General features: G+C 65.8%; 45 protein-coding genes and 2 tRNA genes (2 of these 47 running past the window's edge). 33 read left to right on the top strand and 14 right to left on the bottom strand.

Annotated features, from left to right (window positions below):
- On the bottom strand, positions 1-127 hold the 5' end (the start) of the coding sequence (locus ABXH26_RS05515; RefSeq protein WP_353566045.1) for a hypothetical protein. Its footprint begins 263 nt before the window's first position; 127 of the gene's 390 nt are visible here — the first part of the coding sequence; the start codon lies at positions 125-127; the stop codon falls past the left edge of the window.
- Between the two features lie 86 nt (positions 128-213).
- On the opposite strand from ABXH26_RS05515, the gene ABXH26_RS05510 reads away from it, so the two are divergent.
- From ABXH26_RS05510 to ABXH26_RS05440, 15 genes are all read left to right on the top strand, one after another.
- Entirely contained in the window at positions 214-741 is a 528-nt protein-coding gene (locus ABXH26_RS05510; protein ID WP_353566044.1) for a DUF892 family protein, read from the top strand.
- 66 nt (positions 742-807) lie between these two features.
- On the top strand, positions 808-3912 hold the full coding sequence (locus ABXH26_RS05505; protein ID WP_353566043.1) for a chemotaxis protein CheB: 3105 nt from the start codon (positions 808-810) through the stop codon (positions 3910-3912).
- Between the two features lie 13 nt (positions 3913-3925).
- Entirely contained in the window at positions 3926-6316 is a 2391-nt protein-coding gene (locus tag ABXH26_RS05500) for a PAS domain S-box protein (protein WP_353566042.1), read from the top strand.
- Positions 6317-6714: 398 nt separating this feature from the next.
- The gene (locus ABXH26_RS05495; RefSeq protein ID WP_353566041.1) at positions 6715-7185 is read left to right on the top strand and encodes a hypothetical protein; all 471 of its coding nucleotides are present in this window, start codon (positions 6715-6717) and stop codon (positions 7183-7185) included.
- Positions 7186-8205: 1020 nt separating this feature from the next.
- Positions 8206-8553, top strand: coding sequence for an NADH-quinone oxidoreductase subunit A (locus ABXH26_RS05490; RefSeq protein ID WP_434783419.1), 348 nt, complete (start codon positions 8206-8208; stop codon positions 8551-8553).
- Positions 8550-10082, top strand: coding sequence for an NADH-quinone oxidoreductase subunit D-related protein (locus ABXH26_RS05485; protein ID WP_353566040.1), 1533 nt, complete (start codon positions 8550-8552; stop codon positions 10080-10082). Before ABXH26_RS05490 ends, ABXH26_RS05485 begins: the two co-directional genes overlap by 4 nt.
- Positions 10079-10969, top strand: coding sequence for a complex I subunit 1 family protein (locus tag ABXH26_RS05480; protein ID WP_353566039.1), 891 nt, complete (start codon positions 10079-10081; stop codon positions 10967-10969). The genes ABXH26_RS05485 and ABXH26_RS05480 overlap by 4 nt, the downstream gene beginning before the upstream one ends.
- The gene (locus ABXH26_RS05475) at positions 10966-11484 is read left to right on the top strand and encodes an NADH-quinone oxidoreductase subunit J family protein (protein WP_353566038.1); all 519 of its coding nucleotides are present in this window, start codon (positions 10966-10968) and stop codon (positions 11482-11484) included. The genes ABXH26_RS05480 and ABXH26_RS05475 overlap by 4 nt, the downstream gene beginning before the upstream one ends.
- A 4-nt stretch (positions 11485-11488) precedes the next feature.
- Positions 11489-11794, top strand: a complete 306-nt coding sequence (gene nuoK / locus ABXH26_RS05470) for an NADH-quinone oxidoreductase subunit NuoK (protein WP_353566037.1) — start codon at positions 11489-11491, stop codon at positions 11792-11794.
- Positions 11791-13671, top strand: coding sequence for an NADH-quinone oxidoreductase subunit 5 family protein (locus ABXH26_RS05465; RefSeq protein WP_353566036.1), 1881 nt, complete (start codon positions 11791-11793; stop codon positions 13669-13671). Before nuoK ends, ABXH26_RS05465 begins: the two co-directional genes overlap by 4 nt.
- Positions 13672-13678: 7 nt before the next feature.
- Positions 13679-15157 carry a complex I subunit 4 family protein gene (locus ABXH26_RS05460; protein WP_353566035.1) on the top strand — a complete coding sequence of 493 codons (1479 nt, stop codon included), beginning with the start codon at positions 13679-13681 and terminating at the stop codon, positions 15155-15157.
- Positions 15158-15161: 4 nt separating this feature from the next.
- Positions 15162-16529: an NADH-quinone oxidoreductase subunit N gene (locus tag ABXH26_RS05455; protein WP_353566034.1), complete on the top strand. Its 1368-nt coding sequence runs from the start codon at positions 15162-15164 to the stop codon at positions 16527-16529.
- Positions 16530-16822: 293 nt separating this feature from the next.
- Positions 16823-18604, top strand: a complete 1782-nt coding sequence (locus ABXH26_RS05450; RefSeq protein ID WP_353566033.1) for a thiamine pyrophosphate-requiring protein — start codon at positions 16823-16825, stop codon at positions 18602-18604.
- A 24-nt stretch (positions 18605-18628) separates the two neighbouring features.
- Positions 18629-19720 (top strand): enolase C-terminal domain-like protein, encoded by a 1092-nt coding sequence (locus ABXH26_RS05445; RefSeq protein WP_353566032.1) that lies wholly within the window; start codon positions 18629-18631, stop codon positions 19718-19720.
- 7 nt (positions 19721-19727) lie between these two features.
- Entirely contained in the window at positions 19728-22784 is a 3057-nt protein-coding gene (locus tag ABXH26_RS05440) for an FAD-linked oxidase C-terminal domain-containing protein (protein WP_353566031.1), read from the top strand.
- Between the two features lie 88 nt (positions 22785-22872).
- On the opposite strand, the gene ABXH26_RS05435 is transcribed toward ABXH26_RS05440, so the two are convergent.
- Positions 22873-22949: transfer RNA gene (locus tag ABXH26_RS05435), tRNA-Met, on the bottom strand.
- Between the two features lie 121 nt (positions 22950-23070).
- On the opposite strand from ABXH26_RS05435, the gene ABXH26_RS05430 reads away from it, so the two are divergent.
- Positions 23071-23976, top strand: a complete 906-nt coding sequence (locus tag ABXH26_RS05430; RefSeq protein ID WP_353566030.1) for a 3-methyladenine DNA glycosylase — start codon at positions 23071-23073, stop codon at positions 23974-23976.
- Here ABXH26_RS05430 and ABXH26_RS05425 read toward each other — a convergent pair.
- On the bottom strand, positions 23963-26284 hold the full coding sequence (locus tag ABXH26_RS05425; RefSeq protein WP_353566029.1) for a protein kinase domain-containing protein: 2322 nt from the start codon (positions 26282-26284) through the stop codon (positions 23963-23965). The genes ABXH26_RS05430 and ABXH26_RS05425 overlap by 14 nt on opposite strands.
- Positions 26285-26382: 98 nt before the next feature.
- On the opposite strand from ABXH26_RS05425, the gene ABXH26_RS05420 reads away from it, so the two are divergent.
- Together ABXH26_RS05420 and ABXH26_RS05415 are read left to right on the top strand one after the other, a co-directional pair.
- Positions 26383-27306, top strand: coding sequence for an RluA family pseudouridine synthase (locus ABXH26_RS05420; protein ID WP_353566028.1), 924 nt, complete (start codon positions 26383-26385; stop codon positions 27304-27306).
- A gap of 4 nt (positions 27307-27310) precedes the next feature.
- On the top strand, positions 27311-27580 hold the full coding sequence (locus tag ABXH26_RS05415; RefSeq protein WP_353566027.1) for a hypothetical protein: 270 nt from the start codon (positions 27311-27313) through the stop codon (positions 27578-27580).
- Here the strand turns inward: ABXH26_RS05415 and ABXH26_RS05410 are convergent.
- Positions 27541-28743, bottom strand: a complete 1203-nt coding sequence (locus ABXH26_RS05410) for an FtsW/RodA/SpoVE family cell cycle protein (protein WP_353566026.1) — start codon at positions 28741-28743, stop codon at positions 27541-27543. The genes ABXH26_RS05415 and ABXH26_RS05410 overlap by 40 nt on opposite strands.
- A 145-nt stretch (positions 28744-28888) precedes the next feature.
- Between ABXH26_RS05410 and ABXH26_RS05405 the strand changes: the two genes are divergently transcribed.
- The 3 genes from ABXH26_RS05405 (at position 28889) to ABXH26_RS05395 (ending at position 32694) form a co-directional block, all read left to right on the top strand.
- The gene (locus ABXH26_RS05405) at positions 28889-29383 is read left to right on the top strand and encodes a hypothetical protein (RefSeq protein ID WP_353566025.1); all 495 of its coding nucleotides are present in this window, start codon (positions 28889-28891) and stop codon (positions 29381-29383) included.
- Between the two features lie 91 nt (positions 29384-29474).
- A complete protein-coding gene (locus ABXH26_RS05400) occupies positions 29475-31139 on the top strand; it encodes a ribulokinase (protein ID WP_353566024.1) in 1665 nt (554 codons plus the stop codon).
- A 16-nt stretch (positions 31140-31155) separates the two neighbouring features.
- Positions 31156-32694, top strand: coding sequence for a glycosyl hydrolase (locus ABXH26_RS05395; RefSeq protein ID WP_353566023.1), 1539 nt, complete (start codon positions 31156-31158; stop codon positions 32692-32694).
- A 101-nt stretch (positions 32695-32795) separates the two neighbouring features.
- Here the strand turns inward: ABXH26_RS05395 and ABXH26_RS05390 are convergent, their stop codons facing one another.
- Both ABXH26_RS05390 and ABXH26_RS05385 read right to left on the bottom strand, forming a co-directional pair.
- Positions 32796-33614 (bottom strand): BrxR family helix-turn-helix transcriptional regulator, encoded by an 819-nt coding sequence (locus ABXH26_RS05390; protein WP_353566022.1) that lies wholly within the window; start codon positions 33612-33614, stop codon positions 32796-32798.
- 291 nt (positions 33615-33905) lie between these two features.
- Positions 33906-33982, bottom strand: a tRNA-Pro gene (locus ABXH26_RS05385).
- Positions 33983-34144: 162 nt separating this feature from the next.
- Between ABXH26_RS05385 and rpsP the strand changes: the two genes are divergently transcribed.
- Positions 34145-34402: a 30S ribosomal protein S16 gene (rpsP, locus tag ABXH26_RS05380; RefSeq protein WP_353566021.1), complete on the top strand. Its 258-nt coding sequence runs from the start codon at positions 34145-34147 to the stop codon at positions 34400-34402.
- A 131-nt stretch (positions 34403-34533) separates the two neighbouring features.
- Positions 34534-35607: a peptide chain release factor 1 gene (prfA, locus tag ABXH26_RS05375; protein ID WP_353566020.1), complete on the top strand. Its 1074-nt coding sequence runs from the start codon at positions 34534-34536 to the stop codon at positions 35605-35607.
- Positions 35608-35613: 6 nt separating this feature from the next.
- Here the strand turns inward: prfA and ABXH26_RS05370 are convergent, their stop codons facing one another.
- Both ABXH26_RS05370 and mnmA read right to left on the bottom strand, forming a co-directional pair.
- Positions 35614-36000 carry a hypothetical protein gene (locus tag ABXH26_RS05370; RefSeq protein ID WP_353566019.1) on the bottom strand — a complete coding sequence of 129 codons (387 nt, stop codon included), beginning with the start codon at positions 35998-36000 and terminating at the stop codon, positions 35614-35616.
- Positions 36001-36035: 35 nt separating this feature from the next.
- On the bottom strand, positions 36036-37115 hold the full coding sequence (mnmA, locus tag ABXH26_RS05365; RefSeq protein WP_353566018.1) for a tRNA 2-thiouridine(34) synthase MnmA: 1080 nt from the start codon (positions 37113-37115) through the stop codon (positions 36036-36038).
- A gap of 110 nt (positions 37116-37225) precedes the next feature.
- Here mnmA and ABXH26_RS05360 point away from each other — a divergent pair, with 110 nt between their 5' ends.
- The 7 genes from ABXH26_RS05360 to ABXH26_RS05330 all read left to right on the top strand — a co-directional run bounded on the left by ABXH26_RS05360 (position 37226) and on the right by ABXH26_RS05330 (position 45877).
- On the top strand, positions 37226-38086 hold the full coding sequence (locus ABXH26_RS05360) for a hypothetical protein (protein WP_353566017.1): 861 nt from the start codon (positions 37226-37228) through the stop codon (positions 38084-38086).
- Between the two features lie 41 nt (positions 38087-38127).
- Positions 38128-39402 carry an ATP-dependent Clp protease proteolytic subunit gene (locus ABXH26_RS05355; protein ID WP_353566016.1) on the top strand — a complete coding sequence of 425 codons (1275 nt, stop codon included), beginning with the start codon at positions 38128-38130 and terminating at the stop codon, positions 39400-39402.
- 223 nt (positions 39403-39625) lie between these two features.
- On the top strand, positions 39626-40654 hold the full coding sequence (locus ABXH26_RS05350) for a rod shape-determining protein (RefSeq protein WP_353566015.1): 1029 nt from the start codon (positions 39626-39628) through the stop codon (positions 40652-40654).
- Positions 40655-40688: 34 nt separating this feature from the next.
- Positions 40689-41492, top strand: coding sequence for a rod shape-determining protein MreC (gene mreC / locus ABXH26_RS05345; RefSeq protein ID WP_353566014.1), 804 nt, complete (start codon positions 40689-40691; stop codon positions 41490-41492).
- Positions 41492-42076, top strand: a complete 585-nt coding sequence (locus ABXH26_RS05340) for a hypothetical protein (RefSeq protein ID WP_353566013.1) — start codon at positions 41492-41494, stop codon at positions 42074-42076. The genes mreC and ABXH26_RS05340 overlap by 1 nt, the downstream gene beginning before the upstream one ends.
- Before the next feature lie 19 nt (positions 42077-42095).
- Positions 42096-44264, top strand: a complete 2169-nt coding sequence (gene mrdA, locus ABXH26_RS05335; RefSeq protein ID WP_353566012.1) for a penicillin-binding protein 2 — start codon at positions 42096-42098, stop codon at positions 44262-44264.
- Between the two features lie 26 nt (positions 44265-44290).
- Complete coding sequence (locus tag ABXH26_RS05330) at positions 44291-45877, top strand: Rne/Rng family ribonuclease (RefSeq protein ID WP_353566011.1); 1587 nt, start codon at positions 44291-44293, stop codon at positions 45875-45877.
- 22 nt (positions 45878-45899) lie between these two features.
- Here the strand turns inward: ABXH26_RS05330 and ABXH26_RS05325 are convergent, their stop codons facing one another.
- The 5 genes from ABXH26_RS05325 to ABXH26_RS05305 all read right to left on the bottom strand — a co-directional run bounded on the left by ABXH26_RS05325 (position 45900) and on the right by ABXH26_RS05305 (position 52778).
- Positions 45900-47411, bottom strand: a complete 1512-nt coding sequence (locus ABXH26_RS05325; protein ID WP_353566010.1) for a bifunctional metallophosphatase/5'-nucleotidase — start codon at positions 47409-47411, stop codon at positions 45900-45902.
- A gap of 231 nt (positions 47412-47642) precedes the next feature.
- Positions 47643-49166: a glutamine-hydrolyzing GMP synthase gene (gene guaA, locus ABXH26_RS05320; protein WP_353566009.1), complete on the bottom strand. Its 1524-nt coding sequence runs from the start codon at positions 49164-49166 to the stop codon at positions 47643-47645.
- 26 nt (positions 49167-49192) lie between these two features.
- Complete coding sequence (gene guaB / locus ABXH26_RS05315; RefSeq protein ID WP_353566008.1) at positions 49193-50647, bottom strand: IMP dehydrogenase; 1455 nt, start codon at positions 50645-50647, stop codon at positions 49193-49195.
- Between the two features lie 67 nt (positions 50648-50714).
- Entirely contained in the window at positions 50715-51332 is a 618-nt protein-coding gene (locus ABXH26_RS05310; RefSeq protein ID WP_353566007.1) for an HAD family hydrolase, read from the bottom strand.
- A 69-nt stretch (positions 51333-51401) separates the two neighbouring features.
- The gene (locus ABXH26_RS05305) at positions 51402-52778 is read right to left on the bottom strand and encodes a UTP--glucose-1-phosphate uridylyltransferase (protein WP_353566006.1); all 1377 of its coding nucleotides are present in this window, start codon (positions 52776-52778) and stop codon (positions 51402-51404) included.
- A 161-nt stretch (positions 52779-52939) separates the two neighbouring features.
- Here ABXH26_RS05305 and rpoN point away from each other — a divergent pair, with 161 nt between their 5' ends.
- The 3 genes from rpoN (at position 52940) to pyk (ending at position 56946) form a co-directional block, all read left to right on the top strand.
- The gene (rpoN, locus tag ABXH26_RS05300) at positions 52940-54337 is read left to right on the top strand and encodes an RNA polymerase factor sigma-54 (RefSeq protein ID WP_353566005.1); all 1398 of its coding nucleotides are present in this window, start codon (positions 52940-52942) and stop codon (positions 54335-54337) included.
- A 78-nt stretch (positions 54338-54415) separates the two neighbouring features.
- Positions 54416-55465 (top strand): Mrp/NBP35 family ATP-binding protein, encoded by a 1050-nt coding sequence (locus ABXH26_RS05295; RefSeq protein ID WP_353566004.1) that lies wholly within the window; start codon positions 54416-54418, stop codon positions 55463-55465.
- 77 nt (positions 55466-55542) lie between these two features.
- Complete coding sequence (pyk, locus tag ABXH26_RS05290) at positions 55543-56946, top strand: pyruvate kinase (protein WP_353566003.1); 1404 nt, start codon at positions 55543-55545, stop codon at positions 56944-56946.
- Between the two features lie 18 nt (positions 56947-56964).
- Here pyk and ispE read toward each other — a convergent pair whose 3' ends face one another.
- On the bottom strand, positions 56965-57671 hold the 3' portion of the coding sequence (ispE, locus tag ABXH26_RS05285) for a 4-(cytidine 5'-diphospho)-2-C-methyl-D-erythritol kinase (protein ID WP_353566002.1). 127 nt of this gene lie beyond the right edge of the window; the window shows 707 of its 834 coding nt (coding positions 128-834); its start codon lies off the right edge, out of view; it ends in the stop codon at positions 56965-56967.

Genomic DNA, 57671 nt, shown 5'->3' with positions numbered 1-57671 from the left:
GCTTGGCCTGGCTCATCTGTTCCAGTCCCTGTGCGAGTGTCAGTCCCATCAAGAAAAGCTCTGCCGCATTCTGGAACGACACCTTCCCGACCTCGACGAATCCGCCCGCGGCGAGCTTCAAGGGCATGCCGAGCGCCTTTCCGAGCTCGCGTTCAAGTCGGCGGAATACGCCAACTTTTTCCGCGGCCTGTAAAACTCCGGCCACTCCCTGACATGCCCCGTCTCCTGCGTCTTCAGACCCTCCTCGCCGAGGAGTTGAAACTTCTGCTGGATGCCGAAAGCCAGTGGTTGCAGGCCCTTCCCGACCTCACCCAGGCGGCCCGGAGCCTGCATCTGGCCCGGTGGATGGAAGAGCTGACCGAACGGACCTTCCATCAGCACGACCGGCTTCTCGCCGCCGTCGGCCCCGTGACCCGGAGCAGGCGATGCCGGGCCATGACTTCGGTGATCCGCGATCTTGAAGCGGCGACCCGGCAACCCACCGACTCGTTGGTGGGCGATGTGGCCCTCATGGTGAAGCTCCAGCCGGCGCTCTGCCTCCAGGTCTGCGCCTACCGCACCGCGCACACGCTGGCCCGCATCCTCATGGAGGACGGGGTCGCCCGCCTCCTGGCCCGCAGCCTCGTCGAGGAGGAGCGCGATGATCAGGAGCTTTCCAGCATGATCGTCGACTCCTGCACCGATGGCGGGGCCACGGGACCGAGTCAGGGGCTCTCCGGCCAGATCCATTCCCTCATCTGAAAATATCAAAGCCTGCGCCGTGTTTTCCGTTGGTCCGACGGGTGGCCGCTCCCATACTCGCCCACCATGGCCGACCTGACCGAGATCCCCACCCAACACGCACCCGGCCAGCCGGGCGGAGGCGGGGAACCGCGCGACCGGTTTCCCATCGTCGCCATCGGTTCGTCCGCGGGCGGCATCAGGGCGCTCGAAACCTTCTTCGGTGCCTTGGAAGCGCGTGACATGGCCATCGTGGTGGTGAGTCATCTTTCTCCCGGTCACGAAAGCTCGCTGCCGGAGCTGATCGGTCGTTCCACCGAGCTCGAAGTGCGGGAAGCGAAGCACGGCGCGGAAGTGCTGCCCGGCCACGTCCATGTCGGCCCGCCGGGCACGCACCTCGACCTGCGCCAGGGCCGGCTGTGGCTCACCGAAGTCGCCGAAGGGCAGGCACCGCATCTTCCGGTCGATCACCTTTTTCGTTCACTCGCCTGGGATGCCGGCGAGCGGGCGATCGCCATCGTCCTCTCCGGCGCCGGCAGCGACGGCACGCTCGGGGTCCGGGAAATCAAGGCCGCTTCCGGGATGGTCATGATCCAGGAGCCGGACTCGGCCGAATACCGCAGCATGCCGCACAGCGCGGAATCGACCGGCACCGCCGACTACGTCCTGCCGCCGGAAAAGATGCCCGATGCGCTCTCCGCGTATGTCGCCGGCGACTACTTGAAGTCCCGTAGCAACGGCGATGACGGCCACGATGCCTCGCTGCACCGCATCTTCGTGCTGCTCCGCACCCGCACCGGCCACGATTTCGCCAACTACAAGCCCACCACCATCCGCCGCCGCATCGAGCGCCGGATGAACGTCCACCAGATCGGAAAAACCGAGCAGTACGTCCGCTACCTCCAGGAGACCCCGCACGAGATCGATCTGCTCTTCAAGGAACTGCTGATCGGCGTCACCAGCTTTTTCCGCGATCCGGATGCCTTCGAATCGCTGGCCGAAAAAGCCCTGCCGCCGCTGCTCGAAACCCGCCCCGACGGCCACACCGTGCGCGCCTGGGTGCCCGGCTGCGCCACCGGCGAGGAGGTTTACTCGATCGCCATCCTGCTGCGCGAACTCATCGACTCGATGAAACGGCCCTTCGAGTTGCAGGTCTTCGGCACCGACCTCGACGAGCGCGCGATCCACATTGCCCGCGGCGGCCAATATGCCGATGGCATCGCGCTCGACGTCCTGCCGCCGCGGCTCGAGCGCTTCTTCATCCGTGAGGACGGCACCTTCCGCATCCGCAAGGACGTGCGCGAGCTGACGGTCTTCGCCGTGCAGAACGTCATCAAGGACCCGCCCTTCACCAAGCTCGACCTGATCTCCTGCCGCAATCTGTTGATTTATCTCAACGCCGATCTCCAACAGAAGCTCTTCCCCGTTTTCCACTATGCCTTGAAACCCGGCGGGCTGCTGTTTCTCGGGCCGTCCGAGTCGATCGGCGGCTTCACCGAGCTGTTCGAGGTCGTCGACAAGCGCTGGAAGATCTACCGCCGCAAGGAGACCACGCCCGAAACCCTGCCGCTGCTGGATGCCCCGATCCAAACTCCGAGACTCCCCGTCCCGCGGACGGAAACCCCCGCCCCGCCGCAGCCGTCGGGGACCTTGTCCGGCTGGGTCGACCGCCTCCTGCTCGCCCGCTTCGCGCCGGCCAGCGTGGTGGTGAACGATCGCGGCGACGTCGTTTTCATCCACGGCCGCACCGGCGATTACCTCGAGCCCGCGCCCGGCCAGCCGCGGCTGAACATCCATGAGATGGCGCGCGAAGGCCTGCGCATCGAGCTGGCCGCCGCCCTGCGGAAAGCGACCACCCAGGGCACCGAGCTGCTTCAAGAGCAGGTGCGGGTCCGCTCCGGCGAGGGCCATCTTTTCGTCGACCTCCACGTCGTTCCCATCACCGAGCCGGAAGGTCTGCGCGGGCTCATCCTGGTCACCTTCCGCCCACGCCCCGCGCCGGCCGCCGTCGAGCCTTCGGGTGAAACCGAGCCCGCCCCCAGCGGCGAAACCGACCGGCTGGAGCGCGAGCTGCAATACACCAAGGAATCGCTCCAAACCACCATCGAGGAACTCGAGACCTCGAACGAAGAACTCAAGTCCACCAACGAGGAACTCCAGAGCACCAACGAAGAACTGCAGAGCGCCAACGAGGAACTCGAAACCTCCAAGGAGGAAATGCAGTCGCTCAACGAGGAGCTGACCACCGTGAACGCGGAACTCAGCTCGAAGGTCGATGCCCTTTCGCGGGCCAACGACGACATGCAGAACCTGCTCAACAGCACCGAGATCGCCACCATCTTCCTCGATCGTGACCTGCATATCTCCCGCTACACCGAGCAGGCGAAAAAACTCGTCAGCCTGATCCACACCGACCTCGGCCGCCCGCTCGGGCATCTGGTTTCCTGCCTGAATTACGACGAGCTCATCGATGACTGCCGCGAGGTGCTGCGCACGCTCGCCTGCAAGCAGACCGAGGTGCAGGACCGCGAGGGCCGCTGGTTCCTCGCCCGCATCATGCCCTACCGCACCGCCGGCAATGTCATCGACGGCCTGGTCCTCACCTTCGTCGACATCAGCCGCGTGAAAAGCACCGAGCGCGAACTCGCCGCGGCGAAGGACCGGCTCGAAGCGGACGTCGAGGCGATGGCCCGCATGCAGGCCATCGGCACCCATTTCGTGCGGGGTTCCGGACTCGATGCCATCCTCGAGGAAGTGCTGGATGCCGCGATCGCCATCACCGATGCGGACATGGGCGACCTCCAGCTTTCCGATGACACCGGCAGGCTCCGCATCCGTGCCTCCCGCGGCTTCAAGCAGGACTGGGACCGTTTCTGGGACGTGGCTCCGAGCCTGTTCGGCAGTTGCGAGGCCGCCCTGCACAAGGGGCACCGGGTGATCGTCAAGGACGTCGAGGACAGCGAGCATTTCGATGACGAGGAATGCCGCAAGGTGCTCCGCCGCGCCGGCGTCCGCGCGGTGCAGTCAACCCCGCTCTTCGGGCGCGGCGCACGCCTGCTCGGCATGATTTCCACCCACTATCATCAACCGACCCGCGCCGACGAACGCTCGCTGCGGCTGCTCGACCTGCTGGCCCGCCAGACCTCGGAAATCCTCGAACGCACCGAAGCCGAGGCCGATCCGCCGTCCTGATCCCACCGAGTCCTTGTTTCCCGATCCTCCATCGCCTTCCGAAAATCCCGGCCCTCATCCGCCGGAGCAGCTCCGACGCCTCGCCGAGATCGCCGCGGGAAAACGTCAGCCCGGAGAAGCTGCCGGCCCGCAGGACCTCGAGCGCCTCGTCCATGAACTCCAGGTCCACCAGATCGAGCTGCAGATGCAGAACGAGGAGCTGCAGCGGACCTATGCCGAGCTGCTCGACTCGCGCGACCGCTATGCCGAACTCTACGATTTCGCGCCGGTCGGCTACCTCACCGTCGATGGCGACGGCCGCATCCGCGAGGCCAACCTCACCCTCGCCACCCTGCTGCGCACCTCGCGCGGCGCCTTGGTCGGTTCGCGTTTCACCGACTACGTCGCGCGCGAGTCGCAGGACGCGATCCATTTCCACCGCCAGAAGCTCGAAGGCCCCGGCTCGCACTCGACCTGCGAAGTCATGCTGCGCCGCGGCGATGGCACCTCCTTCCCCGCCAGCCTCAAGTCGAGCCACGTCTCCGGCGGCCGCTACCACTGCGCGGTCAGCGACATCAGCCAGCGGCGCGATGCCGAGGAGGCCCTGCGCCAGCGCGAGCAACTCGGCCGGCAGATCCTTTCCAGCCTCCAGGAGGGCCTCGTCGTGTTCGATGCAAACCTGCGCTTCCGCGTTTGGAATCCCTTCATCGCCAGCCTCACCGGCACACCGGAAAGCGAGGTGCTCGGCCGCCATCCGGACGAGGTCTTTCCCTGGATGCGCGAACTCAAGCTCGTCGATACGCTCGAAGAATCGCTCGCCGGCGGGCACATCCGCCATCGCGATGTCCACCAGCAGCACCCGGAAGACGGTCGCGACATCTGGCTGTCCGGCCGCAGCGCGCCGCTCCGGGATTTCCACGGACGCATCACCGGCGTGGTCGTGAGTTTGCAGGACATCACCGAGCGCCGCCGCATCCACGAACAGCTCCGCCAGCTCAACCGCACGCTCGAATCCCGCGTCGCCGAGCAGACCGGCGAGATTCGGCTGCTCGCCGAGGCCATCGAACACCTGGGCGAGGGCGTGCTCATCACCACCGACCACACCAGCTGGCGGGATTCCCGCATCGTCTTCGCCAACCCCGCCATGTGCTCCATCAGCGGATTTCCGGAAACGGAGATGATCGGCAAGACCCCGCGGATCTTCGATGGCCCCCGCACCCATTCCGACTCGCCGGAAAACATCGAACACCACCTCGAGCGGGACCGATTCTACCACACCGAGTTGGTCCACTACCGCCAGGACGGCTCCGCCTACCCCGCCGAACTCCTCATCACTCTCATCCGCAGCGCCGACGGCGACCGCACCCACTTCGTCTCCATCCACCGCGATCTCAGCGAGCGCAAGGCCGACGAGGAAGCCAAGTTCAGTCTCGGCCAGATCATTGAGGCCTCGCTCAATGAAGTCTTCATCTTCGAGATCCGCACGCTCCGCTTCGTCCAGGTCAACCACGGCGGCCGCAAAAACCTCGGCTACTCGCTCGACGAACTGCGCACGCTCACGCCGCTCGACCTCAAGCCCGACCTTACCCGCGAGCGCTTCCTCTCCATGATCGCGCCGGTGGTCGGCGGGGAAAAATCCCAACTCCTCTTCGAGTCCCGCCACCGCCGGCAGGACGGGAGTTTCTACGATGTCGATGTGGCCCTGCAGCGCTGCCGTTTCCGCGGGCACGACTGCTGCGTCGCCATCGTCATCGACACCACCGAGCGCCGCCGGCTCGAGCAGGAAGTCGTCCGCGCCTCCGAGGAAGAACGGCAGCGCATCGCCGTCGATCTCCACGACGACCTCGGCGCCGTCCTCACCGCGCTCAAGCTCCGCACCGAAGGCCTCGCCGAGGAACTCGCCGAGCCGCGTCTCGGCCGCGAGGGCAAGCTCGGCACGATCATTTCCATGATGGGCGAGGCCATCGGCAAGATCCGCCAGATCGCCCACGGCCTGCGCCCCGTCGGCCAAGAGCCGGACGACCTCGTCAACTCCCTCGAAGCCCTCTGCCACCGGGTCCATGCCGACAGCCCGCTGAGCTGCCGCCTCCTGATCGAAGGCAGCGTGGAAATCGCCGACTCCATCGTCGCCAACCACCTCTACCGGATTGCCCAGGAGGCCCTCATCAACGCGTTGCGCCATTCCGGCGGCAGCCGCATCGATATCTTTCTGCGGCAGCACGCAGACCGCCTCGAACTCGAAGTCGCCGACGACGGCCGCGGCTTCGACGGCCTGCCCGACCACCACCTCGGTCTCCAGATCATGCGCTACCGAGCCCAGGCCATGAACGGCACCCTGAGCATCGACTCCGCCGCCGACAAACCCACCCGCATCACCTGCCAGGTCCCTTGCAAAGGCAACCGGCCCGCCCCCACGGGTAGGTAGTGCGGCCTTCAGGCCGTAGCCGAGCCACGGCGCTCCGCCCCCCGCGCGCGGACGTCCTCGAATCACCCCCCTCCGCCCCGCCGATCTCCCTCTTTGGCGCGCCGCTTCGATCGGGCCGCGCTTGCGGCGCTCGCGGGTTGGGATCGCCATCGAGAGGATTCGGATCATTCCACGGACCCCGGACATCAAGAATCGCATCTTCCTGGGCCTGTTCATGATCTATCCGTGGTTCCACCTCCATGCGGATTCTTAAGACAAGCTTACGGTGACACAATGATTCGCACTTTTTCACCCATTCCCCTTGCATGGATCATCCCGGATGTGGTGTTAGCCTATCCATCCTCGCCTTGAATTTGATACATCAGGCAAGGATCCTGTTCCAATACCTCAACTGAACCATGAAAAATCGCGTCTCCATTGACATCACCCCGGCCCAGGAAGCCGAGATCATCGCCGACATCCAGGCACTGCGCACCAAGATCACCTCGATCTTCACCCTTACCTTGGATGAGGATGACAGGAAGAACCTCTTCCGCCTGGCCGACCGCCGTCTGGCCTTCGACCAGAAGGCCGATGACTACCTTCATCAGCGCGCCGAACTCCGTCCGCCGTCCTTCGACCTTGTGGAGTATGACAAGGATGGAGCGCTGATCCGATCCTCGGACCGCATCCTCGCCGCGATCGAAACCATCACCACGCCCATCACCGATGCCCGCGCGCTAGCGGGCAACGATCGCCTGGACGACGACACAGCCTTCCTCCATTTCCTCGACTTCGCCGTCCGCACCGGGACACCCGGCGCGGAGGATGTGCACGCCGACCTTTCCGCCAGCTACCCCGCCGGCCGCCGCCGCAAGACCCACGCCTGAGGGCCGCAAAGGCCTCGAATTCCCTTGGCCGGAGATGCCCATCGCCTCTCCGGCCAACCCATCGCGTCTCCGGCCAACCGCCATCGCCTCTCCGGCCAACCGCCATCGCGTCTCCGGCCAACCCATCGCGTCTCCGGCCAACCGATTTCGAGAGCCGAATATCCCGCGGCACCCCGCGACGTGAGTTACTTGGGACTCAGGTGGGGCGCTCGGGCTGAAGGTGGGGCGCTCGGGCTCCGCAGCCGCCTGAAGGCGGGACTACGTGCAGCCGGTGGCGGAGCGGGGGGGCGCGTACGCTCCTTTTTCGCACCCCGGAATACGGAAAAAGGGGTGCCGAATATCCCGCGGGCATCCCGGAATATCGCGAGAGAATATTCCGGGATCGGAAAGGGGGGCGGCGAATATCCGCTGCGGGTATTCGAATACCGACATTCGGTATTCCGGTCCCCAACACGGGTATTCGAATCTCGAAATCGGGTATTCCGGTCCCGAAAAAGGGTATTCGAATATCGAATTTCGGTATTCGGTGCCCGGAAAAGGGTATTCGAATATCGGATTTCGATATTCCGGTTCCCAAAAGGGGTATTTTCCGGTGGCCGGAGCTTGATGGAGGACGCGAAAACGAACCGGCAAGCCGCGGACCCCATCCTCCCACCCCGCCACCGGCTGCATGTAGTCCCGCCTTCAGGCGGCCGCGGAGCCCGAGCGCCCCACCGAGCCCGAGCGCCCCACCTAGCCCGAGCGCCCCAGCCAACGAACCCCCTTCCCCCGCGCGCCAATCTGCAATGCCTCATTGCAGAACACCTCCTCACGCGCCGGCGCCGGGTCCATCCTCCAACCCCCGACTCAGGCCGCTCCCCTGCACTTCCCTCACCAAGCCCCTCGGGCGTATCCCTCCCGCTGAAGGCGATGGCTTTGGAACCCCCACGGCCAGCCAAACCATTCCCCGGACGCGTCCCGCCGGCAAGTCCGGCTGCGGCGAAGCCATGGTACGCGAGTTGCGCTCGATGAATCCTCACCATGTCTTCCGGATTCATCCTTTTTCTGATGCTGATGGCCACTCTTGGCCTCGCGGGCTGCCTGTGGGGCGCAGGACGCCGGTCCACGCTCGATGAGCCCGGGAAGACCGTCCCTTTCCAGAGCGGCCGCCTCGATCCGGATCCGGCGTGGGGTCGCTATCACGTCCGCTACTACGGCTTCGCCCTGCTATTCCTCGCCTTCGATATGGAAATGGCCTACATGTACCCGTGGGCGGTGGTGTATCGTGAACTCGGAGTTCCGGCCCTGTTGGACATGGGGGTGTTCCTGCTGATCCTCTTCCTCGGCCTGCTCTACACCCTGAGCCAGGGAGGGCTCCGCCGCCAATGAGGGCGCCTGCCTCCCCGGCCGGGACCGCACCCGGGCCCGCTTGGAAACGGGCGCTCACCCGCCTCGCCGGGCGGCACCCGCGGGTCTTCGCCATCCCCGGCCCGGAGCGGCTCGAACTCGCCGGCCTGGCCGTCCACCGGGCCGGCATCGACCTCGCCAGCACGCCGCGCCACGCCCGGATCCTGCTCGTCGATCCGCGCCTGCCGCCTCCGCTGCGGAAGGCCGCCGCGATCGCCTACGCCCAGATGCCCCGCCCGCGGCGGCTGGTTTTTCTCGGAAACGGCGAGCTGCCCCCGCTTCCCGAGCCCGACCTGCGAATCGTACCCGGCGATGAGCAGTGGGCCCAAGCCCTGCAGGCGCTCTTTTCCGGCGAAGCCGAGCCCGAACCGTTTGCGCCCGACTTTCTCCGCGAGGCGCTCGATGACGATGAGGAGGGTCACGAGCACCACCATCACGATCACGGAGATGATGAGGAGGACGGCTGCGACCACGATGACATGGGCTTCATGTCGATGGTTTCGATGACCAAGGACATGCCGCGCAGCCGCGACGGTCTGGCGATGAACCGCAGCACGGCCCACTTCGGCCCGTTTTTCCCCGGCCTGCCCGGCGGCGTGGTGGTGAAAGCCACGCTCGATGGCGACTCCGTCTGCTCGGCGGAATGGGCAGGCGGGCACTTCGTCACGGAGCTGCATGATCATTTCGAAGGCCCCGCCGACCCACTGCCGGACTTCCTCGCCGCGCTTCATCCGGGCGAGCCGGAAACCTGGCGCGCCCTCGGCATCCTGGCGCTCGCCCACAGCGTCGATTCCGAACCCGGGGACGCCTGGTGGCGGCAGGCGATCCCGCAGCTCGAACGCGAGCGCGCCGCCAGCCACCTGGCCTGGCTGTCGGTGTTCGCCGTGACGGTCGGCAGCCGGCGGCTGGAACGACACGCCACGCGCTCGCTCGCCGAGCTGCGCGAGGGCACGCTCACCGTCGAGCGTGCCCGCAAGCGCTTCGGCAAGCTGGAACCCTACCTCGCCCGCCGGCTCCGCGGGATCGGGCCGATTCCCCGCGAGTGGCTCCAGAACCACCACGGGCCGCTCGCCCGCGCCGCCGGCATGGAAGCCGACCTCCGCGCCCACCTTTCCGGCTACCGCGCCCTGGGCTTCGAACCCTGCTGCCTCGGCGGCAACGACGCGCTTGCCCGGCTCCGCCTGCGGCTGGCGGAAATCATCCAGAGCGCCGGACTCTGCACGGAGTGCGTGACTGGGCCATTGCCGTCGGTGCCGGCAGAGCATGAAGGCAGCGGCGAGGCGGCCATCGAAACCGCACGCGGCCCGGCGCGGCTCAAGATCGAATGGCGGGACGGGCGGATGACCACTTGCGAGATCACGGCTCCAAGCGCGGCGGCAACCGGGCTGATCCCCGATCTCACCGAGGGTCTCGAGTTGTCCGATGCGCTGGTGGCGATCGCCTCGCTCGATCTGTCGCCGTGGGAAACCCCGCTGGAGGAACCTGGGGAAAAGGAAGGAGGCGACTCATGAGCTGGCTCGTTGTCATCGTCTTGTATCCCGCCGGTCTCTATCTGCTGGCCGTCGTCGAGCACTGGAGCAGCACCGGCTTCTGGGTTTGGGGGCGCCCCTGCGCCCTCGCCGCGCAGGGTCTGCTGCAGGAATCCGTGCGGCCGAAGCAGCGAGACAAGGTGTTTTACGAGTCCGCGCCGCTGCTGCTGCTCGGCACCGCGGTGCTGGCGCTGGCGGTGTTGCCTTTCGGCGCCGGCCTGATCGCCGCCCCGCTGGCCACCGGCGCGCTTTTCCTCAACGCCGCGCTGGCCTACGTGATGGTCGCGCTGCTGATGGCCGGCTGGGCTCCCAACGGGGTGTATGCGATGATCGGCGGCTGGCGTTTCCTCGGCCAGCTGATCGCCTACTCGATGCCGATCGTGATGGCCATCACCGCGGTGGTGATGCGCGCCGAGAGCATGGCGCTCGACCGGATCGTCGGCTCGCAGGCCACGCTCTGGAATCTCATCTATCAGCCTGTCGGCTTCGTGTTGTTCTACCTCGCCGCGCTGGCGCTCGCCTTCCTGCCGCCCTTCGACATCCCGCAGGCCCGCGGCGAGTTGGCGGGTGGCGTTTTCGCCGAATACACCGGCTGGCGCTGGCTGCAGATCCGGCTCGCGCGGATGGTGCTGGTGCTGGCGCTCTCGCTGGCGGTGGCCGTGTTTTTCCTCGGCGGCAGTGGCGGCCCGTGGCTGCCGGGACTTGCCTGGACCTTCCTGAAAACGATGGCCGTCGCCGTATCCTTTTTCCTCTGCGGCCGGCTCCTGCCGCGCGTGCGCCACGACCACACGCTCGAGTGGAGCTGGAAGTTCGCCACCCCCGCCGCGCTCTTCAACATCCTCTGGGTCGGCATCCTCCTGCTGCTATGAATCCGCTCCAGCTACTATTTATCTCGTTGTTCGGCGCGGTCGCCGTGTGGTTCGGCCTGCGCGTTTTCATGACCAGCTCGATGGTCCGCTCGGCGCTGTCGTTGCTGGCCTCGATGACCTCGGTCGGCGCGATGTTCTTCGTCATGCAGGCCGAGTTCCTGGCGGTGCTGCAGGTCATGATGATGGCCACCGAGATGAGCATCATGGCGATCTTCATGATGATGTACATGATGGATCCCGGCGGCATGGGGGAAATGGACATGAGTCACCAGAAGCAGCCCTCCATCGCCACTGCCGTCGTGCTCGGGCTGCTCGCCGGTGCCGCCATTGCCTCCACCCCGTGGCCGGAGATTTCCGGTCCGGTGCCTTCCGCCGCCAGCCAGAACCACGACCTCGGCATCGAGGTCATGAAGCGCTCGATGATGATCTTCGAGACGGCCGGCGTGACCATTCTCACCGCCATGATCGCCGCCGCCGCGGTGGCGCTCCCCGTTTCCTCACCCGACACCCCCTGAAACCATGGGCCTCTACCTCGCACTTGGCATCGCCGCCGTGCTCTTCGGCATCGGCCTCTACGGCGTGCTCAGCCAGACCAATCTCGTGATGATCATGATGGGCATCGAACTGATCCTCGGCGCCGCCATGCTCAATCTCGTTGCCTTCTGGCGCTTCCTGCATCCGGACAGCTACGCGATCCAGATGTTCGTGCTGGTGGTGATGACGGTGATGGCGCTCGAGGCGGCCGTCGGTTTCGCCATCGCCACCCAACGCTTCCGCTCGAAGGGCTCCGTCGAGTCGGAGGAAACCAGCGACCTGAAAGGATGATGAACCCGCTTCCCGCCATCGTACTGGCCCCCGCGATCGCCGCCTTGCTGATCGCGGTGCTCCGCCGTGGTGCCGTCTCGTGGGCCCTGGCTGGCGCCGCCGTTTCGCTGGCGGGTGCGCTGCTGCTGGCGCTCGGAGGGGAGCAACCCATCACAGCCGGGCTCGGTCACCTCGGCCCGCTGCCGCTCGGCCTCGCCGCCGACCGCATGGACGCGATCGTGCTGGCAGTGGTGACCTTCGTCAGTTTCTGCGTGTTCGTTTACGCCATCCGCTACATGCGCGGGAAAGGCCACGCCGCGTGGTTCTGGTCGGGCATCTCGCTGTTTCTCGCCGGCATGACGCTGCTGGTGCTCGCCGCCGACTGGCTGGTCTTCCTCGCCGGCTGGGAAATCATGGGCTGCGCCTCGTTTCTCCTCATCGCCACGGAGCACGAGGAAAGCGAAGCCCGCCAGGGTGCCGTGAAGGCCTTCCTCATGACCCGCACGCCCGACCTCGGGCTCTACCTCGGGATCTTCGCGATCTTCGCCGCCACCGGTTCGCTGGCCATCGATGCCTCCGCGACCCTGCCGGCCTTTGCGGCGGCCGGCCTGCTCGTTGCCGCCATGGGCAAGTCCGCGCAGCTCCCGTTCCAATCCTGGCTCTCCGGTGCCATGGCCGGGCCGACGCCGGTGTCCGCGCTGCTGCACTCCGCCACCATGGTCGCGGCCGGCGCGCTGCTGCTGATCCAGGCCTATCCGCTCATGCCGCCGGGCGTGCTCGCCGCGGTGGCCATCGTCGGGGGAACCACCGCCGTGCTCGCGGGCTTCAGCGCCATTGCGGCGCGCGACATCAAGCAGATGCTCGCCTCCTCGACCTCGAGCCAGCTCGGGCTGATGTTCCTCGCCATCGGCACCGGTTTTCCGGGTGCGGCACTGGCCCATTGGCTGGCGCATGCGTTGATGAAATCGACGCTCTTCCTGACCGCCGGCCATTTCCAGGAACGCTTCGGCGGCACCGGCTTCGACCGTCTCGGCGGCTCGGCGCGGGCCAACAAGACCGCCTATGCGCTGTTCCTCCTCGCCGGGCTCGCGCTGGCCGGGCTGCCGCCCCTCGTCGGTTATTTTTCCAAGGACGCCATCCTCGCCGCGACGCTCAGGGGACCGTGGCCCGCCGCCTACTTCACCCTCGCCACCGCCGGTGCGGCCGCCAGCGCGATCTACATCGGCCGCGCCGCACGCCTGCTCTTCCATGGCGCGGTGCCTCAGGCTTCGCGTGATTCCTTCGCCACCATGACCGCCGCCACGGCCGTGCTCGCTACGGCAATCGTCGTAGCAGGATTCGGCCTTCACTCCGCCGTCACCTCCGGCGGGCTTGAGATGCCGGAAAGCCCGGCCGCCAGGCTGGCCGGCATCGCCGCGCTGGTGCTCGGCGTCGGCGGCGGCTGGTGGCTCGCCCGCGTGCGGCTCCACCAGATCGGGTTCGCTTTTGCCCGCCGCCATTACCGCATCGCGGGCGGCTACCGCGCCGTCATCGTGGCACCGGTCGATCGCATCGCGCTTTGGGCCGGCCGGTTCGACCGCTGCCTGGCCGATGGCGTGAACGAGATCGGCACCTTCGCGCTCTCCGTTTCCCGAAGCTCGCACGGCATCGACCGGGTCCTTTCTTACCTCACCCTCTGGGTCGGGCGCAGCACCTGGTTCATCGCGGATTCGTCGAAGCTCATCCTTGAGGAAGACGGGTTGGCCAAGCTCATGGACCGCATCGCTGACGGCGTCCGCCGCCTCGGCGAGCATGGTCGGACCTGGCAGTCGGGCATGGCCCACAAGGAAATGCTCATCACCCTCGCGTCCTCCACCGTCGTCCTGGCCGTCTTCATCGGCGCGCTCTATTTCACCTGATTTTCCCATGAACACGCTACCCCTTCTCAGCCTCACGCTCTTCCTGCCGCTCCTCGGTGCCGTGCTGGCGTTGCTTTCCCGGCAGCAGCCGAAACGATGCCACGCCATCGCCGTCGTCATTTCCACGGTGACTCTCGTACTTGCCGTGCTGGCCGGCCTGCGCGGGGTCGGCCCGGGTTTCACGCAGATCGAGGAAGCCGCGTGGATCCCGTCGATCGGCGCCGCCTACCGTCTCGGGGTCGATGGTTTCAGCTACCCGCTCGTCCTGCTCACCTCCGTGCTGTTTCTCGGCAGCTTCATCTTCTCCGCGAAGATCCGCGACCATCCCGGCAGCTTCGTCGCCGTCGGGCTGTTTCTGGAAATGGCCTGCCTCGGCGTGTTTCTCTCGCTCGACCTGGTGCTGTTCTACGTCTTCTTCGAACTGACGCTGGTCGGCATGTATTTCGTGATCAGCAAATGGGGTCACGAGGGCCGCAAGAAAGCCGCGCTGCTGTTCTTCCTCTACACGCTCGTCGGCAGCCTGTTCCTGCTGCTCGGGCTGCTCTCGCTCTATCTGCACTCCGAACCACGCACCTTCGACATGCGCGCTCTGATCGCCGCGCCGCCGGCCATCGGCGGCCAGCTCGCGGCGCTCACCTTCGGCGCGCTGCTGCTGGCCTTCGCGATCAAGACGCCGCTGGTGCCCTTCCACACCTGGCTGCCGGCGGCCCATACCGAGGCACCCGCCGCCGGCAGTGCCATTCTCGCCGGTATCCTGCTCAAGCTCGGCGCTTACGGTTTCATCCGCATCAGCCTGCAAATGATGCCGGAAACCTTCCGCGAGCATGCGTGGATCGTCATCACGCTCGGTGTCATTTCCGCGATCTACGGCGCGCTGGTCGCGCTGGCGCAGACCGACCTCAAACGCATGGTCGCCTATACCAGCGTCAATCACATGGGCTACCTCGTCTTCGGCGTGGGCATCGCGGCACTCGCCGCGCCGCAGGCCCGCGGCTTCGCGCTGACCGGCGCCAGCCTGCAGATGATCAGCCACGGCATCGTCACCGGCATGCTGTTCCTGCTGGTCGGCGCGGTGTCCGATCGCACCGGCGGCCGCCGCGAAATGCCGGCCATGAGCGGCTTGCTGAGATCCTTCCCGAAACTCGGCGGCCTGTTCGTGTTCGGCTCCTTCGCCTCGCTCGGGCTGCCCGGGCTGGCGCACTTCCCGGCCGAGTTCCAGATCTTCCTCGGCGGCTTCAATGTCAGCCCGTGGGCGGTCGCCGCGATCCTGCTCGGCCTGGTCCTCACCGCCGCGCTTTACCTGCGCGCCATCCAGACCGCCTTCATGGGAGAACCCAACCCCGGGCTGCTCCGCCGCCGCGACGACCTCACCGCGCGGGAACTGTGGGCAATCGTCCCGCTGGCCGCGCTCACCCTCGCGGTCGGCGTTTTCCCCGGCTGGATCACCAGCCTGATCCACGCCACCGCCGAGCGCCTGCAATTCTGAGCCGATGAAGCAGGACCTCATCGCCATCCTCCCCCAGCTCGTGGTGCTCGCGACCGCGATGGCCGTGCTGTGCTTCGAAATGCTCGGCCGCCCGCGCGGCGGACTGATCACGCTGGCCACCGGCATGCTGGCCGCCACCGCCCTCGGCATCGCCTGGATGGGCCGGGAAACCACCGCGTTTTCCGGCACCTTCCGGGTCGACACGCTGAGCCACTGGGCGATCCTCATCCTCTGCCCGAGCGCCATACTCGTCGCGCTGCTGGCCCGCAGTGAAGTGGGCGGCCGCCCGCGCGAGGGCACGCTCTACAGCCTGCTCGTCTTCTCGACCCTCGGCTCGGCCATCCTCGCCGGGGCGGGCGACCTGATGTTCCTCGTGCTCGGGGTGCTGCTCAACGGCCTCAGCGGGTTTGCGCTGGCCGCCCATCCGAAGGACGACCCGAGCAGCGAGGGCGCGATGAAATACTTCATCTACGGCTCCGTCACCGGTGCCATCATGACCTTCGGCCTCGCGTATTGGGTCGGCATGACCGGCACCACCTATCTCAGCGCGCTTGCCGGGCCGATGGAGCCGCTGCCCTACGCGCTCGGTTTCATCGCATTGCTCGCCGGACTCGGCTATGCGGCCTCGCTGTTTCCCTTCCACTTCTGGACGCCGGACACCTTCGAAGGCGCGCCGGTCTCGGTGGCGGCATTCCTTTCCGTCACTCCGAAAATCGGCGCCATCTTCGCCCTCGCGCAGGTGACCACCCAGCTTCCCGACGCCTTCAGGCAGGTCTCGTTGCTGCTGCTCGCACTGGTCGCCGCCGCGTCGATGACCTTCGGCAACGTGGTCGCGCTGTGGCAGGACAAACTCGTCCGGCTGCTCGCCTACTCGACCGTCGCCCAGAGCGGATATTTCCTGCTTGGACCCATCGCGATCGGTCACAGCCCGCTCGCCCTGCCCACGCTGGTGGTGTTCGGCATCGCCTATGCCGCGATGAACCTCGGCGCCTTCGCCATCGTGCTCGCCCACGGCCGGACCATCGACGCGCTCCATGGCCTGGGCCGCCGTCACCCGTGGGCCGCGGCGGCGCTCACGGTTTTCCTGCTGTCGCTGGTCGGCATCCCGCCGCTTGCCGGATTTGCCGGCAAGTTCCTGCTCTTCGGCGCCGCCCTGGATGCCGGCTTCGGGTGGCTGGCGGTGATCGCCATCCTCAACAGCGCCATTTCGCTGGCGGTCTATCTGCGGATCATCCACCCGGTTTATTTCAAACCGCCATCCGGCCCGAAGCGCGACATCGCGATGCCCCTCCGCGTCACGTGGGCGACCTGTCTTTTCCTCACCCTCGCCGCGGGTCTCGGCATGCAGTGGATGATCGCCGCCGCGCGCTGAAAAGATTCGGCCGCGCGCGTCCCCTCCTCCGGCGAATGCGTTATGCATGGACGCCTGCGCAAATCGCGCCGCCGCATCTCCGCCCGCGGCACGGTGATCCGCTAACGTCTTCCTTTCGGATCGCCCATCGCGATCCGCGGCATCCCGCAGGCCCGGCCTGCTGGCGCGCGATGGCGGCTCGCTTGGGCGGTCGTTACAAAGGCCACGCGGCCGGCACCGCCGGACGGGTGCAGGGTCTGCTGCTCGGCGGAGGGTCTTTTAGAAAACCAAACCCGTCCCCGAAAATATCAGCCATGAATGCCAGCGATCACCTCATCCAGCGTCTCTCCCAATGGAACGTCAAACGCGTCTACGGTTTCCCCGGCGATGGCATCAACGGCCTGATGGGCGCGCTCGATCGCGCCGACGGCTTGATCGATTTCGTGCAGGTGCGTCATGAGGAAATGGCTGCCTTCATGGCCTGTGCCCATGCCAAGTTCACCGGCGAGGTTGGCGTCTGCATGGCCACTTCCGGCCCGGGCGCGATCCACCTGCTCAACGGCCTCTATGATGCCAAGCTCGACCATCAGCCGGTGGTCGCCATCGTCGGCCAGCAAGCCCGCTCCGCACTCGGAGGGCATTACCAACAAGAGGTCGACCTCATCAGCCTCTTCAAGGACGTCGCCAGCTCCTACGTCCAGATGGCGTCGGACCCCACCCAGATCCGCCACCTCGTCGATCGCGCCGTCCGCATCGCTCGCGCCGAGCGCACCGTCACCTGCGTCATCGTTCCGAACGACGTCCAGGAGCTTGACGCCGTCGAAACGCCGCCCCGCGCTCATGGCACCGTCCATTCCAGCGCCGACTTTTCGATGCCGCGCATCGTGCCCGAGGACGCCGACCTGCAACGCGCCGCCGAGGTGCTCAACTCCGGCAAAAAGGTCGCCATGCTGGTCGGTGCCGGTGCCCTTCACGCGGCCGACGAAGTTCAGGAGGTCGGGGAAATCCTCGGTGCCGGCATTGCCAAGGCGCTGTTGGGGAAAGCGGTCTTGCCCGATGACGCGCCGGGCGTCACGGGCGCGATCGGCCTGCTCGGCACCAAGCCGAGCTGGGAGCTGATGAGCGGCTGCGACACGCTTTTCATCGTCGGCTCGAACTTTCCCTACTCCGAGTTCCTGCCCAAGGAAGGCCAGGCCCGCGGGGTGCAGATCGACCTCGACGGCAAGATGCTCGGCATCCGCTATCCCACCGAGGTCAACCTGATGGGCGATGCCGCCCAGACCCTCCGCGCCCTCATTCCCCTCCTGCAACGCAAGGAGGACCGCAGCTGGCGCGAGGGTCTCGAAAAGGACATGCAGGACTGGTGGAAGGTGCTGGAGGCGCGCGCCATGAACGACGCCGACCCGATCAACCCGCAGCGCGTCTTCCACGAACTCTCGCCGCGGCTGCCCGACTACTGCATCCTTAGTAGCGACTCCGGCTCGGCGGCCAACTGGTTCGCCCGCGACCTCAAGATCCGCAAGGGCATGATGGCTTCCCTTTCCGGAAACCTGGCCACGATGTGCCCCGGCGTACCTTACGCCATCGCCGCCAAGTTCGCGTTCCCCGATCGGATCGCCATCGCGATGGTGGGAGATGGAGCCATGCAGATGCTGGGAAACAACGGCCTCATCACCATCGCCAAATACTGGAGGGAGTGGAGCAATCCCCGGCTGATCATCCTCGTCCTCAACAACCGCGACCTCAACCAGGTGACCTGGGAGCAGCGCGCGATGGCCGGTGATCCGAAATTCGAAGCCTCCCAGAACGTGCCCGACTTTCCCTACGCGGGCTATGCCGAGTCCCTCGGTCTGCGGGGGATCCGCGTCGATAAACCGGAGCAGGTCGGCGACGCCTGGGACCAGGCTCTTTCCGCCGACCGGCCGGTCGTCCTGGAAGCCTGCACCGACCCCAACGTGCCGACCCTGCCGCCGCACATCACCTTCAGCCAGGCCGTCGCCTACTCGAAGGCCTTGATGAAGGGCGATCCCGAGGAGATCGGCATCATCCGCCAAACCTTCAAGGATGCCCTCGATGCGATCCTGCCCCATCACTGATCCGGCGATCCGCAACCCGTCGCGATGAAGATCGACCGTCTGGAGGTTTCGAGCTTTACGGTGCCGACCGAGGCTCCCGAGTCGGACGGCACGCTACGATGGGATCGCACGACCCTCGTGCTGGTGGAGACCACCGCCGGCGGCGAAACAGGCATCGGCTACACCTACGCCCATCGCGCGGCCGCGACGCTCATCCGCGACAAGCTGGCGGAACTCATCACGGAACGCGACCCTCTCGACATCCCGGCCGCATGGCAGGCGATGCGCCGGGAGGTCCGCAACCTCGGCGCCTGCGGCATCGCTGCCATGGCCATCTCCGCGGTCGATCATTCGCTGTGGGACCTCAAGGCGCGCCTGCTCGGCCTCCCGCTCGTGAAACTCCTCGGTGCCTGCCGGGGCGGCATGCCGATCTACGGCAGCGGCGGGTTCACCTCCTATGACGACGAACAGCTGGCCCGTCAGCTCGGCGGCTGGGTCGATGCCGGAATTTCCCGGGTGAAAATGAAGGTCGGCCGCGAGCCGGAGCGCGATCCCGAAAGGGTCCGCGTCGCCCGCCAGGCGATCGGCGATGACGCCGAGCTTTTCGTGGATGCCAACAGTGCTTATGACCGCAAGCAGGCGCTGCATTTCATGCACTGGTTCGCCGGTGAGTCCGATGTCCGCTGGATTGAGCAGCCGCTGCCGCCCGAGGACCGCTGCGGGATGCGTTTCCTGCGCCGCCATTCCCCGCCGGAGCTCGAAATCACCGATGGCGAATACGCCTGGGGCCCTGCCGATATCCGCGAAATGATCGATGCCGACGAGGTCGACGTGGTCATGGCCGATGCCACCCGCTGCGGCGGCGTCAGCGGATTCATGAAGATCGCCGCCCTCTGCGAGGCCCACCGCCTGCCGCTTTCCGCCCACTGCGCGCCGCTGCTTCACCTGCATCCCGGCTGCGCGGCCGCGCCACTACGGCATGCGGAGTATTTCCACGACCATGTCCGCATCGAGCGCCTGTTCTTCGACGGCTTCCCGGATCCGGTCGATGGCGCCCTCCACCCGGATCCCTCCACACCCGGCCTCGGGGTCACCTTCAAGACCGCCGACGCCGAACCCTATCGCGACAACCCCTGAACGTCCCATGGTCACCCTCAAATCCTCCACCGCCTCCACCCTGCCCGAAAGACTGGAGCACAGCCTCCGCGGCGAGGTCCGCTTCGACGACGGCTCGCGCGCGCTCTATGCCACCGACGGCTCGAACTACCGCCAGACCCCGATCGGCGTGGTGGTGCCGCGCGACAAGCAGGACCTCATCGAGGCGATCCGCATCTGCCGCGAGTTCGGCGCGCCCATCGTTTCGCGCGGCTGCGGCACCAGCCTGGCCGGCCAGTGCTGCAACGTCGCCGTGGTCCTCGATACCTCGAAGTACTTCCACCATGTCCTGGACATCGATGCCGGGCAGCGACTCGCCACGGTCGAGCCCGGCTGCATCCTCGATGTGCTTCGCGATGCCGCCGCGCCCCACGGGCTGACCTTCGGCCCCGACCCTGCCACCCACAACCACTGCACTCTCGGCGGCATGCTCGGCAACGACTCCTGCGGGGTCCACTCGGTGATGGCCGCCCTGCTCGGCAGGGGGCCGCGCGTTTCCCACAACACCCGCGAGCTGGAGATCCTCACCTACGATGGATGCCGTATGACCGTCGGCCCGACCAGCGACGCGAGCTGTGAGCGGATCGTCCGCGAGGGCGGCCGCCGCGGTGAGATCTACCGCCGGCTGCGGGAGCTGCGGGACCGGTACGCCGACCTGATCCGGGAGAGATTTCCCGACATCCCGCGCCGGGTTTCCGGCTACAACCTGCCCGCCTTGCTGCCCGAGAACGGCTTCAACATCGCCGAGGCCCTGGTCGGCAGCGAGGGCACCTGCGTCGCCATCCTCGAGGCAAAGCTCGACCTGATCCCCAACCCCAGGGCCCGCACCCTGCTGGTTCTCGGCTACCCGGATGTCTACAGCGCCGGCGACCATTGTCCGGAGATCATGAAGCACGGGCCGGTCGGCCTCGAAGGCATCGACCACAAGCTCATCTCCTACATGAAACGCACCGGCCTCCACCCCTCGGACATCCAGCTCCTGCCCGAAGGGAAAGGCTGGCTGATGGTCGAGTTCGGTGCCGACAGCCGCGAGGAATCCGACGCCAAGGCGCGCGAGGTGATGGCGATGCTCGAGCAGGAACAGAACCCGCCGAGCATGAAGCTTTTCGATGACTCCGACGAGGAAGCGAAGCTCTGGGAAGTGCGCGAGAGTGGCCTCGGTGCCACGGCCTTCGTCCCGAATCTCGACGACACGTGGCCCGGCTGGGAGGACTCCGCCGTTCCGCCGGAAAAGGTCGGTCCGTATCTGCGTGACCTGCGCGAGCTGTTTCACAAATACGACTACGAAGCCTCGCTCTACGGTCACTTCGGCCAGGGCTGCATCCATTGCCGGATTCCCTTTGACCTCCGCAGCGCGGCGGGCCTGAGGGACTACCGGTCCTTCGTCGAGGAAGCCGCCGAGCTGGTGGTCGGCTACGGCGGCTCGCTTTCCGGCGAACACGGCGATGGCCAGGCCCGCGGCGAGCTGCTGCCCAAGATGTATGGCGAGGAGCTGATCCAGGCCTTCCGCGAGTTCAAGGCAATCTGGGATCCGGACAACCGAATGAATCCAGGCAAGGTGATCGATGCCGCCCCGATCCTTTCCAACCTGCGCCTCGGCACCGGCTACCATCCACGCGAGCCCGCCACCCACTTCCAGTTTCCCGAGGATCATGGCAGCTTTTCGCGAGCCACGCTGCGCTGCGTCGGCGTGGGCAAGTGCCGGCGGCTCGATGGCGGCACCATGTGCCCGAGCTTCATGGTCACCCGCGAGGAGAAGGACTCCACCCGCGGCCGCGCCCACCTGCTCTTCGAGATGCTCCGCGGCGAGACCATCGGCAAGGACGGTTGGCGCGACGACAAGGTGAAGGACGCCCTCGACCTCTGCCTCGCCTGCAAGGGCTGCAAGAGCGACTGCCCGGTAAGCGTCGACATGGCCACCTACAAGGCCGAGTTTTACTCGCACTACTACAAACGCCGTATCCGGCCGCCCGCCGCCTACGCCATGGGCCTGATCTACTGGTGGGCGCGGCTCGCCTCGCGGCTGCCGGGGCTGTTCAATTTCCTCACCCGCACGCCGCCGTTTTCGACGATCGCCAAGAAGCTCGGCGGCATCGCCCCGCAGCGGGAAATGCCGGTCTTCGCGGGCCGCACCTTCAAGGACTGGTTTGCCCGCCGCACCCCCCGCAACCCCTCCGGGCGGCGCATCATCCTGTGGGCGGACACCTTCAACAACTACCTGTTCCCGGAGACCGCCAAGGCCGCCGTCGAGGTGCTCGAGGCCGCCGGCTTCCACGTTACCGTTCCCCCGCGCGCCCTCTGTTGCGGTCGGCCGCTCTACGACTGGGGCATGCTCACGCTCGCCAAGCACCTGCTGCGACAGATCCTCGACGACCTCCGCGGCGAAATCCGCGCCGGTACACCGGTGGTCGGCCTCGAGCCGAGCTGCGTTTCGGTGTTCCGCGACGAACTCGTCAATCTCTTCCCCCACGACAACGACGCCGTCAGGCTATCGAAGCAGACCTACCTCTTCGGTGAGTTCCTCAACAAGGAGGCACCTGATTTCGAACCACCCAGGCTGCACCGGCGCGCCATCGTTCACGGCCACTGTCATCACAAGGCGATCATCGGCATGAGCGACGAGGAGGAGTTGATGAAAAGGATGGGGATGGAGATCGAGACGCCCGACACCGGCTGCTGCGGCATGGCCGGAGCCTTCGGATTCGAGAAGGACAAGTACGACGTTTCCGTGAAGTGCGGCGAGCGCGTGCTGCTGCCCGCCATCCGCGAGGCCGCCCGCGACACGCTCATCGTCACCGACGGCTTCAGCTGCCGCGAGCAGATCGAGCAACTCACCGGACGCCATGGACTTCACCTCGCCCAGGTCATGCAGATGGCGCTTCGCGAGGGTCCACATGGTCCCAGCGGCAACCTTCCGGAACGGGCCTATCCCGGGGTCCGAAATCCACCCGGGCGTCCGTCGGTTCCCCTGTTGCTCGCCGTCGCCGGACTTGGCCTGGCCGCCGCAGCAAGCGTCTTCGTCGCAACAAGGTCGACGAAGAGCTAAGCAGGATCGTGTGGCCGCGAGGGTGATCTCTCCGCACCTTGAGCGGGGTAAAAAGGCGAAGGCCCGGTCAAGGTGACCGGGCCTTCATTGGTGGCGGGGCAGGGATTTGAACCCTGGACCTTCAGGTTATGAGCCTGACGAGCTACCTGGCTGCTCCACCCCGCGATTTTGTTTTTGGCCGCCCCTTTCGGCGCGGGCCGGCAGACTACTCCTCGGCGATTTGCGCGCAAGGGATTTTTGTAACTTTTCTTAAGGCGGTTTCGATGCTTCCACTGCGGCGCAGCCGATGCCGGATTCCTTCCCCACCACCCTGCTCCCTGCCCCGGCCTGGCGCGCCCGGCTGGAGGCTCACGCTCGGCGGGCGGAGGCCCTGACCCGCCCGGCTCTCGACCGTCGCGCCAAGGGCCGACCGCAGCCGGTCGAGGACTTCCTTTTCACCTACTATTCATTCTCCTTCGGGAAACTCCGGCAGTGGCATCCGGGGCTTGGGAGCGGGTTGGAAACCGACGGCGCCCCCCTGCCCGCTTGGTTTGGGAAACGACCGTACCGTCACGAGGCCGGCCGGCTTTTTGCCGATCCGCGGGCGCTGCGGGAGGGTGAAGCCGAACGCCTGAGGTGGATCCGGGACCTGCTGGTGGCGACACGCGATCGCGCCCCGAATTTCGCCTGCTTCGGGATGCACGAATGGGCGATGGTGTATCGCGGCACGGAGGTGCGGCATCAAGGCAGCGCCCCCCTGCGCCTGCCGCAGGAGGAGATCGACCAGCTCGTCGAATCGCGGCCGATCTGTTGCTCGCATTTCGATGCCTTCCGCTTTTTCACCCCGGAGGCGAGGCCGCTGAACAAGCTCCAGCCCGACCTGCTGACACGGGAAGCGCACGAGCAACCGGGCTGCGTCCACGCCAACATGGATCTCTACAAGTGGGCCGGCAAGGCCCTCCCTTGGGCCGGGTCCGGGCTGTGGCTGGACTGCCTGGACCTCGCCACGGAACTGCGGGACCTGGACATGCGCGCCAGCCCTTACGATCTGCGGGCCTTCGGGCTGGAGCCGATCCCGATCGAGACTTACGAGGGACGCCGTACTTACGAGGCCGAGCAACACCGGCTGGCGGCCCGCGCCGTGCCGTTGCGGGCTCGATTGATCGGGGTGCTCGACGGCCTGCTCGCCGGGGCGACCGTCACGGCGGGGTGATCGTTTCCACCACCTCGTTCCAGGTTCTGGCAAATTCCGGGGACGCGGCCGCGATCTTGAGCGCCGCCGCACGCGCCCGATCCTGGTCGCCGACCAGGAAGTCGAAGGCCACCGCCTGCTCGTGCCGGTGCGCACTGTCGCCATCCATGTTGGCGGTGATGCGGTGCAGGGCGATGACGGAGTCGGGTGCCACCTCGCTCCACTTCAAGCGAACGGCCTGACCTTCGCCGTCGGCAACCTCGATCCCCGAGACATCGCCGCCCAGCACCTGGCGGAACTCGCGTCCGTCCCGGGCGAGAATTTCTCCATCGGCGGCGAGGCTTCGTTTTCCGAGATCCCGCAGGAAATCCCGCGCCTCTCCGATCAATTCGAGCAGGAGGGCCTTGATCCGCGGGTCGCGATCGCCGGCCGGCTGCCATGCAGCGAGCAATGCCTCCGCCTCGGTAAACCGGCACCCACGAATCGCGGGCCAGGTCTCGCCCGGCAGTCCCGGGCTTGTTTCGGGCGCGGAGGCTGCCTCCGGTTGGCGACGGGCGGCGCGCTCGAGGGAAAGCTGCCAGGCCCGCAGGTTGAAGGGACCGCGGCCTTTGGTTCGAAGCTGGCTCCGGACCTTTTCGAGATCGTCGGCCAGGGTTCTCGCGGTGGCGGGCGGCACGTGGAAATCGGCGGGCTCGGATTTCTCCAGCAGGGCGAGGTCGTGGAGGTAATCGCGCGCGATCGAGGCGTGGATGTCGTCGTGCGCCTCCGCCACCTTGCCAAACCCCTCCGCGGCGGGGGCGAACAGGCCCTGATCCCAATCCTTCAGCGCCGCCAGCCAGGCGAGGAGGCGGTCGAGTTCGGCATCGCCGGTGTCCGCCGTGGCGCGGACGGGGGGAATTCCGGCGAGGGCCGAGAACTGGCCGTCGAGAATCTGGCGCAGGTCGCCACTGACCGACGGTGAACCTAGTACATGCTCGCGTGCGGCCCCGAGCTGCCGGCGCGCCTCCTCGGAGCGTCCTGCCAGCCAGGCACAGGCAACCGCATCGACCGCCGCCCATGTGCCGGTGGGTTCCAGGACATCGGGATGGTCGCGGACGGCCGCGAAGCGCTCCCGCGCGGCATCGAAATCCCGGGCTTCGAGGGCCTGGGCGGCGTCCCGGTAGGCCCTGGCCACTTCGATCGAGGCATCGGGCGTTTCGAGCACCGGCATTTCCTCCGGCTCTTCCACTGCCGCGGTCGGCTCGACCTGCGGAGCTTCCGTTTCCGGCCGGGAGACCATCCATTTCGCTCCCAGCACCAGAACCGCCAGGGCGGCACAGGCGCCGGCCACCATCGCGGCCTTTGTCCCGCGGCCCCGCGACCGGCTGCGACGCGCCCCCGCCGTGGCCGTGGCCACGATTTCGCCGTTCCGGGCGGCACGCAGGGCATGGATCAACTCGTCGTAGGAGGCGAAGCGGCCGGCCGGGTCCAGCGCCATGCAGCGGTCGATCACCGAAGCGGTGCCGGCCGTGACCCAAGGCGCGGCCTTGCGCAGGGGCTTCACGTCCCGCTTGGCCTTGCGCAGGCGGGTGGTGTCCATGGACTCCTCGTCGCAGGGCGGCTTGCCAGCCAGCGCGTGGTAGAAGGTCGCGCCGAAGGCGTAGATGTCGGAGCGGAAATCCTCCTCGAAGCCCTCGATCGTTTCCGGCGGCACGTAGTACGGCGTCGCCCATAGTTCAGAGGCGCGGGCCTTGCCTCCGTGGGTGACCAGGGCGAGGCCGAAGTCGACCAGCTTGGCCGAGCCGTTGGCATCGAGCAGGATGTTTCCCGGCTTCACGTCGCGGTGGATCAGGCCCGCCGACTTGGCTGCCTGGAGGCCCTCGGCAACCTCGATAGCCAGCGGCAGCACCTCCTCTTCGGGGATCTTCTCCCTTTCCCGGATGTGATGCTCGAAATGGCCGCCGGGAACGAATTCCATGGCGATGAAGAAACGCCCGAAGGACCGACCGGTGGTGAAGACGCGCACCACGTGGGGATGGCTGATGGAAGCCGTGATCCGCGCCTCCTCCTCGAAGGCTGCGATGCGCTTCTCGTCCGCCGAATAGGTTTCGCTGAGGATTTTCACCACCAGCTCCCGGCCCAGGGTCGGGTCCTCGGCCACGAACACCATGCTCATGCCGCCGATGGCGTGGCGGCGGGTCAGCGTGTAGGGCCCGAAGCGCGTCTTGACCCGCGTGTGCCCGCCGCAGGACGGGCAGGCGACGTTGGTGAAGGGGCCGACCGCCGACACGTCCATGTCCGCCCCGCAGGCATGGCATTGGGCGATGGAGTCAGGGTCGGGCGGCGACATGATGGAGCTTATCTACGGCCGGCAGGTGGTGAAAACTTCAAAGGCTGTCGGCACGGCCACCCTTGCCCGGAGCGTCGCGCCCGCCTACAAGGCGGCGGATGGAGATCGAGGTCGATGGCGAACCGGGCAGCCGGCTGGATGCGTTCCTGGCATCGCGGCTCGATGACTTGTCGCGCTCGCGCATCCAGGCGCTGATCCGCGACCAGCACATCCGCCGCAATGGCCAGCCGGCGAAGCCGCGCGATGCGGTGGCGCTCGGCGACCGGATCCAGATCGACCTTCCGGAGGCCGTCCCCGCCGAGGCCCAGCCGGAGGAAATCCCGCTGGCGGTGCTTTACGAGGACGACGACCTGCTGGTGCTCGACAAGGCGGAGGGCATGGTGGTCCACCCCGCGGCGGGAAATCCCGACGGCACGCTGGTCAACGCGCTGCTCCACCATTGCCGCGGGCGACTGTCGGGAATCGGCGGCGTCGAGCGGCCGGGCATCGTCCATCGCCTCGACAAGGACACCTCGGGCTGCCTGGTGGTGGCCAAGACCGACACCGCCCATCGCTCGCTGGTCGATCAGTTTGCCGGCCGAACGACCTCGAAACGCTATCTCGCCGTGGTCCAGGGCACGCCGCCGGCCGAGGGCGACACCGTTTTCACCCACATCGCGCGGCACCCGGTGAACCGCATGAAGATGGCCGTGGTCACGCCGCCGGCCGGCAAGCCATCGATCACCGACTACCGGGTGCTCTCGCACGATCCGGCCACCGGCAGCAGCTTGGTTTTATGCGACCTCCACACCGGCCGCACGCACCAGATCCGCGTCCACATGCTGCACCTCGGCTGCCCGCTGATCGGCGATCCGATTTATGGAAAACCCGCCCGCCAGAAGGCGCAGCCCGGGCGCATGATGCTCCACGCCTGGCAGCTGGAGTTCGATCATCCCGCGGACGGCCGGCGGATGAAGTTCGAGGCGCCGATCCCGCCGGAATACACGCCCTGGCTGCAGCTCGCGCCGGAAAACCTGCTCTAACACCATGGACCTGCCCTTCAGCGAAGACGACGCCGCGGACCGATTTTTCGAGGACCTGCTCGATGCCGTGGACCAGCAGCTCGCCTCTCCGGCGACGCCCTTCGTTTCCAAAACCCTCGACCGGCTGGTGCGCGAGGGCCTGGAGCCGGAGGAGGCGCGGGAGGCGATCGCCCGCGTGCTGGCCGAGGAAACGGACCGCGTGGTGCGGACGAAGCGGCCTTTCGATCTGGAAGGCTACCGCAAGTCGTTGGAGAGGATCAGCCCCGGTTCCTGAGGCTTGGTCTTTTCTTTCTCCTCGGCGGTCACCTTGGCGCGCTTGCGGTGGACCCACACGCTTTGGACGAGGCCGAGCAGGAACATGCACATCACCACGAAAGTGCCCGAGTAGCTGATCAGCGGCAGCGGGATGCCGGTGATCGGCATGAGCTGGATGCACATGCCGATGTTTTCGAAAACGTGGGCGAAAATGAGCGCCACCACCCCGCCGACCAGCATGCAGCCCATCATGTCGCGCGCGTAGGAGGCGACGAACAGGCACAGCACCAGCAGCACGGTGAAGCCGGAAATCAGCAGCAGCCCGCCCTTGAAACCGAGCTCCTCGGCCATCACGCCGAAGATGAAGTCGTTGTGGGCGGTGTTGAAGGGAATCATCTTGCGGCCGTGGATCGAGCCCTGGTCCGCGGTGGACATGAAGCCGGTGCCGTTCCAGCCGGCGTGGCCGACCGCGATGGCGATGTTGTAGGGGGCGTAGGCGGGGCCGTTGGTGTCCACCGGGCGCTCGGCGAGCATGTCGAGGAACAGCTCGATCCGCTCCTGCCCGCGCTCCGAGACCTGTGGGAGCACCACGAAATAAAGCAGGGGCACGGCCGCCACGGCAATCAGGAGCATGAAGCTCAAGTAGCGGAACGGCACGCCTCCCACGATCAGGGCCACCAGCGCGACGGGCATCCAGACCAGCGCCGAGCCCATGTCGCCCATCTTCACCACCACCAGAAAGGGGATCCCGGTGAGCGCGCCGACGATCGCGATCTTGGTGAGGGGCTCCTCGAGCAGCCAGCCGATCTTGGGGATTTTCCGCCCCAGCCGCGGCAGGTCCTGGAGCAGCCAGGCCAGCATCAGGATGCCGGCTGCGATCGCCGGCTGCGCGGGCTGGAAGCTCAGCCCGAAGCGGTTGAATTGGTGGACGTCGGCATCCGAATTCATGATCGAGGCACACAGGCCCAGTCCCACGACATACATCGGCAGCGCCAGCCAGCGAAACCAGCGGTAGTCGAACATCGCGGTGATGAAATACGCGGCACTGCCGAGCAGAATCCATTTTTTCTGCAGTCCGGCGTAGTAGGCGCCGCCCTCCGGCAGGTAGCGGGCCGCGCTCTCGATCGAGAACACGCCGACGGCGAGGAGACCGTACATCACGATCACCAGCCACCAGTTCATCCCGAGAAGTTTCCGCAGCAGGGGCGTCATCCGCGGCGAACGCTCCACAATGCCCCACCCCGGCGCAAGCCAACAAAGGGAATGGGGCGGCATCTTCTTGGCGGCCCGGCTTGCGTCGATCCGGTGCGGCACCGAGGTTGGCTTCATGAAACGACTGCCGGTCCTCATCGGCCTCCTGCTCCTGATCGGCCTTGGCGCGTGGTGGTTTTCTCCCACCCAGAAAATGAAGCGCCGGGTCTCGAACATGATCCAGACCGCCAACGTGCCGGCGAACATGCCGGACATCGCCCGCAATACCCGGGGGCCGAATCTGGAGAAGTACCTTGCCCGGAAAATCCGCATCCAGCCGCCCTCCGGCTTCCCGGAACGCATTCCGCATCAACTGAAGCGCGAAAACGCCGCGCTCTTCTACTCCGCCGCCGCCCGCGGAGTGCGCATGATTTCACTGCAGGCGCCCAGCTTCGATGCGGTCGAAATCGAGGGTGACCAGGCCACGGTGCGCTTCCAGGTCGATGCCATCGTCGATCTCGGCGCGACCCGGCCCGTCGATGGAATCATGCACATCAACAGCCGTTGGCGGCGGGATTCGGAGGAGGGCTGGAGGCTGGAGTCCCTGGCATGGGAGGAATCCGGTCGATGACGGCTTTTCGAAGCCACTAAACGTTTCCTATCTTTCCTCATGACCCAACTCCGGGTTTCCCTTTTTCGAAATCGGTGCCCACGTTGCGGCCATGTCTTACACCATCGGCATCGATTACGGAACCAACTCGGTCCGCGCCCTCGTGGTCCGCATTTCGGACGGCGCGGAGCTGGGCACCTGCATCTTTGATTACCCGTCGGGAAATCAGGGCATCCTCCTCTGCCCCAGCGATCACCACCTGGCCCGGCAGAATCCCGCCGACTACATCCAGGGCGTGGAAACCGCGGTCAAAGGCGCGCTCGCCGAGGCGGCCCGGACCGAGGGCTTTTCCGCCAGCCAGGTGATCGGGATCGGCGTGGATGGCACTGGCTCGAGCCCGATCCCGGTCGATGCCTCGAACGTCCCGCTCGCCCTCGATCCGGACTTTTCCGGCAACCCGAACGCCCACTGCTGGCTGTGGAAGGACCACACCTCGATCAAGGAGGCCGCCGCGATCACCGAAAAGGCCGGCGAGATGCGCCCGCAGTACCTCGCCAAGATCGGCGGCACCTACTCGTCCGAGTGGTTCTGGGCCAAGCTCTGGCACTGCCTCAATATCGACCGCCAGGTCTTCGACGCCGCCCACTCGTGGGTCGAGCTGTCCGACTTCGTCCCCGCCCTGCTCGCCGGCGTGAAGGACCCCGCGCAGATCCGCCGCGGCATCTGCATGGCCGGCCACAAGGCGATGTATGCCGAGGACTGGAACGGCCTGCCGGACAAGGAGTTCCTGGCCGCGCTCGACCCCGCCCTGGCCGACCTGCGCGACCGCCTCTACGACCAAGCCTACGATGCCTCGGAAAAGGCCGGCACGCTGTGCGCCGAGTGGGCGGAAAGGCTCGGCCTGCCCGAGGGGATCGCCATCGCCATCGGCGAAATGGATGTCCACTACGGGTCGATCGGCTGCGGCGTGGATGAAGGCACGCTGGTCAAGGTGATCGGCACCTCGACCTGCGACTGCGCCGTCGTTTCCGCCGACAAGGACGTGGCCGACATCCCGGGCATCTGCGGCATCGTCAAGGGCGCCATCCTGCCCGGATTCTATGGCGTCGAGGCCGGCCAGTCGGCCGTCGGCGACATCTTCAAGTGGTACGTCGAGGGCGTGATCGGTGAGGTCAGCCAGCACGGGCCGCTCACCGAGGCGGCCGGCAAGCTGAAGCCCGGTCAATCCGGCCTGCTGGCGCTCGATTGGAACAACGGCAACCGCACCATCCTGGTCGACCAATCGCTGACCGGCCTGATGCTCGGTCAGACGCTGCACACCAGCCGGGCCGAAATTTACCGCGCGCTGATCGAGGCCACCGCCTTCGGCGCTCGCGCCATCATCGAGCGGATCAAGGCCTACGGCGTGCCGGTCGAGCGCGTCGTCTGCTCCGGCGGCATCGCCGAGAAGAACGCCATGCTGATGCAGATCTACGCCGACGTGACCGGCTGCGAGATGCGCGTCGCCCGCTCCAGCCAGGCCTGCGCGCTGGGCTCGGCGATCGGGGCGGCGGTGGTCGGCGGCGGCCATCCGGACTTCGCCACTGCGCAGGCGGCGATGACCGGCTTGAAGGACGTCGTTTACCAGCCGATCCCTGAGAACCAGGCGGTCTACGAAAGGCTCTACGACCTCTACCGCGAGCTGCACGATGCCTTCGGCGGCGTGGTCGAATCGGCCCATCTCGGGCACGTCATGAAAGATCTCCTCGCGCTCAAGGCGGAAGCCAACCAGGGCTGAGAACCCCTCCGCCGCCATGCTCCACCGCAGCCTCGCCCTCCTTTTCGCCCTCGCCTCGCTGCTGCCGGCGCGGCAGTGGGTCTTTCAGGGCATCAAGGAGCCGGTCGAGGCGGAGCTGGTTACGGAAAAGAACGGCTTCGTCGTCATGACGGGCGCCAACGGCAAGAGCTTCGAGCTGCCGCTGGAGAACTTCACGCCCGCCAACCAGGCCTTCATCCGCATCGCCGCCGCGAAAAAAGAACCCGCGCCCTTCGCATCACCCGGAAAGCCGATCGAGCGCACCCGGGACTACAAGCGGCGAGAGGACGAGCGCGTCACCGGCACTTTCCTCGAGATCGGCCCGGCGACCGAGGTCCATCTCACCGGCGCCGACGACCCGCTGCGCGGCAGCTCGGTCCACTTCACCGCCCCGGACGGCTGGCTGGTGTTCGAAAACATCCGTCCCTCCGAGGTCATCGAGCATTTCCTCGACCGCATGCTCGTCAACGGCTCGGCGGCGGAAATCGACAAGAACATCCGCGTCAACCCGTATGCCGGCGGCGCGGTGGTCATCCCTCACGGCCCGGATTTCCCCGCCCTGAACCTGTTTCCCTCCCCCGGCCTCTCCGGCACGCCGACGGCCTTCCCGATCTACGATAAACCCAGTAGCGAGGACATCCCGACGGCCGGATCCCTCGTCCTCAAGCGCGGCTACACCGCCACCCTGGCGGAAAACGAGGATGGCAGCGGCTTCAGCATCAACTACGTCGCCCAGGACCACGACGTGGTGATCGACCCGCTGCCCGAGGGGCTCGGCAGACGCCCGAAGTTCGTCCGCGTCTTTCCGTGGAACTGGTGCAGCAAGAAGGGCATCGCCGGGGGCATCCACCAAGGACTGGACTGCGGCTGGTTCTACGACTGGAACATCGGCGCGAACTCGTCGCCCGACCTCGAATACGTCGCCATCCGCCAGAACCGCCACTGGCCGGGCATGGACCAGGACTGGCGCCATAAAGGCATCAACCACCTGCTCGGCTTCAATGAGCCCCACCGGCCGGACCAGGCGAATCTGTCGGTCGATGACGCCCTTGCCGCCTGGCCGGTCTTGCTCCGGACCGGGCTGCGGGTCGGATCGCCGGCGGTCAGCGATGGCGGTCTCGGCTGGCTCTACGACTTCATGAACAAGGCCGACAAGGCCGGCCTCCGGGTCGATTTCGTGGCCGTCCACTACTACCGCGCGGTGCCGGACCCCGGCGACGGCCGCTCCGCCGCGGCGGCGATGAAGCGTTTCATCGACGACATCCACGCCCGCACCCGGCGACCGATCTGGATCACCGAGTGGAACAACGGCGCCAACTGGACCCCGCACCGCGATCCCTCGGAAAAGGAGCAGGCCCGCGCCATCGCCGACATGATCGAGATGCTCGATGAAACGCCCTACGTCGAACGCTATGCGCTCTACAACTGGGTCGAGGACGGCCGCAAGCTGAAGCGCGACGATGGCAGCCTGACTCCCGCCGGCGAGGTCTATCGCGACCGGCACAGTCCGGTGTTTTTCACCCAACCCCGCTACTGAGGTCCATGATCCGCAAAGCTTTCGTGATGTCCGTCAACGCCGGAGCCGGGGAGGAACACGAGCGCCGAAATCGAGGACAGCCGCGCTGGGAGGCGATCGCGTCAGGCGGGAACGAAGTGTCCCGGCAGCCGTTTGGTCTCCACCGGCACCCGAAGCATCGCCTCCACATACTGCCGCATCGCCCTGCGGCAGCGAAGCTTGAGGATCCCGCTCTTGCCCACGCCGTAGTCCATCGCCAGGGCGGCCCGCCTTTCCGCCGACAGGCTCGGATTGATCCGATACTGCAGGGTCTCGAAGGTCTCCCATGATTCGTCGACCGGGGGCTCCTCTTTCACGCTCTCCGGCCACGAGGCGCGCGAGATCCGCCCGAGCACAAAATCCTGCCACGCGCCGTTCCTGCCGCACCATGCCCGCACGTGCCAGCGCAGGCCGTCATGTGCGAAGGCCCGCGGCACGATCATCCGCTGGCCCGACCTGCCGCTGCTCACGCTGTGGTAGTTCACCTCCAGCCGCAGCCCCGCGCAGACCGCCAGAAAGATCCGCCTCTCGACCTCTGCGGAAACCGGCCGGCGCGGCACTTTCACCATCTCCACCCTGCCCGTGCCGACGAACTCCGCCGTGGCACCGACCGCCACCTTGTCTCCCAGAAACACCGCCATCCCCTCCTCCAGGCGTGGCTCGTGCAGCACGCAGCGCATCCCCTCCGCGCCCTCGTACCGCTTGCGACTCATCTGGTAGTTCAGCGCCCCGGGGTTCAGCTCCTGATACTTCTGCAGGTCGCTCGATGCCTGCGCGGAGGAAATTCCGAACATCGCGACCAGATCCGGCCGGCCGATCCAGCCGCGCCACCACACCGCGCGCTCGATCAAGCGCAGCCGTTCGCGCGCCGCCCAGTTCTCCATGCTCGTTGCGTTGCCCATCGTCTTTGCGATTCAATCTTCACATTGCGGAAAGGGAGAGCCTCGGGTGGGAGCCATCCCTCGTCTTTTTCAGCCCAACAGGATGAAACGGCGTCAACGATCGTTAAGCAATCCTAAATACCGACTCCCTCTCTGGAGCCCTGCACCGTCGGATTCGAGGCCCGGGCCCGTCGAGCGGCTCGACCCGAGAGGTCCCATCGAAGGCTCGTGATGCAGCGGCTTCCCGCGCTTCCAGCCGAGGTCTCTGAATACCCTGCGCCGCGAAAAGCCCGGGCGGGGCGAAGAAAAAAATGGTCGGGGCGGCCAGATTCGAACTGACGACATCCTGCTCCCAAAGCAGGCACTCTACCAGGCTGAGTTACGCCCCGGAACCGGGCGGGAAAAGGACAGATCCCCCCGCCCTTGGCAAGCGGGAAAGCACGGCTTCGCCAAAAGCCCCAAGATTCTGCTTGGCAAGGCGGCCCGTACCGTACACCTTCCGCGCCCGCCCGCTCCCTGCGGACCCCGATTTTTTTACCACACATTCAATTATGGCCGTCGCTCTCCGCCTCAACCGCCAAGGAACCAAGGATCGCCCGTACTACAAGATCGTCGCCGTCGACAGCCGCAAGCGCCGTGACGGACGCTACATCGAGCAGCTCGGCACCTACGATCCGATGAAGGAAGGCGCGAACTACACCATCGATCTCGAGAAGGCCGACAAGTGGGTGGACAACGGCGCCAAGCCGTCCGAGACCGTGGCCAGCATCATCCGCAAGGCCCGCACCGCCGCCAAGGCCGAGGCTTGATTTCCTTTCGTTAAATCGAAGCTCAAACCGCGACCGCGCGCCCTCACCGGGTCCGCGGTCGTTTTCGTTGTCCACCCCGGCATCATCTTCGGTTTGGCATTCGTCATTTGTCGTTCATCATTCGGCCACCCATGGATTTCACCCACCTGATCGACCAGCGCCGCCGCCGCTTCGCGGAAATCACCGAGATCATGGGAGATCCCGACCTGTTCTCCGACGCCCGCCGCGCGTCCGAGATCATGCGCGAGCACCGTCGATTGAAGGAGACGCTGGAAATCTGGGACCGCCTGGAAAAGTCCCGTTCCGAGCTGGGCGAAAACGAAGAACTGGCCGCGGCGGATGATCCGGAAATGGCCGAGCTGGCCGCCGCCGAACTGGAACGCTTGCGGGCGGAGATTCCGAAGTTGGAGGAAAAGCTCCAGTATGCGCTGCTGCCGGCTGATCCCAACGAGGACCGCGATGCGATCGTGGAAATCCGCGCCGGAGCCGGCGGCGATGAAGCCTCGCTGTTCGCGGCCGAGCTGCTGCGGCTTTACCAACGTCATGCGGAGAACCGGGGCTGGAAAACCGAGCACCTCGGCTCCTCCCCTTCGGAGGTCGGCGGCTTCAAGGAAGTCGCCCTCGGCGTTTCGGGCGACGAGGTCTTCCGGTTCCTGAAATACGAGTCGGGCGTCCATCGCGTCCAGCGCGTGCCGGCGACCGAAACGCAGGGCCGCATCCACACTTCCACCGTCACCGTGGCCGTGCTGCCGGAGGCCGAGGAAGTGGACGTCCAACTCAAGCCCGACGAGCTGCGGATCGAGGTCTGCCGTGCCGGCGGCGCGGGCGGCCAGCACGTCAACCGGACCGAATCCGCGGTGCAGGTGTTCCACCTGCCGACGGGGATCATGGTGCGCTGCGAGGACGGCCGCTCGCAGGGCCAGAACAAGGAACGGGCGCTGCAGATCCTGCGCTCGCGGCTTTATGAAATGAAGGTGCGCGAAGAGCAGGAGAAATACTCCGCCACGCGGCGCGCGCTGATCGGATCCGGCGACCGCTCGGAGAAGATCCGCACCTACAACTTTCCGCAGAGCCGCATCACCGACCACCGGATCGGCTACACCTCGCACCATCTCGATGCGATCATGAACGGCTCGCTGGAAGAGCTGACCACCGAGCTGCAGAAGGCCGAGATGGCCGAGCGGCTGGCGGGGATGGAAGGCTGACCCAGGTCAGCGGATGATCACCTCTTTCAAAAGCTCGCTGTAGATGTGGATCTCGGTCCCGAGCCGGCCCTTCTCGCTGCACTGGAGATACCACCCGTATTTCTCCGACCAGCGGAAAGTGTGGCACTCGAGCCGCTTGTCACGCTCGCCGAAGCGGCCTTTGAAAAGCCGGAGAACGGACACCCGGCAAACATTGGGATGAATGAAGCCGTTTTCGTTCAGGTCGCCCACCACGACCGACACCACCTCGATCGGATCCGAGGTCAGATCGAAGGCCAGGCGGATCAAGCGGACGGCTTCCTTTTCCGTGATTTCGGCCGGCGAGTTCGCCGCCTGGGAGACGCCGGCGCCGAGAAACAGCACCGCCAGCATCATCGCGAAAAACGATTTCATCCTCGCTGGGACGGAATCGTGCGGATTCTATTCACTCACCCGATTTCCTCGAACACCCCGCCGCCAAGCAAACGTCCGCCCTCGTAAAAGGCACAGATCTGGCCGAGGGCCAGCGCGCGCTGCGGTTTTTCGAAGGTGAGTTCGACCCGGCCATCCGGCAGTGGCGCCATCCGGCAGGGCTCGGGTTTCGCGCGGTAGCGCGGCAGGGCCTCGATCCGGCGCGGAGTGTCGAAGGGTTCGTTGATCGCCGACAGGGTACCGATCACGCAGCGCTCCGCATAAAGCCCCGGCGTGCTGGCCTCGTCCCAGCCCACAATCAGCCGGTTCCGCCCGAGATCCTTGCCGATGACCACGTAGGCCATGCCATCGCGCGGCGAGGCGACGCCGTGACCCTTGCGCTGGCCGAGGGTGTAGAGGTGGAGCCCGTCGTGGCGACCGAGGACTTTTCCGGAGGTGTCGGTGATTTCCCCGGGCGAATCCGGGATATAGTGGCGGATGAAGTCGCGCATCTTGATCTCGCCGATGAAGCAGATCCCCTGGCTGTCCTTCTTGCCGGCGGTCGGCAGGTCATGACGCCGCGCCACCTCGCGGACGGCGGGTTTGAGCAGCTCCCCTACGGGAAACAGGGCGTGTGCGACCTGGCGCTGGGTCATCAGGGAAAGGAAGTAGCTCTGGTCCTTGTTCGGGTCGGCGCCCTTGAGCACCGCGCCCTGGCCGTTGGCGAGGTCGCGGCGGCGCGCGTAGTGGCCGGTGGCGACCTTTTCGAAGCCCTGCTCCAGCGCATAGTCGAGGAACACGCCGAATTTCATCTCGCGGTTGCACCAGACGTCGGGGTTCGGGGTGATGCCCGAGCGGTAGCCCTCGACGAGGTAGTCGACGATCCGCGCCTTGTATGGGTCGATCAGATCGATCACCCGAAACTCGATGCCCAGCTTTTTGGCCACCGCCAGGGCGTCCTCGAGGTCGCTCTCCCACGGGCAGTCACCTGGCAGGCCCTCGGCATTGACCCAGTTCTTCATGAAGGCGCCCGCCACCTCGTGCCCCTGCTCGAGCAGCATCGCCGCCGCCGCCGAGCTATCGACACCTCCCGAGAGTCCCACCAGCACCTTCGCCATGGGCGGACGATTGGAACCCGACGCCGAAACTGCAAATCCGAAAAGCTCCCGCCACACCCTCCGGAAACTTGGAACTTGGAACTTGGAACCCGGAGCTCCAAACCCCTCGCGTGTCCGATTCCGCCCGTTCCCCGCTCTCCGGCTGCGCCATCCTGATCGCCGCCGTGTGCACCCTGCTGTTCCTGATCGGCTTCTCGATGTGGGTGCCGTTCCGGCAGGCAGCGGCGATCGAGAAATTCACCCGCGCCGACCCCGCACCCGTCCCCGCCGCCGAGCTCAGCGAAACGGAGGGCCGCGAACTGGATGCGCGGCTGGCCTCGTTCCGCGAGGCCGTCGAAGGCGGCGAACAGGCCGCTTCGCTGGAGCTGGATGTGAACGACCTGAACGATGCGATCGCCCGCTACCCGCAGTTCAAGGAGCTTCGCGGAACCTTCCATGTGAAGGAAATCCGCGACGACGAGATGCTCATCGACATCTGCTACCAGCTCAATGGCCGGCCGCGGTTGGCGAAGGAGGGCGAGGATGGCCCGATCGCCGCCGATCCGCGCTATTTGGTGGGCACCATGCACGTCACGCCGCTGCTCTCGAAGCGCGAGGTCGCGCTGCACGTCAAGGCGCTCGACGTTCCCGGCGCGGAGGTCGACGAGGGCTTCATGGGTCATTTTTCCACCCTGAGGATCCTCGAGCGCTACCTCAAGGATCCGGCGATCGGCCCGGTGATGGCCAGGCTGACCCAGGCCCGGCTGCAGGATGGAAAGCTCCTGCTGGCGCGGAATCCCGGGGAGCCTGTCCCGGACGTGGTGACCGACCAGCAGTTCCGCAAGGGAGGCTCGCGCATTGTGATTTTCATCGGCGGCGCGCTGCTGGTTTTTCTCCTTTTGGCCGGCACCCTGCTGTTCCTCGGCTACCGGGCGCAACTGAAGAAAATTCAGGAAGAAGAACGAACGAACGCGCCTTCCACCGACGTTTGATTGACGATACGACACCCGAGCAAACTCCATCGGCCCTCATCATGAAAGACCGCTTCACCCGCGCCGCCATCCTTTCCCTCGCCCTCGCCGCGCCCCTGCACGCGCAGGAATCCGCTGCCGCGCCCTCCGCCACCCCGGCCCCGACCGCCGCCTCCGAGGGGTCCGCCGAACCGTCCAAATCGGCGGAGGACAACTCGATGAAATCGGAGCAGGAACGCCTGGCTCTGGAGAACGCGTTGGTGGATGAACGGGTGAAAAAGGAAACCTCCGACATGCGGGCCGAGATCGCCCGCCTGCAGGCGGAAAAGCAGCTCATCTCCGAGCGGCTCAACCTCGCCGAACTCAAGCGCCAGTCCGAGGCCCAGCAGGAAATCACCGAGTCCAAGGTCGAAGAAGAACGCCTGACCCGCGAAGCCGCCATCGCCAAAGCCCGCGCCGAGGCCCTCGCCAACGAACTCAAGGCCGCCCAGGCCGAGCACGCTCTGGAACTGGAGAAGCTCGACAGCGAAATCTCCCGCTATAAGAAGAGCGAGGAGCGCGAAGGCTACGCCGACAACCCGCCGGAATACCTCGACAATCCGCTGCGTGACGACGGGGTGCTGGTGATTTCCGACCGCCGCATCCCTCTGAACGGCGCGATCACCACCGAAACCGCGGATTTCATCACCGACCGCATCCATTTCTACAACAACATGGATGCCAAGAAGCCGATCTTCATCGTGATCGACGAGTCGCCCGGCGGCTCGGTCATGGCCGGCTACCGCATCCTCAAGGCCATGGAGGCCAGCGAGGCCCCGATCCACGTGGTTGTGAAATCCTTCGCCGCCTCCATGGCCGCGGCGATCACCACGCTGGCGGAGGAGTCCTACGCCTACCCGAACTCGGTGATCCTTCACCACCAGATCAGCAGCACCCTCTTCGGGCGCCTCAACCTCACCCAACAGGCCGAGCTGCTGAAGGACAGCGAGCGGTGGTGGGACCGCTTTGGCACCCCGATCGCCGAAAAGATGGGCATTACCAAGGAAGAGTTCATCAAGCGCATGTATGAGCAGGTCTCCAGCGGCGATTGGAGCGAGTTCGGCACCGACGCGCAGAAGCTCAAATGGGTGAACCACATCGTGAGCGGCATCGAGGAAACCTCGCTCACCCATTCTCCCGATGCCGAGGATGCCGCCAAGTCGGCGAAAAAGGCGGCCATGTTCGGGCTGGAGAAGGGCGTCGATGACGAAGGCCACCCGGTGATGTATCTGCCTCGGATCAGTCCGAAGGACGTCTATTTCCTCTACAATCCGGACGGCTACTACCGCATGCGCTGAGCCGGAAATCTCCCGCTGACCGAAGGTCGCCAATCCCTTCAATCCCATGGGACAGCAGCCGGAATCCCGCTTGACCGGGAAGCGGCGCTATCCGCATATTCCCACCCCTCCCGACCGGCATGGCCGCGGGGGGGATTTTTTTATCCGAAACTCTCTGGCGAAACGCCCGCAAGAGTCCGGCAGCCACTTCTTTTTTTTCGATCACTTCCCATTCAATTTCAACATGCTAGCCAAGATTTTCGGAAACTGGTTTTCCAATGATATCGGCATCGACCTCGGCACCGCGAACACTCTCGTCAACGTCAAGGACCAAGGGATCGTCCTGCGCGAACCCTCCGTGGTCGCCGTCAAAGCCGGCACCAATGAGGTGCTGGCCGTGGGCGACGATGCCAAACGCATGCTCGGCCGGACGCCGGGCAACATCGTGGCCATCCGCCCGCTGAAGGACGGCGTGATCGCCGACTTCCAGGTCACCGAGGCGATGCTCCGCCATTTCATCCGCAAGGTGAACCAACGTCGCCGCAGCAACACCCGCGTGGTGATCGCGGTGCCGTCGGGCATCACCGAGGTCGAGCGCCGCGCGGTTTCCGAGTCCGCCGAGCAGGCCGGCGCCAAGTGGGTCCACATCGTCGAGGAGCCCATGGCGGCCGCGATCGGCGTGGGCCTGCCCGTGATGGACGCTTCGGGAAACATGATCGTCGATATCGGCGGCGGCACCACCGAGGTGGCCCTCATTTCCCTCGGCGGCATCGTCTACGCCCGCTCGGTGAGGACCGCGGGCGACGAACTCGACGAGGCCATCGTTTCCTACATGAAGCGGAACTACAACCTGATGATCGGCGAACGCACGGCCGAGGACATCAAGATCCGCCTCGGTTCCGCTGCCCCGCTGGCCAAGGAACTCACCATGGACGTCAAGGGCCGCGACCTCGTCGCCGGCCTCCCGAAGACGATCACCATCACTTCGCAGGAAATCCGCGAAGCCATGGCCGACCCGCTCGGCACGGTCGTCGATGCCGTCCGCACCACCCTCGAGCGCTGCCCGCCGGAACTGGCCGCCGATCTGGTCGATCGCGGCATCGTGCTGGCCGGTGGTGGCGCCCTACTACGCGGGCTCGACAAGCTGCTGCGCGAGGAAACCGGCCTGCCGGTCCACATCGCGGAGGATCCGCTGAGCGCCGTGGCCGAGGGCACCGGAAAGATGCTCCAGGAGCTCGACGTCCTGAAGCGCGTCACCCACCAATCGAGCTGACGCCCGCCGGGCGCTCCGATCCCACCTCCGGGCAATGCGGCCGTTCAACCTGCTTGCACTCCTTCTTTTCCTGGCCGGCGCCACCTGGGCGCTGACCCGGAGCCCGGAGACCGTGCGCTCGATGCAGGCCACCTACTACCGGGCCATTTCGCCCTTCCTCACCGTCGGCTCCGACCTCGAGGTGAAATCCCGGGCATTTCTCGACGAAGTCGAACATTCACGGAAGCTCGAGGCCGAGGTGGATGCGATGCGCGAGGACTTCGACCGCCTCAAGCTCATCGAGTCGCGCTTCCGCACCATCGAGGCGGAAAACGCCACCTTGCGCCGCGCGCTCGACTTCAAGGAACGCAACCGTTTCGACGTCATCGCCGCCCGCGTGACCCGCCGCCAACCGACCACCTGGTGGCAGACCATCGAGATCGGCCGCGGCACCGACGCAGGGATCGGCACCGCGTTGCCGGTCGTGACCGATGCCGGTCTGGTCGGCAAGATCGAGATCCTCGAGAAGGAGCACTCCACCATCATCCTTCTCACCGACGAAGCCTGCCAGGTGGCTGCCAAGGTCGAGGGCAGCCCCGAAGAAGGCATCGTCCAAGGCGAGCGCGAGCAATTCGGCAGCACCCCCTTGCTGCGGCTCCGCTTCCTGTCCCCGAAGGCCCGGCTGCAGGAAGGCATGCGGGTCTTTTCCAACGGCAAGGGCGGGGTCTTTCCCGCCGACATCCTGATCGGGGAAATCGTCCGGATCGAGCCCGGCCCCCTCTCCACCGAGGCGCTTGTCCGTCCGTCGGTCGATTTCCAGAATCTCTCCACCGTGTTCGTGCTGACGACACCGAAGTGATGATCCGCTACGTCGCTTCCATCCTGGTGCTCGTGCTCGTGGCGGTGATCGTCCAGCAGTTCCTGCCGGCGCTTACCGCGCTCTCCGGATCACGGATCCTTCCCGTTGCCCTCGTTTTCCTCTGTGCCGCCGTCACCCTGCCCCCGCCGGGCATGCTCCTGCTCGCCTTCGTGTGCGGGTTTTTGACCGACCTGGAAAACTGGATCGGCCCGCATGGCGGCGACCCCGCCATTTACCAGTTCCCGGTCGAGACCCTGCGCTTCGGCTACTCGATCATCCTCTACGGCGTCATGGGCATGCTCATGCAGGGCATCCGTCCCCTGTTCCGGCGGGGAAACTGGCAGCTTTCCGCCCTGCTCGCCGGCATCGCCGTCTTCCTCTATCTCACCTCCGAGTTCCTCCTCATCAACTTCATCCGCGGCGGCTTCAGCTTCGGCAGCCGCACGCTGATGAAGATCTCGCTTAGCTCCGCGCTGACCACCCTTTTCGCCCCCCTGGTTTTCTGGATCCTTTTCGCCCTCGCGGAGCGCTTCCACTACACGATCCGTCTCGACACCCAGCGGCGTCGTCCCGGAGAGTCGTGATTCCAGCTCCGCACCCACCATGAATTTTCTCAGCCAAGGCATCCGCGTCCTCCTCCTCACCCTGATGGTGCTGGCAGGTTTCGGCGCATTGGTGAAGCGCCTCTATTACTTCCAGATCACCAAGCGCGACCACTACCAGTCACTGGTCCCCGGCGACCGCGAGGTCACCGTGCGCGAGCCCGGCGTGCGCGGCACGATCCGCGACCGCAACGGCGTCGAACTCGCCCGCAACCGGCGGAGTTTCGTCGTCTACTTCGACCTGGAGGAAATCCACCGCTCCTACCGCCAGCAGCATGCCGAGGACCTGAAGCGCGAGAAACTCACCACGGAAAACGGCATGCCCCGCGCCTCCGAGGAAACGGACATCGTGGAGATCGTCAACAAGTGGATCATCCCGATGCTCGACGACCTCGGCCTGGCAAAAAACTACCGTGCCAGCGCCCTCAGGACCCACTACGTGACCCACCGCGGACTGGTTCCCTTCACCTACACCGCGGACCTGACCTACGAGCAGTTCGCCAAGCTGGCCGAGCACAGCCTCGAGGTCCCGGGCGTCTACATCGATGTCCAGCCGCAGCGCGAGTATCCCTATAACGCCCTCGCCTCCCACATGCTCGGCTACGTCCAGCAGTGGAAACCGGGCGAAATCCCCGATGAGGCCAAGCGCAAATACGACCACTACATCGGTGATGAAAAGGGCACCATGGGCCTGGAAGCCACGCTGGATGAGTTTCTCCGCGGCGCCGCCAGCAGCAAGACGCTGGTGAAAAACGAGAAGGGCCAGATCACCGCCCTGACCGACTATCGGGCACCCGAGGAAGGCGCGACCGCCACCTTGTCCATCGATGCGCGGATCCAATACCTCGTCACCAACACCATCCGCCGTGCTGGTCGTGCGGCCGCGGTGGTGATGGATGTCAACACCGGCGAGGTCCTCGCCATGGCCTCGGTGCCGGACTACAACCCGAACGATTTCATTCCGACGATCTCGCCCGAAAACTGGAAAAGCTACAACTCCAACAACTGCACACCGCTCGTCGACCGGACCATTTCCGCTTTCACTCCCGGCTCCACCTTCAAGCTGGGGACAGCGCTCAGCGGGTGCCTCAACGGCTTGGCCACCCGCTCGTTCTCGTGTGATGGCTACGTGTCCTACGGGAATTACAAGCCGGCTTGCTGGCTGTGGAACCAGTCCCGGGGCAGCCACGGACTTCTCACACTTCCCCAGGCCATCCAAAAATCCTGCAATCCCTATTTCTTCAAGTTGGGCAACACGCTGGGTGAAGAACGCCTTGTCAACGGCTTCACCATGCTCGGATTCGGCCGCCAAACCGGCATCCGGCTCCCGGCGGAAAGCCCCGGCAGCCTGCCTGGCTCCAAGGCTTGGAAACGATTCACCCACAAGAACGGGCTGACCCCTGGCGACATCGCCCAGGTGTCCATTGGCCAAGGGGACTCGCTGGCCACGCCCCTTCAGCTCTGCTCAATGGTCTCCTGCATCGCCAATGGCGGCCGCTATTACCGCCCGCGCGTCGTCAAGGAGGTCGTGACCCACGACGGCAGGAAGCTGATCGAGGACAAGCCCGAGCTTCGATTCGACCTCATCCAGGAGGGCGTCGATCCCGCCCAGCTCGAACTCGTTCGCAAGGGCATGTGGAAGGCCGTCAACGAAGCTGGCGGCACCGCCGGCCGAGCGCGGATTCCTGGTGTGGAGCTCGGCGGAAAAACCGGCACCGCCCAAACTTCCGACAACGGGAAACCGTCCCACAACGCCTGGACGGTCGCTTTCGGGCCTTTCGACGATCCCAAATACGCGGTGGCCGTGCTGGTCCAGGCCGGCGGCTCCGGCGGCGCGGTCTGCGGCCCCCTCGCCCACCTCATTTTCAGCGGCATCCTCGCCCGCGATGACGGCATGCAGCTGCCCCTCGCCCCTCTCGACCCGGTCGAAGGCAACCGCGAGGAAATTGATGCCATTCCCCTGCCCGAGGACGTCATGGCGGCCATCGATGCCACCGACATCCCCGATGCCGGCGAAACCGGCGACGAAGCAAGCGATCCCATCGAGGTCCGCCCCACCGTCACTCTCCCCTCCCAACCCGCGGTCACTCCCGAGCCGACCCTCACCCCTGAGGTCGATGCCGAAGGCACGGTCGTCCCCGAGCCCCCCCCGGCGGGCGGCACGCGGTAAACAAATCCTTTTATTTATCCTTATCCATGATCCAACGCATCAAACGCATCTTCGGCATCGGAAAACCGAGCCCGAAGGAAGGCAATACCCTTATCATCAACGTCGAACGACTCGAACGCCGCGTCGCCCTGCTCGAAGGCGGCCTGCTGGAGGAATACACCGTCGAACGCGAGGGCGATCAGAACATCGTCGGCGGCATCTTCAAGGGCCGGGTCCGCAACATCGAACCCGGCCTCAAGGCCATGTTCGTGGACATCGGCCTTGAGAAGAACGCCTTCCTCCACTTTTGGGACGCCATCCCCGCGGCCCTCGATTCCGGCCTTGAGGAAATCGAGCGCGGCGACCGCCCGAAGAAGAAAAAGAAGAAGATCACCTCAAAGGACATTCCATCGATCTATCCGGTCGGCTCGGAAATCATGATCCAGGTTTCCAAGGGCCCCATCGGCACCAAGGGCCCGCGCGTCACCACCAATATCTCACTCGCCGGACGCTATCTCGTCCTCATGCCCTACACCGAGCAGTTCGGCATCTCGCGGAAAATCGACGACCCGAAGGAACGCGCCCGGCTGCGCAAGATCATGCAGCGCCTCTCGGTCCCCGACGGCATGGGCATCATCATGCGCACCGTCGCCCAAGGTACCCGCGCCCGCCATTTCGTCAGGGACCTCGCCATGCTGCTCGAGCAATGGGACGAAGTGGAAGAAAAGCGCGACGCTTCGCCCGCTCCCGTCTGCGTGTTCCAGGAGCCCGGTCTCATTGAAAAGACCGCCCGCGATTTCCTCACCGATGAGATCGATCAGGTCATCTGCGACTCCGAGGAAACCACCGAGCTGGTCCGCGAGATCGCCGGCAAGGTTTCCCGCCGCGCCAAGCGCCGCATCCACCACCTCGCCACCCAGGGGCCGATTTTTGAAAGCCTCAACCTGCAGAAGCAGATCGACGAAGCCTTCTCCCGCCAGGTCTGGCTCAAGTGTGGCGGCTACATCGTCATCGATGAAACCGAGGCCCTGATCTCGATCGACGTCAACACCGGCCGCAACCGCGGTGCCAAGGACGTCGAGAAGATGATCCTCCAAACCAACATCGAGGCCGCCGAGGAGGTCGCCCGCCAGCTCCGCCTGCGGAACATCGGCGGCCTGGTCGTGGTGGACTTCATCGACATGCGTCATCGCAAGGACCAGCAGCAGGTCTACAAGGCGATGAAGGACCGCCTGCGCAGGGACAAGGCCAAGACACAGGTGCTCCAGATCTCGTCGATCGGGCTCATGGAAATGACCCGCCAGCGGCTCAACGAGTCTCTGCGGGACACGATGTTCGAGCCCTGCCCGTACTGCCAGGGACGCGGCCGCGTGAAGACCACCATGACCATGAGCGTGGAAATCCAGCGCCGCCTGGTTTCCCTCATCAACAAGCGCCGCGACCAGGGCGGAGACCTGATCGTGGTCGTCAACTCCGACGTGCTCAACCGATTCAAGACCGAGGACAGTAAGCTGCTCGTCGATCTCGAGCGCCAGCACTCCGGCCGGCTCATCTTCCGCTCGGACCCGTCCCTTCACCGCGAGCGCTTCGCCGTGATCGACGCCAAAACGGAGAAGACCATCGAGCAGGTCTGAACCTCGCGAGGAAGGGGCGATCTCAGATGGTCCCTTTCTCCAACAGATACTCGATCAAAGCATCGCGGGTCGCCACCCCGGTGAGTTCGCGTTTCGACTCCGGACGGAACAGGATCTCGCGGGCCTTCATCATCGAGCGCCCGCCGGACTGCCCATCGTAGGAGTTCAACGCCACGCGGTAGCGCCGGCCCGGCTCCAGCGCCCGCCCGCCGTGCAGGATCGCCTCGATGCGGCCGTCGCCGTTGCGTTGCACCTCCATCGGCCACAGGTCCCGGTCACTCTGCTCGGACCCCTCCTCGACAATGGCTGCGATCTCCAGCGGGGTCAGCTCCGCCGTCACCAGCAGGTTCTCGTAGGGCAGCCACTCCCAGCAATCGCGTACGGTCTTGTCGCCGGCTTGCACCGGACCCGTGCCGAAGGTGCCGTGAAACACCGCGTCCACCGGCATGCCCGCTTTTTCCAAGGCTCCCGCAAAGGCCGCGCAAAGCAGACTTCGCAAGGACCGTGCGCCGGTTTCCGGCAAAGGCGAGCTCACTTCGCAGACCTTCCGTGCGAGTTGCTCATCAGCCCTTCTCAGCTCGGGCCGCGCCGCCTCCATCACCGCCGGGTCCAGCTCGAAGCGGGAATCCATCAGCACCGTGAAGGCGCGCTTGTCGATCAGGCGGCGGCTCTCAGCGTCGAAAGCGAGGTCCACGCGCCCGCAATGGATTCCGAAATAGTTCGCCTGGCTGCAAAGGGTCTCGCCGACCTTGAACGACGGCTCGTCGCGGTGGCTGTGGCCCGCCAGATAGACGTCCACGCCCGGGGCCGCCGACAGCATCGTGCGCACGGGGTTTGCGAAGTCGTCCTCGAACCGCCAGCCCATGTGGCCCAGCGCCACCACGGCATCGACCTTCTGCGCCCGTAGCTCGGCGATGCTTCTCTTCAGGCACACCGCCGGATCGGAAACCGCCACGCCGTCGAGCGTTTCCGGTGCCAACCAGAACGGCATGCCCGGCGTGGTCACCCCGATCAGGCCGATGCGGAAGCCCGCCACTTCCTTGATCATCCAAGGCTTCACCTTCTTCCACGGCCCGCTCGCGTCATCGGAGGCACGGCCATCCACCGTTAGGTTCCCGGTCAGGATTGCCGAGGTCGATCGATCCAGCGCGCCCTCGATCACTCCGCGACCCCAATCGAGATCGTGATTGCCGATCGTCCAGGCATCGTAGCCCAGCCGGTTGAAGAGATCGATCATCACCGTTCCATCCGTCTCCAATCCCACCGCGGTACCCTGGTAGACGTCGCCGATATCCACCAGCAGGGAATCCGGATTCTGGCGCTTCCACTCGCGGATCTGGGTCACGCACCGCGCCATGCCGCCGACATCCCCGATGCCATCGTAGGTCTGCGTCGGCTCGATGTGTCCATGCAGGTCGGTGGTGAAAAAAATCGAGACCGTCTTCACCCGGCGCGAAGGGTTTCCCCAACCCAGCGATGTGGCACCAAGCCACGCGCCTCCGGCGAGCAGCCATTCTCTTCGAGTGAGATCCATGATGACCGGGAGCTTTGGCGGTTCCCCGGGCCGTTTCAAGCCAAGGGATCCCGCCGCCTCTGCTTCACCCCGGAAAACCCCGAGCTGCTCATCTCGGAGATTCTCGACCGCTGCTCCCAGCTCAGTTCCTCCCGCAGCCGCACACTCAAGCGCGACCACACGTTCCGTGCGGCCTGACCCGGTCCGGCTCTGGCGTGGCTTGGCGCTTTCCGGTTCGACTCCGGGCTTTCCTCACTCCCACTCGATGCTTGCCGGTGGCTTGGTGGAGATGTCGTAGAGAACCCGGTTGATGCCGGCGACGCCGTTGAGGATGTCGTTGCTGGTGTCGCGCAGGAGCTGGTAGGGCAGCTCGACCCAGTCGGCGGTCATCGCGTCCTCACTGATCACGGCGCGGAGGGAAATCGCCCACTCGTAGCTGCGCTCATCGCCCTTCACGCCGACGGTCCGGACCGGAACCAGGCAGGCGTAGGCCTGCCACACGCGGTCGTACCAGCCGCTCTCCTTGAGGTGGCCGATGAAAATGGCATCGCACTCGCGGATGATCTCCAGACGCTCGAGCGTCACCTCGCCCGGACAGCGCACCGCGAGCCCGGGCCCGGGGAACGGGTGGCGGTGCAGGATGTCGTGCGGGATGCCGAGCGACTTGCCCAGCGCACGGACCTCGTCCTTGAACAGCTCGGCCAGCGGCTCGAGCACCTTGCCCTGCGCCTGCAGCTCAAGGATCTTGTCGACCCGGTTGTGGTGGGTCTTGATCTTCGAGGCCTTCGACTTCGAGTTCGAGGCGCTTTCGATGACATCGGGATAGAGGGTGCCCTGCGCCAGCAGCTCGGCGTTTCCGACCGCGCGCCAGAATTCCTCGATGAAGAGGTTGCCGATGATTTCCCGCTTCTTCTCCGGCTCCGTCTGTCCGGCCAGGGCCGAAAGGAAGCGCCCGGAGGCGTCGACTGTCTCGATCGGCACGCCCATGCGGTGGAAGTTGCTGCGGACCTCGTCGCCCTCGTCCTTCCGCATCAGCCCGTGGTCGACGTAGATCGCGCGCATGTTCACGCCGGCCTCGTGCAGAAGTACGGCGAGCACCGTACTATCGACGCCGCCGGACACGCCGCAGACGACCTGGCGCTGGCCGACGCGGTCGCGGATCTGCTCGAGCAGCTCGCGCTTGAAGTCCTCGATCCGGAACGGCTCCAGCTTGCCGGCGTGGAGCAGGAAATTGTGGAGGATGCGGGTGCCCTCGTGGCTGTGGGTCACCTCCGGGTGGAACTGGATGCCGAACCACGTCTCACCCCACTGGAGGGCGACCGGCGTACCGTGCTGGTTGCGGGCGACGACCTGGCAGTTGTCCGGCAGGCGGCCGACGGTGTCCGAGTGGCTCATCCACACCTGCGACTCGTGCGGGATGCCCTCGAAAAGCCCCTCCGCGGTGGCGGGCACGAGCTTCGCCTGGCCGTACTCGCGCCGGTCGCTGGGCTCGACCGAGCCACCGAACTTGATGTTGAGCAGCTGCATGCCGTAGCAGACGCCCAGCACGGGAACGCCGAACTTTTTCAGCGCCTCGAAGTCGAGGTCCGGCGCGTCCGGCTCGCTGGTGCTTCGGGGGCCGCCGGAAAGGATGATGGCACCGGGTTTCCCGATCTCCGGGAACTCTTCCAGCGCGTAGAGCTTGGCAAAGTAACCGAGCTCGCGGACGCGGCGGACGATCAGCTGCGTGTACTGCGAGCCGAAGTCGATGACGGCGACGTGTTGGTTTTCCTCCATGATCTGTAAATCGGATGGCCGTGAAATCAGGCGATCGGCTGGTAGTTGGTCGGTTCCTCGGTGATGACGATGTCGTGGACGTGGCTCTCGCGCAGGCCACCCGGCGTAATGCGGGTGAAGGTGGCGCGCTCGCGCAGCTCGGCCAGGTCGTTCGCGCCCACGTAGCCCATGCCCGAACGAAGGCCGCCCATCAGCTGGAAGACCACGTCGGCCAGCGGGCCCTTGTAGGGCACCCGGCCCTCCACGCCCTCGGCGACGAGCTTGCCTGACGAGTTCTGGTTGTAGCGGTCCCCCGCGCCCTTCTGCATGGCGCCGATCGAGCCCATCCCGCGGTAGGTTTTGAAACGACGGCCCTGCGAGTAAACCGTCTGCCCCGGACTCTCGCGGGTGCCGGCGAGCAGGGAGCCGAGCATGACCAGGTCGGCCCCGGCCGCAATCGCCTTCACGACATCGCCCGAGTAACGGATGCCGCCATCGGCGATGACCCGCACGCCGCGCTCGCGGCAGTAGCTGGCGGCATTCTGGATGGCCGTGAACTGCGGCATGCCCACGCCGGCGATGACCCGCGTGGTGCAGATCGAGCCCGGGCCCACGCCGACCTTGACCGCGCTGGCTCCCGCATCAGCGAGGTCCTTTGCACCCTCGGCGGTGACAACGTTTCCGGCGACCACCGGTCGGTCGGAAAGCTCGCGCAGCTGGGCGATGACCTCCATCACCCGCGTCGTGTGGCCGGTGGCGGCATCGATGAAGAGCGCGTCAGCACCCGCCTCGACCACCGCCTTGGCGCGATCGAGGAAATCCGGGCCCACCCCGACAGCGGCGCCGCAGCGCAGGCGGCCGTTCGGATCCTTGGCAGCATCGGTGAAGGCGGCGCGTTTCTCGATGTCGGCACCCGTGATCAGGCCGACCAGGCGGTTGCTTTCATCGACCAGCGGCAGCTTCTCGATGCGGTTCTGGTAGAGAATATTCCGAGCTTCGCCGAGGGACGTCGAGGGCGGCGCGGTGACCAGCTTTTCCCGTGGCGTCATCACCTCAGCCACCTTCGACGAGCCATCGTCGAGATAGCGGATGTCGCGGCCGGTGACCATGCCCAGCAGCCTGCCTTCGCCATCGACCACCGGAAACCCGGAGAAGCCGTGCTCGGCCATGATCGCGCGCACGTCGTCGACCGTCTGCTCCTTGCAGACCGTCATCGGCTTGAGGATGACCGCGTTTTCCGAACGCTTCACCCGCGAGACCATCGAGGCCTGGTGGTCGATCGGGCAGGCGCGGTGGATGACGCCCATGCCCCCCTCGCGGGCCAGGGCGATCGCCAGTTCGGCCTCGGACACGGTGTCCATGGCCGCGGAAACCACGGGGATCCGCAGCTTGATGTCGTCGCAGAGCGAAGTCGTGAGATCCGTCGAAGCCGGGAGCACGGAGCTCAACCGGGGGGTCAGAAGGACGTCGTCGAAAGAAAGTCCAAGGGTGATGTCCGCCATGGCGGAGTCAAAGGAGCCCACCACGACGAATCAAGCCCGAATGCATCGACCTCCGGCAAAAAGCCCGTCACGAAAGTGTCAGGTCCAGCGGCGCCGGAATCGCCTGCACCCGCATGCCGGCCTGCTGCGCGGACATGATGCCTGCCGGGGCGTCCTCGACCGCGAGGCACCGGGCGGGCGCCACGCCGAGCAACTCGGCGGCTTTGAGATAAATGTCCGGGGCCGGCTTGCCGATGGCGACATCGTCGGCCGTGACGACCTCGTCGAACAGGTCCGAAATATTCAGCACCTGCAGCGTCCGCTCGATGACCATGCGAGTGCCGCCGGTCGCGACCGCCATCGGGATCCGCCCGCGGCAGGCACGGGCGAACTCGACGACCTCCACGATCTCGTCGACCTGGGAAAGCCGATTGAGAAAGGCCTCCCGTTTTTTCATCGCCACCGCCTCCGGGCTGAGCCGCAGGCCGTAGTCGCCGTTCAGCTGGACCACGATGTCCTTGGTGGGCCGTCCGCCCATCGCGTAGAACACATCTTCCTGAAACACGTTCGCCGCCCCGTAGAAGGCCAGCGCCTCGCACCAGGCTTCAAAGTGCGCTGGCATGGAATTCACCAGCGTTCCGTCACAGTCGAAAACGATTCCCTCGATTCCGTCCAACTGCCATTCGATTGCTCCGACACTTGCCATCGGGCGGAGGGGGTAGCAGTCAGGCGGCCAATGGCAAGCCCCCAAACGAGATTATCCGGACACAATCTGTCAGCTTCGCGGATAAACCCCGCTTGGAACAACGCAAGAGTCCCCGGATGCGCAAAAATCCGCGCTTCCCCGAATTACGACTCCCGGCGCGAAACGGACATCCCCCTCGATGGTCAGCGTGTCGCAATCGACCAGCGACGGGACCCCGAGGGCATCGAGCGAATCCACGAACTTGTGAGCTTCGTCCAGCTTGACGACCGGCGGCTTGCCTTCGCGCCGAGGATCCAGCGCCACCGAGCCATCCGCGCCGACCCCGTAGGCATCGGAGCGCAGCGCCAGCAGGTCACCGGTGGTTTTCACCGGAGCGAAGCGGCTGCGGGGCACTTCGACGGCCACGGCGCCCTCGAAGCATTCGATGGCCGCTCCCATGGCGGTTTCCAGCTGGATCACCGGCGTGGACGACTTGTCGCGCGGATCGACGGTCTTGCGGTTGCGGATCATCGGCAGGGGCAGCACGCCCCCACCCTCGTGCAGCCGTTCTTTCAGCTTGTCGAGGCGCAGCCAGATCGAGTTGGTGTTGAAATAGCGGTGCTTTTCGATGTCTTGGAAGGCCTCGAGGTCTTCGTCGGGGCACTGGGCCACCTCTCGAAGGAGCAGGCGGCCGTCCGACTTTCGGCGGGCGAGGTGGCCGCCCTTACGATCCGCGGGCGTGCGACGTGTGACCTCCATCATGAAGGGCGCGTCGGAATCCGCGAACCACTGGAGCAGCGCCGGATCGAGCACCGCGCCGAGGTTGTCGGAGTTCGAGACGAAGGCGTATTTGGCACCGCCGGCCAAAAGACAGTCGAGCCAGCCCGAGCCGGAAAGGGCCGGATAGAGATCACCGTGACCCGGCGGGCACCACTCCAGTTCGGGATGCGCCGCGCAGGTCGCGGGCGCCAGCGTTTCCGCATCGATTTTCGGTGCCTGGTTCTGCATCAGCTCGACCTCCCGTCGCTCCGCCAGATCCCGCGGAGCGTGGTCGGCCAGATAGCCGAGCGTATCGTCGCTGGTGGCGAAGCTGTTCATCAGCAGCAGCCGCACCTCGGCCCCGGTGGCCTGCCGGAGCGAAACGATCTGCCGCACGATCAAATCGAGGAACGTCACGCCGGGTCGGACTTCGAGCAGGCTCTTCACCTTTTCCAGCCCCATGCTGGTACCCAAGCCCCCATTGAGCTTGATGACCACCGTCTTCGAAAGCAGGTCGGCATCGAAGCCCCCCGCCCCAAGCTCGATGGTGGGAAGGTCGGCCGCCGATTCGATCGTCTCCTCCGTGATCATCCCGCTCTCGTTTCGCCGGAGGGCTTCATAATTATGACGGAAGGCCTCGATGGCGGCCGTCATCACGCCCGCCTGCTTCATTTTTTCCTCGAAGGGTGCAAAAGCCTCGCTACTCATGTCTCGAAAGGTTGAACGCACGTCGTGCTACGACAGGCACCTCGGGCCGGCACGAAAAAAGCCTTGCGGAATTTATTTTATTGTTTGGCATTTATTCTGCTTGGTGATGCTCGGAGCGAAGTCATAGATTCAGGCCGTCAGCCACAGACGGCAGGCACGGTATGGCAGAATCCTCCCTCCAGCAGTCGCTATCCCAGCAACAGTCGCTCGCACCCCAGATGCGGCGCAGCTTGGAGATCCTTCAGGCGAATTCCATGGAGCTCACCCAGATGGTGAGGCAGGCACTGGAAACCAACCCCGTGTTGGAAGACATCACGGAAATGGCGTCGCTCGATGACGACGGCCTGGATCCGGAGGACGCCGACTCCCTCGATCACCTCAACGAGACCGACGACGACCTGCGCGACCTGATGATCATGGAGCGCCGCAACCAGACCTACTCGCAGGACGACGAGGAACGGCGCGATCACCTCTACAATTCCATCGTGGCGCCGGAGACACTCCAACAGCATCTCGCCGCGCAGCTCCAGGTGGCCTTGCTCGAGCCCGGCGTGCGGGTCGCGGCCGAGGTTTTGTTAGGAAACATGGACCCCCGCGGGTTTTTCGACCTGCCGCCTTCGGAGATCGGCATCCGCATGGGCATTTCGGCCGATGACATCGAGTCGGCCACCGCCGTGATCCGGGGCTTCGACCCCCCGGGAATCGGTGCCGTGGATCTGAAGGACTCCCTGCTGCTCCAGCTCGAACGACGCGGCGAAGGCTCCTCGATCGAGCACAAGATCGTTTCCGACCACCTCGAGGACCTCGCCCGCAAGCGCTACCCGCAGATCGCCCGCGCGCTCGGCACCAGCGTCGACCGCATTTCGGAAGCCGCCGAGGCCATCGGCCGCCTGACGCCGAACCCGGGCGGCGAGTACGACCCCACGGGCAATCCGATGATCCGCGCCGACGTGATCATCGAGAACGAGGACGGCGAATGGATCGCCCGCCTGACTCACGAATACCTGCCCCGTCTGCGGATCAGCGATTTTTACAAGGACCTGCTTGGCAAGACCACCAACGACACCAAGAGCCGCCAGTTTCTGCGCGACAACCTGCGCGAGGGCCGGACCCTGATCCGCTCGCTGTCGCTGCGGCAGGAGACCATCCTGAGCATCGCGGAAAAACTCATCCAACATCAGCCCGATTTCCTCGCCCGCGGTCCGCGGCACCTGCGGCCGCTGACCATGAACCAGATCGCCGACGAGCTGGGCCTTCACGCCACCACCGTTTCGCGAGCGGTGGCCGGCAAGTATGTCCTGACGCCGCACGGCCTGATGGACATGCGCTCGTTTTTTGCCGCCGGCTACCAGACCGAGGACGGCAAGGAGGTCTCGAACGCCGGGGTCCGCGAAGCCATCCAGGCCCTCATTTCCAAGGAGCCGCCGGCCAAGCCGCTGTCCGACGAAGCCATCGCCAAGGCCCTGAAGACCCAAGGCATCCCGGTCGCCCGCCGCACCGTCGCCAAGTATCGCGACCAGCTCGGCATCCTGCCTTCCCACCTGCGCAGGACGTTCTGATTCATCGGAAAAACGGAGCCTTTCCTGATCGGGGTTTGATCATCCGTCCCGGCACCGCTCTGGTGGGCGCGGCAGCTCATGAACATCGACCTCGTCAAACAAGCGCTCGGCACCGTCAAGTATCCCGGATTTTCCCGCGACATCGTCTCCTTCGGCCTGATCAAGGAAGTGGTGGTCGAGGACGGCACCCTTCACGTCCGGATGGAGATCCAGACCCGCGATCCCGAGGTGCCGCAGCAGATCTTCAAGGCCAGCCACGCCGCGCTGGCCGAGCTGCCGGACATCGGCACGCCGAAAATCGAGATCAACATCAAGGACGCCCCGGCCGCCGGTGGCGAGCAGGCGGCCAGCGGCAAGTCCTCGATCCCTGGGGTGAAGAAAATCATCGCCGTCGCCTCCGGCAAAGGCGGCGTCGGCAAGTCGACCGTGGCCTCCAACCTCGCCATCGCGCTTTCCAAGACCGGTGCCCGCGTCGGCCTTTGCGATTGCGACCTCTACGGGCCGTCCATTTCGATGATGTTCGGCAGCCACGACCGGCCCATGGCCAACGAGCACGACGAAATCATCCCGGTCGAGGCGCACGGCATCCTGCTGATGTCGATGGGCTTCCTGCTCGAGGAGCGCTCGCCGGTGATCGTCCGCGGCCCCATGGCCACGCGCTACACCCAGCAATTCCTTCGCCAGGTCGCGTGGGGCGAGCTCGACTACCTGGTGCTCGACCTGCCGCCCGGCACCGGGGACATCCAGCTGACCATCGTCCAGACCGTCGCCGTGGACGGCGCGATCATTGTCACGACCCCGCAGGAAATCGCCCTCATCGATGCCCGCAAGGCGGTCTCGATGTTCGCCAAGGTGAACGTGCCCATCCTCGGCCTGATCGAGAACATGGCCTGGTTCGAGTGCGAGCACGGCACCCGCTACCACCTCTTCGGCGAGGGCGGTGGGACCCGTGAGGCGGAAACCCTCAACGTCCCCCTGCTGGCGCGGATTCCGATCGAGCCCCCGGTCCGTGAGGCGGGCGATTCCGGCAAGCCGATCGCTCTCACCGACCCCTCGGCAAGCACCGCCTCGGCCGCCTTCCACGACTGCGCCGCCACGCTTTCCGCCACCCTCGCCACCGCCCGCTGATTCACCCATTCCCGGCTCGGGCCGACTTCGGCCCCGGCCCCGGGGATGGTCGGAGAAATGCTTACCTCCCAGATTCCATGTCACGCCGCACCAAGATCATCGTTACCCTCGGCCCCGCCACTCAGGATGAGGACACCATCGGCCGGCTGATCGACCTCGGGGCCAATGTTTTCCGGCTCAACATGAGCCACGCCAAGCACGCGTGGGCCGCCGAGATGACCCGGCTGGTCCGCCGCCAGGCCTCGGACCGCGGCGTCCACGTGGCCGTGCTCTTCGACCTCACCGGCCCCTCGATCCGCACCGGCGAGGTGGAAAAACCCTACCAACTCGCCATCGGCGATCTCGTCGAGTTCCGTCGCGAGGGAACCAAGCCGACGATCCCCATTTCCACGACCGTCAACTACGCCGGCATGATGGACGATGTCTCGGAAGGCAGCACGCTGGTGGTCGACAACGGCACCTTGCTCATGCAGATCCAGTCCCGCCAGGACGACCGCATCATCTGCGAGTGCAAGAACGCCGGCGAGCTCGGCTCCCGCCGCCACATCAACCTTCCCGGCACCCGGCTCAACCTGCCGGCCATGACCGACAAGGACCGCAACGACCTCGCCCTGGCGATCGAATGCGAGGCCGACTACATCGCCGGGTCCTTCGTCCGCGATGCCGCCCACGTGCACGAGATCCGGCGAGCGATCGAGGCGCTGGAGGGCACCGCCCAGGTGGTCGCGAAAATCGAGGACCAGGAGGCCGTTCGCAACATCGACGCCATCATCCAGGCTTCCGACGTGATCATGATCGCCCGCGGCGATCTCGGCATCGAGGTCGCCTTCGAGGAACTCCCCCTTCTCCAGCGCCGTATCGTCAAGCGCTGCCACGAACTGAGCCGCCGGGTCATCGTCGCCACCCAGCTTCTGGAATCGATGATCCAGAACCCCACCCCGACCCGGGCCGAAGTGACCGACTGTTCGAACGCGGTCTACGAGGAGGCGGATGCCCTCATGCTCTCCGGCGAGACCAGCGTCGGAAAACACCCGCTCCGTTGCGTGGACGCCCTGATTCGGATCGCTTCCCGCATCGAGCGCTCCGGCGGCATGGGGTACGGCCAGGGCGTGCTGCTGCGGGAGGAGCGGCAAAAAACCGCCCGTGCCGCGGTGACGCTGGTCGACTCCATGCCCGATGCCCGGCTGGTCGTCCTGACCCGCCGCGGCGTGCTGGCCAACCACACCGCCATGCTGCGCCCACGGACCCGCGAGTTTTACGCCTTCACGCCCAGCGAAATTGTCTGCCGCCAGTTGGCCATCAGCCGGAACGTCCGCGCACTGAGGCTGCCCTTCGCCGCTTCGATCGACGAAACCATCAAGCGCGCCGCCGCCCTGCTCATCGAGCGCGGTCACATCACGCCCGGCACGCCGATGGTGATCGTTTCCGACATCCTGTCGGACCATATCGCCGCCAATTCGATCATCCTGCACCACGCCTGATGCAGCCCTCCGGAGGACTCATCCCGCCACGGTCCGACCGACCCACGTCCAGAACGTGGGATCGAGTTCCTCCCGTGCTCTCGCGATCAGGCCGTCGGCGTCGGCCTTTTCATCGATCACGGCGAACATCGTGGAGCCCGAACCGCTCATCAGCGCAGCTTCCACGCCATCCTGCCGGCGGAGCCATCCCTTCACCTCCGCAAGAAAGAGGTGCTTCTGAAACACGGGCCGCTCGAGATCATTGACCAGATCGCCCCACGCCAGCGTCTGCGGCGTATAGTCCACTCCTTCCAGCTCCCTCGAGTCCTGCCATCGCCGGTAGGCGTCGGGGGTCGATACCCCGAAACCCGGCTTCAGCAGCACCACACGCATCGAGGGCAAGCTCGGGCCTTCCTCGATCCGCTCACCCCGCCCCTTCACCACCGCCACCGGTGGACCGAGAAAGAAAGGGATATCGGAACCCAGCCGTGCTCCCATTTCCGTCAAGTTTCCCACCGGGAGACCGGCACGGGACAGCTCATTGAGACCCGCGAGCATCGCCGCCGCGTCGCTGCTCCCTCCGCCCAGCCCGGCTCCGTGCGGAACCCGCTTTTCGAGCCGGATCCGCACCCGGTCCCTTATCCCTGTTTCCCGTCGAAATAACTGCAAGGCCTTGATCACAAGGTTGCTATCATCGGCAGGCACGCCGGGAGCATCGCAGGAAAAATGATCCTCGTCGGACACCT

The sequence above is a fragment of the Haloferula sargassicola genome, assembly GCF_040362925.1.
Taxonomy (GTDB): domain Bacteria; phylum Verrucomicrobiota; class Verrucomicrobiia; order Verrucomicrobiales; family Akkermansiaceae; genus Haloferula; species Haloferula sargassicola.
Note: the sequence above shows the minus strand (reverse complement) of the source record. Positions and strands in the feature narration are given on the sequence as shown.

Bases quoted from the DNA above. Each gene is read 5' to 3' on its own strand.
- ABXH26_RS05305 (WP_353566006.1), bottom strand. From the start codon at position 52,778: ATGAGTAGCGAGGCTTTTGCACCCTTCGAGGAAAAAATGAAGCAGGCG.
- ABXH26_RS05425 (WP_353566029.1), bottom strand. From the start codon at position 26,284: ATGTCGCCGCCCGACCCTGACTCCATCGCCCAATGCCATGCCTGCGGG.
- ABXH26_RS05325 (WP_353566010.1), bottom strand. From the start codon at position 47,411: ATGGATCTCACTCGAAGAGAATGGCTGCTCGCCGGAGGCGCGTGGCTT.
- ABXH26_RS05440 (WP_353566031.1), top strand. From the start codon at position 19,728: ATGGTCACCCTCAAATCCTCCACCGCCTCCACCCTGCCCGAAAGACTG.
- ABXH26_RS05415 (WP_353566027.1), top strand. From the start codon at position 27,311: ATGGACCTGCCCTTCAGCGAAGACGACGCCGCGGACCGATTTTTCGAG.
- rpsP (WP_353566021.1), top strand. From the start codon at position 34,145: ATGGCCGTCGCTCTCCGCCTCAACCGCCAAGGAACCAAGGATCGCCCG.
- nuoK (WP_353566037.1), top strand. From the start codon at position 11,489: ATGGGCCTCTACCTCGCACTTGGCATCGCCGCCGTGCTCTTCGGCATC.
- ABXH26_RS05430 (WP_353566030.1), top strand. From the start codon at position 23,071: ATGCCGGATTCCTTCCCCACCACCCTGCTCCCTGCCCCGGCCTGGCGC.
- ABXH26_RS05310 (WP_353566007.1), bottom strand. From the start codon at position 51,332: ATGGCAAGTGTCGGAGCAATCGAATGGCAGTTGGACGGAATCGAGGGA.
- ABXH26_RS05400 (WP_353566024.1), top strand. From the start codon at position 29,475: ATGTCTTACACCATCGGCATCGATTACGGAACCAACTCGGTCCGCGCC.
- ABXH26_RS05455 (WP_353566034.1), top strand. From the start codon at position 15,162: ATGAAGCAGGACCTCATCGCCATCCTCCCCCAGCTCGTGGTGCTCGCG.
- ABXH26_RS05330 (WP_353566011.1), top strand. From the start codon at position 44,291: ATGATCCAACGCATCAAACGCATCTTCGGCATCGGAAAACCGAGCCCG.
- ABXH26_RS05420 (WP_353566028.1), top strand. From the start codon at position 26,383: ATGGAGATCGAGGTCGATGGCGAACCGGGCAGCCGGCTGGATGCGTTC.
- ABXH26_RS05295 (WP_353566004.1), top strand. From the start codon at position 54,416: ATGAACATCGACCTCGTCAAACAAGCGCTCGGCACCGTCAAGTATCCC.
- mnmA (WP_353566018.1), bottom strand. From the start codon at position 37,115: ATGGCGAAGGTGCTGGTGGGACTCTCGGGAGGTGTCGATAGCTCGGCG.
- ABXH26_RS05390 (WP_353566022.1), bottom strand. From the start codon at position 33,614: ATGGGCAACGCAACGAGCATGGAGAACTGGGCGGCGCGCGAACGGCTG.
- pyk (WP_353566003.1), top strand. From the start codon at position 55,543: ATGTCACGCCGCACCAAGATCATCGTTACCCTCGGCCCCGCCACTCAG.
- ABXH26_RS05450 (WP_353566033.1), top strand. From the start codon at position 16,823: ATGAATGCCAGCGATCACCTCATCCAGCGTCTCTCCCAATGGAACGTC.
- ABXH26_RS05475 (WP_353566038.1), top strand. From the start codon at position 10,966: ATGAATCCGCTCCAGCTACTATTTATCTCGTTGTTCGGCGCGGTCGCC.
- mrdA (WP_353566012.1), top strand. From the start codon at position 42,096: ATGAATTTTCTCAGCCAAGGCATCCGCGTCCTCCTCCTCACCCTGATG.
- ABXH26_RS05395 (WP_353566023.1), top strand. From the start codon at position 31,156: ATGCTCCACCGCAGCCTCGCCCTCCTTTTCGCCCTCGCCTCGCTGCTG.
- ABXH26_RS05445 (WP_353566032.1), top strand. From the start codon at position 18,629: ATGAAGATCGACCGTCTGGAGGTTTCGAGCTTTACGGTGCCGACCGAG.
- rpoN (WP_353566005.1), top strand. From the start codon at position 52,940: ATGGCAGAATCCTCCCTCCAGCAGTCGCTATCCCAGCAACAGTCGCTC.
- ABXH26_RS05355 (WP_353566016.1), top strand. From the start codon at position 38,128: ATGAAAGACCGCTTCACCCGCGCCGCCATCCTTTCCCTCGCCCTCGCC.
- ABXH26_RS05340 (WP_353566013.1), top strand. From the start codon at position 41,492: ATGATCCGCTACGTCGCTTCCATCCTGGTGCTCGTGCTCGTGGCGGTG.
- ABXH26_RS05410 (WP_353566026.1), bottom strand. From the start codon at position 28,743: ATGAACTGGTGGCTGGTGATCGTGATGTACGGTCTCCTCGCCGTCGGC.
- ABXH26_RS05480 (WP_353566039.1), top strand. From the start codon at position 10,079: ATGAGCTGGCTCGTTGTCATCGTCTTGTATCCCGCCGGTCTCTATCTG.
- ABXH26_RS05465 (WP_353566036.1), top strand. From the start codon at position 11,791: ATGATGAACCCGCTTCCCGCCATCGTACTGGCCCCCGCGATCGCCGCC.
- ABXH26_RS05405 (WP_353566025.1), top strand. From the start codon at position 28,889: ATGAAACGACTGCCGGTCCTCATCGGCCTCCTGCTCCTGATCGGCCTT.
- ABXH26_RS05370 (WP_353566019.1), bottom strand. From the start codon at position 36,000: ATGAAATCGTTTTTCGCGATGATGCTGGCGGTGCTGTTTCTCGGCGCC.
- ABXH26_RS05510 (WP_353566044.1), top strand. From the start codon at position 214: ATGCCCCGTCTCCTGCGTCTTCAGACCCTCCTCGCCGAGGAGTTGAAA.
- mreC (WP_353566014.1), top strand. From the start codon at position 40,689: ATGCGGCCGTTCAACCTGCTTGCACTCCTTCTTTTCCTGGCCGGCGCC.
- guaA (WP_353566009.1), bottom strand. From the start codon at position 49,166: ATGGAGGAAAACCAACACGTCGCCGTCATCGACTTCGGCTCGCAGTAC.
- prfA (WP_353566020.1), top strand. From the start codon at position 34,534: ATGGATTTCACCCACCTGATCGACCAGCGCCGCCGCCGCTTCGCGGAA.
- ABXH26_RS05460 (WP_353566035.1), top strand. From the start codon at position 13,679: ATGAACACGCTACCCCTTCTCAGCCTCACGCTCTTCCTGCCGCTCCTC.
- ABXH26_RS05350 (WP_353566015.1), top strand. From the start codon at position 39,626: ATGCTAGCCAAGATTTTCGGAAACTGGTTTTCCAATGATATCGGCATC.
- ABXH26_RS05495 (WP_353566041.1), top strand. From the start codon at position 6,715: ATGAAAAATCGCGTCTCCATTGACATCACCCCGGCCCAGGAAGCCGAG.
- ABXH26_RS05485 (WP_353566040.1), top strand. From the start codon at position 8,550: ATGAGGGCGCCTGCCTCCCCGGCCGGGACCGCACCCGGGCCCGCTTGG.
- guaB (WP_353566008.1), bottom strand. From the start codon at position 50,647: ATGGCGGACATCACCCTTGGACTTTCTTTCGACGACGTCCTTCTGACC.
- ABXH26_RS05505 (WP_353566043.1), top strand. From the start codon at position 808: ATGGCCGACCTGACCGAGATCCCCACCCAACACGCACCCGGCCAGCCG.
- ABXH26_RS05490 (WP_434783419.1), top strand. From the start codon at position 8,206: ATGTCTTCCGGATTCATCCTTTTTCTGATGCTGATGGCCACTCTTGGC.